Annotated in this window: 50 protein-coding genes (1 of these 50 running past the window's edge); 33 read left to right on the forward strand and 17 right to left on the reverse strand. The window is 44.4% G+C overall.

Translation table 11 applies throughout. The annotated features are described in order from the left end of the window. The first annotated feature begins 119 nt into the window (after positions 1–119). Both AS194_RS13625 and AS194_RS07755 read left to right on the forward strand, forming a co-directional pair. Complete coding sequence (locus tag AS194_RS13625; protein ID WP_143506625.1) at positions 120–347, forward strand: hypothetical protein; 228 nt, start codon at positions 120–122, stop codon at positions 345–347. A gap of 203 nt (positions 348–550) precedes the next feature. Then, positions 551–1,534 (forward strand): ion transporter, encoded by a 984-nt coding sequence (locus AS194_RS07755; protein ID WP_058024941.1) that lies wholly within the window; start codon positions 551–553, stop codon positions 1,532–1,534. Between the two features lie 133 nt (positions 1,535–1,667). Here the strand turns inward: AS194_RS07755 and AS194_RS07760 are convergent, their stop codons facing one another. From AS194_RS07760 to AS194_RS07770, 3 genes are all read right to left on the reverse strand, one after another. Beyond that, positions 1,668–2,315, reverse strand: coding sequence for a TerD family protein (locus AS194_RS07760; protein ID WP_058024942.1), 648 nt, complete (start codon positions 2,313–2,315; stop codon positions 1,668–1,670). A 50-nt stretch (positions 2,316–2,365) separates the two neighbouring features. After that, the gene (locus AS194_RS07765) at positions 2,366–3,493 is read right to left on the reverse strand and encodes a helix-turn-helix transcriptional regulator (protein WP_058024943.1); all 1,128 of its coding nucleotides are present in this window, start codon (positions 3,491–3,493) and stop codon (positions 2,366–2,368) included. Between the two features lie 172 nt (positions 3,494–3,665). Beyond that, complete coding sequence (locus AS194_RS07770; RefSeq protein ID WP_227511609.1) at positions 3,666–6,401, reverse strand: AAA family ATPase; 2,736 nt, start codon at positions 6,399–6,401, stop codon at positions 3,666–3,668. A 410-nt stretch (positions 6,402–6,811) separates the two neighbouring features. Between AS194_RS07770 and rsmG the strand changes: the two genes are divergently transcribed. The 10 genes from rsmG to AS194_RS07820 all read left to right on the forward strand — a co-directional run bounded on the left by rsmG (position 6,812) and on the right by AS194_RS07820 (position 16,722). Then, positions 6,812–7,528 carry a 16S rRNA (guanine(527)-N(7))-methyltransferase RsmG gene (gene rsmG, locus AS194_RS07775; protein ID WP_058024945.1) on the forward strand — a complete coding sequence of 239 codons (717 nt, stop codon included), beginning with the start codon at positions 6,812–6,814 and terminating at the stop codon, positions 7,526–7,528. A 259-nt stretch (positions 7,529–7,787) separates the two neighbouring features. Then, positions 7,788–8,567, forward strand: a complete 780-nt coding sequence (locus AS194_RS07780; protein ID WP_058024946.1) for a ParA family protein — start codon at positions 7,788–7,790, stop codon at positions 8,565–8,567. A 104-nt stretch (positions 8,568–8,671) separates the two neighbouring features. Then, complete coding sequence (locus tag AS194_RS07785; protein WP_058024947.1) at positions 8,672–9,814, forward strand: ParB/RepB/Spo0J family partition protein; 1,143 nt, start codon at positions 8,672–8,674, stop codon at positions 9,812–9,814. 101 nt (positions 9,815–9,915) lie between these two features. Continuing rightward, positions 9,916–10,629 (forward strand): MotA/TolQ/ExbB proton channel family protein, encoded by a 714-nt coding sequence (locus AS194_RS07790; protein WP_058024948.1) that lies wholly within the window; start codon positions 9,916–9,918, stop codon positions 10,627–10,629. 72 nt (positions 10,630–10,701) lie between these two features. Next, complete coding sequence (locus tag AS194_RS07795) at positions 10,702–11,133, forward strand: ExbD/TolR family protein (protein ID WP_058024949.1); 432 nt, start codon at positions 10,702–10,704, stop codon at positions 11,131–11,133. A 76-nt stretch (positions 11,134–11,209) separates the two neighbouring features. Then, complete coding sequence (gene msbA, locus AS194_RS07800; RefSeq protein WP_058024950.1) at positions 11,210–12,997, forward strand: lipid A export permease/ATP-binding protein MsbA; 1,788 nt, start codon at positions 11,210–11,212, stop codon at positions 12,995–12,997. A gap of 66 nt (positions 12,998–13,063) precedes the next feature. After that, positions 13,064–14,182 carry a tetraacyldisaccharide 4'-kinase gene (gene lpxK, locus AS194_RS07805; RefSeq protein ID WP_058024951.1) on the forward strand — a complete coding sequence of 373 codons (1,119 nt, stop codon included), beginning with the start codon at positions 13,064–13,066 and terminating at the stop codon, positions 14,180–14,182. A gap of 45 nt (positions 14,183–14,227) precedes the next feature. Continuing rightward, complete coding sequence (gene kdsB / locus AS194_RS07810) at positions 14,228–15,040, forward strand: 3-deoxy-manno-octulosonate cytidylyltransferase (protein WP_058024952.1); 813 nt, start codon at positions 14,228–14,230, stop codon at positions 15,038–15,040. Between the two features lie 86 nt (positions 15,041–15,126). Next, positions 15,127–16,257, forward strand: coding sequence for a DNA polymerase III subunit delta' (locus AS194_RS07815; RefSeq protein WP_058024953.1), 1,131 nt, complete (start codon positions 15,127–15,129; stop codon positions 16,255–16,257). 117 nt (positions 16,258–16,374) lie between these two features. After that, positions 16,375–16,722, forward strand: a complete 348-nt coding sequence (locus tag AS194_RS07820; protein WP_058024954.1) for a PilZ domain-containing protein — start codon at positions 16,375–16,377, stop codon at positions 16,720–16,722. 123 nt (positions 16,723–16,845) lie between these two features. Here AS194_RS07820 and ppk2 read toward each other — a convergent pair whose 3' ends face one another. Next, entirely contained in the window at positions 16,846–17,859 is a 1,014-nt protein-coding gene (ppk2, locus tag AS194_RS07825; RefSeq protein ID WP_264753443.1) for a polyphosphate kinase 2, read from the reverse strand. Between the two features lie 268 nt (positions 17,860–18,127). Then, positions 18,128–19,756, reverse strand: coding sequence for an acetyl-CoA C-acetyltransferase (locus AS194_RS07830; RefSeq protein ID WP_058024955.1), 1,629 nt, complete (start codon positions 19,754–19,756; stop codon positions 18,128–18,130). A gap of 568 nt (positions 19,757–20,324) precedes the next feature. On the opposite strand from AS194_RS07830, the gene AS194_RS07835 reads away from it, so the two are divergent. From AS194_RS07835 to AS194_RS07850, 4 genes are all read left to right on the forward strand, one after another. Further along, entirely contained in the window at positions 20,325–21,725 is a 1,401-nt protein-coding gene (locus AS194_RS07835) for a 3-oxoacyl-ACP reductase (protein WP_058024956.1), read from the forward strand. A 306-nt stretch (positions 21,726–22,031) separates the two neighbouring features. Continuing rightward, positions 22,032–22,943 (forward strand): MaoC family dehydratase, encoded by a 912-nt coding sequence (locus AS194_RS07840; RefSeq protein ID WP_058024957.1) that lies wholly within the window; start codon positions 22,032–22,034, stop codon positions 22,941–22,943. Positions 22,944–23,072: 129 nt separating this feature from the next. Then, a complete protein-coding gene (locus AS194_RS07845; protein WP_058025004.1) occupies positions 23,073–23,597 on the forward strand; it encodes a beta-lactamase hydrolase domain-containing protein in 525 nt (174 codons plus the stop codon). Positions 23,598–23,799: 202 nt separating this feature from the next. Next, positions 23,800–25,191, forward strand: coding sequence for a serine hydrolase domain-containing protein (locus AS194_RS07850; protein ID WP_227511610.1), 1,392 nt, complete (start codon positions 23,800–23,802; stop codon positions 25,189–25,191). A gap of 56 nt (positions 25,192–25,247) precedes the next feature. On the opposite strand, the gene AS194_RS07855 is transcribed toward AS194_RS07850, so the two are convergent. The 3 genes from AS194_RS07855 to AS194_RS07865 all read right to left on the reverse strand — a co-directional run bounded on the left by AS194_RS07855 (position 25,248) and on the right by AS194_RS07865 (position 29,586). Beyond that, positions 25,248–26,495: a cation:proton antiporter gene (locus tag AS194_RS07855; RefSeq protein WP_058024959.1), complete on the reverse strand. Its 1,248-nt coding sequence runs from the start codon at positions 26,493–26,495 to the stop codon at positions 25,248–25,250. A gap of 256 nt (positions 26,496–26,751) precedes the next feature. Continuing rightward, a complete protein-coding gene (gene ilvD / locus AS194_RS07860; protein WP_058024960.1) occupies positions 26,752–28,638 on the reverse strand; it encodes a dihydroxy-acid dehydratase in 1,887 nt (628 codons plus the stop codon). 192 nt (positions 28,639–28,830) lie between these two features. Beyond that, entirely contained in the window at positions 28,831–29,586 is a 756-nt protein-coding gene (locus AS194_RS07865; protein ID WP_227511611.1) for a hypothetical protein, read from the reverse strand. Between the two features lie 223 nt (positions 29,587–29,809). Between AS194_RS07865 and AS194_RS07870 the strand changes: the two genes are divergently transcribed. The 3 genes from AS194_RS07870 (at position 29,810) to dusB (ending at position 33,769) form a co-directional block, all read left to right on the forward strand. After that, positions 29,810–30,253 (forward strand): HIT family protein, encoded by a 444-nt coding sequence (locus tag AS194_RS07870; protein ID WP_058024961.1) that lies wholly within the window; start codon positions 29,810–29,812, stop codon positions 30,251–30,253. Positions 30,254–30,570: 317 nt separating this feature from the next. After that, positions 30,571–32,616: a BCCT family transporter gene (locus AS194_RS07875; protein ID WP_058024962.1), complete on the forward strand. Its 2,046-nt coding sequence runs from the start codon at positions 30,571–30,573 to the stop codon at positions 32,614–32,616. 121 nt (positions 32,617–32,737) lie between these two features. Further along, the gene (gene dusB / locus AS194_RS07880) at positions 32,738–33,769 is read left to right on the forward strand and encodes a tRNA dihydrouridine synthase DusB (protein WP_083499640.1); all 1,032 of its coding nucleotides are present in this window, start codon (positions 32,738–32,740) and stop codon (positions 33,767–33,769) included. Between the two features lie 163 nt (positions 33,770–33,932). Here the strand turns inward: dusB and AS194_RS07885 are convergent, their stop codons facing one another. Continuing rightward, positions 33,933–34,067, reverse strand: coding sequence for a DUF1622 domain-containing protein (locus AS194_RS07885; RefSeq protein ID WP_371915075.1), 135 nt, complete (start codon positions 34,065–34,067; stop codon positions 33,933–33,935). 375 nt (positions 34,068–34,442) lie between these two features. Here AS194_RS07885 and AS194_RS07890 point away from each other — a divergent pair, with 375 nt between their 5' ends. After that, positions 34,443–35,330: an SDR family NAD(P)-dependent oxidoreductase gene (locus tag AS194_RS07890; RefSeq protein ID WP_058024963.1), complete on the forward strand. Its 888-nt coding sequence runs from the start codon at positions 34,443–34,445 to the stop codon at positions 35,328–35,330. A 314-nt stretch (positions 35,331–35,644) separates the two neighbouring features. Here AS194_RS07890 and AS194_RS07895 read toward each other — a convergent pair whose 3' ends face one another. From AS194_RS07895 to lipB, 5 genes are all read right to left on the reverse strand, one after another. After that, on the reverse strand, positions 35,645–36,013 hold the full coding sequence (locus AS194_RS07895) for a hypothetical protein (RefSeq protein ID WP_058024964.1): 369 nt from the start codon (positions 36,011–36,013) through the stop codon (positions 35,645–35,647). A 108-nt stretch (positions 36,014–36,121) separates the two neighbouring features. Continuing rightward, positions 36,122–36,475 carry a DUF5376 family protein gene (locus AS194_RS07900; protein ID WP_058024965.1) on the reverse strand — a complete coding sequence of 118 codons (354 nt, stop codon included), beginning with the start codon at positions 36,473–36,475 and terminating at the stop codon, positions 36,122–36,124. 338 nt (positions 36,476–36,813) lie between these two features. After that, positions 36,814–37,281, reverse strand: coding sequence for a hypothetical protein (locus AS194_RS07905; protein ID WP_058024966.1), 468 nt, complete (start codon positions 37,279–37,281; stop codon positions 36,814–36,816). 178 nt (positions 37,282–37,459) lie between these two features. Then, positions 37,460–37,990: an inorganic diphosphatase gene (locus AS194_RS07910; protein ID WP_058024967.1), complete on the reverse strand. Its 531-nt coding sequence runs from the start codon at positions 37,988–37,990 to the stop codon at positions 37,460–37,462. A 193-nt stretch (positions 37,991–38,183) separates the two neighbouring features. Next, the gene (lipB, locus tag AS194_RS07915) at positions 38,184–39,041 is read right to left on the reverse strand and encodes a lipoyl(octanoyl) transferase LipB (protein WP_058024968.1); all 858 of its coding nucleotides are present in this window, start codon (positions 39,039–39,041) and stop codon (positions 38,184–38,186) included. Between the two features lie 395 nt (positions 39,042–39,436). Between lipB and AS194_RS07920 the strand changes: the two genes are divergently transcribed. From AS194_RS07920 to pncB, 5 genes are all read left to right on the forward strand, one after another. Beyond that, on the forward strand, positions 39,437–40,921 hold the full coding sequence (locus AS194_RS07920; protein WP_058024969.1) for a coniferyl aldehyde dehydrogenase: 1,485 nt from the start codon (positions 39,437–39,439) through the stop codon (positions 40,919–40,921). Between the two features lie 346 nt (positions 40,922–41,267). Further along, positions 41,268–43,199: a glycine betaine ABC transporter substrate-binding protein gene (locus AS194_RS07925; RefSeq protein ID WP_200960347.1), complete on the forward strand. Its 1,932-nt coding sequence runs from the start codon at positions 41,268–41,270 to the stop codon at positions 43,197–43,199. A gap of 64 nt (positions 43,200–43,263) precedes the next feature. Then, positions 43,264–44,157, forward strand: a complete 894-nt coding sequence (locus tag AS194_RS07930) for an ATP-binding cassette domain-containing protein (RefSeq protein ID WP_058024970.1) — start codon at positions 43,264–43,266, stop codon at positions 44,155–44,157. Between the two features lie 314 nt (positions 44,158–44,471). Then, positions 44,472–46,217, forward strand: coding sequence for a bifunctional peptide-methionine (S)-S-oxide reductase MsrA/peptide-methionine (R)-S-oxide reductase MsrB (msrAB, locus tag AS194_RS07935; protein WP_413771712.1), 1,746 nt, complete (start codon positions 44,472–44,474; stop codon positions 46,215–46,217). Positions 46,218–46,511: 294 nt separating this feature from the next. Then, entirely contained in the window at positions 46,512–47,738 is a 1,227-nt protein-coding gene (gene pncB, locus AS194_RS07940) for a nicotinate phosphoribosyltransferase (RefSeq protein WP_058024972.1), read from the forward strand. 1 nt (position 47,739) lies between these two features. On the opposite strand, the gene xseB is transcribed toward pncB, so the two are convergent. From xseB to AS194_RS07955, 3 genes are all read right to left on the reverse strand, one after another. Next, positions 47,740–47,985 carry an exodeoxyribonuclease VII small subunit gene (gene xseB, locus AS194_RS07945; protein WP_058024973.1) on the reverse strand — a complete coding sequence of 82 codons (246 nt, stop codon included), beginning with the start codon at positions 47,983–47,985 and terminating at the stop codon, positions 47,740–47,742. A gap of 58 nt (positions 47,986–48,043) precedes the next feature. Beyond that, positions 48,044–49,576 carry an exodeoxyribonuclease VII large subunit gene (xseA, locus tag AS194_RS07950; protein ID WP_058025007.1) on the reverse strand — a complete coding sequence of 511 codons (1,533 nt, stop codon included), beginning with the start codon at positions 49,574–49,576 and terminating at the stop codon, positions 48,044–48,046. 255 nt (positions 49,577–49,831) lie between these two features. Next, positions 49,832–50,200 carry a hypothetical protein gene (locus AS194_RS07955; protein ID WP_058024974.1) on the reverse strand — a complete coding sequence of 123 codons (369 nt, stop codon included), beginning with the start codon at positions 50,198–50,200 and terminating at the stop codon, positions 49,832–49,834. Positions 50,201–50,490: 290 nt separating this feature from the next. On the opposite strand from AS194_RS07955, the gene AS194_RS07960 reads away from it, so the two are divergent. The 8 genes from AS194_RS07960 to AS194_RS07995 form a co-directional block, all read left to right on the forward strand. After that, positions 50,491–51,141, forward strand: coding sequence for an alpha/beta hydrolase (locus AS194_RS07960; protein WP_058024975.1), 651 nt, complete (start codon positions 50,491–50,493; stop codon positions 51,139–51,141). A gap of 90 nt (positions 51,142–51,231) precedes the next feature. Next, positions 51,232–52,332, forward strand: a complete 1,101-nt coding sequence (gene zapE / locus AS194_RS07965) for a cell division protein ZapE (RefSeq protein ID WP_058024976.1) — start codon at positions 51,232–51,234, stop codon at positions 52,330–52,332. A gap of 118 nt (positions 52,333–52,450) precedes the next feature. After that, positions 52,451–53,119, forward strand: coding sequence for a nitroreductase (locus AS194_RS07970; protein WP_058024977.1), 669 nt, complete (start codon positions 52,451–52,453; stop codon positions 53,117–53,119). Positions 53,120–53,242: 123 nt separating this feature from the next. Further along, on the forward strand, positions 53,243–54,559 hold the full coding sequence (locus tag AS194_RS07975) for an NAD(P)H-dependent glycerol-3-phosphate dehydrogenase (RefSeq protein ID WP_058024978.1): 1,317 nt from the start codon (positions 53,243–53,245) through the stop codon (positions 54,557–54,559). Positions 54,560–54,619: 60 nt separating this feature from the next. Beyond that, a complete protein-coding gene (locus AS194_RS07980; RefSeq protein WP_058024979.1) occupies positions 54,620–55,078 on the forward strand; it encodes a SixA phosphatase family protein in 459 nt (152 codons plus the stop codon). A gap of 155 nt (positions 55,079–55,233) precedes the next feature. Next, on the forward strand, positions 55,234–56,460 hold the full coding sequence (gene gspL / locus AS194_RS07985) for a type II secretion system protein GspL (protein ID WP_058024980.1): 1,227 nt from the start codon (positions 55,234–55,236) through the stop codon (positions 56,458–56,460). 33 nt (positions 56,461–56,493) lie between these two features. Further along, positions 56,494–57,063, forward strand: coding sequence for a type II secretion system protein GspM (gene gspM / locus AS194_RS07990; RefSeq protein ID WP_058024981.1), 570 nt, complete (start codon positions 56,494–56,496; stop codon positions 57,061–57,063). A gap of 281 nt (positions 57,064–57,344) precedes the next feature. After that, positions 57,345–57,671, forward strand: the 5' portion of a protein-coding gene (locus AS194_RS07995) for a DUF4870 family protein (protein WP_071003577.1). It continues 75 nt past the right edge of the window; 327 of the gene's 402 nt are visible here — the first part of the coding sequence; the start codon lies at positions 57,345–57,347; its stop codon lies beyond the right edge, outside the window.

Consider the following 57,671-nt stretch of genomic DNA (forward strand, 5'->3'; position numbering starts at 1 on the left):
ACTCTTAAATTGGATCAACTATATATTGATTATTGCTAATGTCTAAACGGTAGAATTGGAAATAAATGGTGACGGCTTACTAAATTGATATTCATGATTTGATAAGAGGCGTACGTATTATGCTCGGTTATTGTAGCAACTCCCCACTACGTTGTAAGAACGCCCGTTCTACCAAAATATTGAATCAGGTAGATTCTTGTTGCCCTGAGTGCCATTTATTTTTAGTACCTGCTCAAGACATCAGCCAGCAATTGCCCGCTGATGAGCAGTTTTTACGATTATCAGTAGTAGGCACCGCATTGGTGCTATTAATAGCAGTCTATCTTTATTATCTACATGGGACATAATAGCGGCTGCTGATGAACAGGCGATAAGCCAATGCCATGCTGGGTCATGTCAAATAGTTGATATTTTCGTATTGACCAAAGTGCATTGATGAAAGCGCATTGAATAAAGCGTGCGCTCTTGATGATAGAGCGCTTGAACACCTTGCAAGGCAGTTAATTGATTTTATTTATATAATACCGGTATTTCACCGAATAGGGATGGCATGCTACTCAAATCTATAAGGCGCTTGCGTCATTTTGTTTATGATACGTTGCAAAATGATGAACATGACACTTTGTTTAGCCGCTATATTGATTATTTTCTCATATTTTTGATCATGACCAATGTGGCAGCTGTGATTGCTGAGTCAGTTGACAGCTGGTATTACCCTTATCAAGATTATTTTACTTGGTTTGAAAACTTCTCTATTGTGATCTTTTCTATTGAATATTTGCTGCGGCTATGGAGTGTTGCTGAAGCCAAACCGGACAATACAACGTGGAGGCAGCGCTGGGATTGGGTGAGAAGTCCTTCCGCGCTCATTGATTTGGTAGCCATTGTTCCAGCCTTCTTAAACTTCTTTGTCAATATTGATCTGCGTTTCTTACGTATTTTGCGCTTGTTCCGTATTCTCAAACTGACCCGTTATTTTGCGTCCATGCGTATCCTTTTGGTGGTCATCAGTAAAGAACGCGGCTCGTTTCAAGCGGTTATTTTTATATTAATTATTATGATTGTGTCCGCCTCAAGTGGCATCTATTTGGTCGAAAACCATGCGCAGCCAGAAGAGTTTGAGTCAATACCTAAGGCGATGTGGTGGGCTGTGGTAACGCTCACGACCGTGGGTTATGGGGATGTCACACCAATCACTAATGCTGGCAAGATATTGGGTGCTATTATTACGATATTGGGTGTGGGTCTAGCGGCACTGCCTGCGGGTATTTTGGCAACGGGTCTTGCAAATGAGTTGGCGCAGCGCCGTGAAGAGCTTGAGCAACATTTTCGTGAGCAACTGATCGATAGCGACTTTGATTTGGTACAAAATCAGATGATGATTGATAAGATTCGCCGAGAGCTAGGATTAGATAAAGAGCAAGCGCAAAATATCGTACTACAAGTGCTACGTGAACAAGAACTTGAGCGGCGCGAAAAAGAAGTGGAGGTGCGTCAAAAGAATTTTTGCCCGCATTGCGGCGAGGTTTTATAGCTTAGTATCTATCAGGCAATCATAGAAATTTATGCTTAAGATTTCTAGAAACAAGTATATTTGTCAGAAAACATAAAAGGGTACTGTGTGGTTGAGACGCAGTACCCTTTTTAGATTTTATGATCGACTGACGCTATATTCCTTGAGGAATCGGTAGCGCCCGTGCCAATTCATGCGCAACTTCTTGCGCCGCTTTTGAGAGATCTTCTGCGCTCAGTGGTAAATTTTGTAGGGTTAAATGCCAGTCATCAACGGATCGGCGCAAATGAGCCACCCAAAGCGTTTTACAATCACGTGGGAGCTGCTTTAGGTTGACTTCAAAACAGCGGTTACCCTCATCATCACTCAAATGAATCTCACCTTTTTTGACCCTAGAGAGTGAGTGCCCGTGATAGGAGTTGGCAATCAAAGCGATATGAGTGATATGTAAGGGAATTTCTTCTAGCTCTAGTCTAATTTGTTCTTGATCAAGCGGAGCCAAATACATGGCTTGCTCTCCGCGATCCTTACCGTTTAGACTGTCTCCTTGGTGCTTGACGGATTCAGCTTTGTCACGTAATTGTTTGAACCAGACAATATCACTAATGATGCAATTGTCATCATATAAAACGCAAGCCAAGTCGATATCTACCGCGCTTTTGTCCTTTTTAAAACGCTTCAAAAACCCTTTTGGCTCGATCTTAGTAAATTCATAGTTGAGTGCAAAAAATAACGTTCCCGTATCCAAGCCCAGTCCTCTTAAACTGTCGGAAAGCAGCGGTGATGGGGCAGCGGTTGGCATAATATTCCTTTTTTAATTTTTAGTGGTTAACGATTAGTGTCATTCGAGTGTTATTCGTTGTTTGTCATTGCAGGTTGGTCCAATACCGCTTGATAAAGGAGTGCAGGCTTGGCGTCTAACAGTCCACTGCCAAAACCACGTAACCACCAAACCAGCTGTGAGGTCAAATTAACGGTCGCTTTTATTGTTAGGGTGTCGTCGTCGTTTGATGTGACGATTTGATCATCACTCAGCTTGCTTTCAGTCAGGCTTCTGCCTGCCTGTTGCGTAAATTGTAGCTCAACGGCTGTATTTTTACCACGCTCAGCCAGCTCACCGAATAACGGATGGCTAAAGCCCATGCTGCCTTCATCCAAATACGTATCGAGCTGAAAGTTATCTGGTGTCTGTGCTGCGCTCTCTAAAATCTCGACTCTATCAAATCGATGCAGCGCAAAAGTGCGGATGGTGGATTTTGGATCATCGGTACGAGTTGCCAGTAGATAAATAATCACGCCACGCTGGATAATGGCAATAGGATTTAGGGTGTATTCGCTGGCCTCTGATTTATTGCTGCGAGTGTAGCAAGCATTAATTTGCAGCTGATAAAACAATGCATGGTAAATGTTGTCTTTGCTATCTAAATCTATATCTGGGGCAATGAGCGGCTGGGTAGCAGGCTCGATACGTACACGGTCTATCCATGAATGCGTGACTTTACTGTTTTTGAGCTGTCGTCTTGCTAGATCAAACCACGGAAATAGTTCGTCTAAAATGACAGGCGGCAATAGCTGAGTGAGATTGGCCTCGACCATATTAAAAGCAACTGCCTGCGATAGATTCATATGCGGCAAGCTTTGCAGCGGTGCATCTTCCTTCCAGCGCCAACCTTGTGGATTGGCGTTGTTTTTTTCGATAGGAAAGCGTTTGGCCAATGCGTTCAAATCACGTTGCACGGTACGCAGGCTGATGTCAAAACCGGCCATCATGAGCTGTTCATAAATATGAGTCGTACCTACCCAGCGATTGCGCTGTAGCTGTGACAGTACTTGCCATTGACGAGCCGTTGTCGCTGCCCCGTAACGATTGTCTTGGGTCTCTTTTAACACATCATTTTCTGCCGCCTCTATTGCAATCGCTTGCTCATCAGAATCTGATTGAGCTTGAAGGTTATTGGCATTAGTAGAATGTACAGTCATCAAAAAATACCCTTTATAAAGTCACAGGTTATTGTTCTACAGATTTTGGCTGGTTGTTTATCATCTCAGAAAAGTATCAAAGCGTCTAGAGACGTTCGTATACATTTAGACATCGTTTAGGCGCCGTCTAAACACGTCCTAATTATCATTTTGGTGTGTTGTCATTGACACTTTAAGCTTCACTTTGCTCATGGTTGTCAGTGACGTCACTATCGTTATTTTCGCCTTTACGTTTTTCTTTTTCTATTTTGTCCTCTTTTTTTTGGCGCTTGGCTTTGCGTTTTTTCTTCTCTTTCTTTTTTGACTTTTTATCATCTACCTCATCGTCGCCGTCTTGGTTCTCATCCCATAACATCAGACGATTTAGGACTTTGCCAAATAGGCTGTCCTTGCGGTAGCGACCTTTTTTATTCATGGTATCGATGGGTAGGCCTGTCATTAAGGTCAATGCTTCACTCAAGGTATAAACGCCATAAATATGGAAGTCGCCGTCTTTTACCGCAGCAATGATATCGTCGCGTAGCATGAGTTGTTTGACATTGGCCATTGGAATGACCACGCCTTGAGCGCCCGTCAACTCTTGCTCACGGCACGCATCAAAAAAGCCGGCGATTTTGGCATTGATACCACCAACCGCTTGTACTTCGCCCAGCTGATTCATAGAACCAGTAATGGCAAAGGATTGATCAATAGGGACATTTGCTAAAGCGGATAGTAGCGCACAACCTTCGCTAACGGTGGCACTATCACCATCGATATGGGCGTAGCTTTGTTCAAACGCGAGCGAAGCGCTGAAGTTTAGTGCATGGTGTTGGCTAAATAACGCACGCAAATAACTGGTCATGATCAACATACCCTTGGCGTGCAAGCTACCACCCAAGTCTACATCACGCTCGATATCAAGGATTTCACCTGCGCCAATATTGGGCTGAATAACGGCAGTGAGGCGCGCTGGCATGCCAAACTCACTATCGGCATAGCTGACGACGGTCAGGGCGTTGACTTGCCCAACTGCACTGCCTTGGGTTTGAATCAGCTGCTGGCCGTTTTTGAGTTCGTCCCAGTATAGATCGCGCAAATATCCTGAGCGCTCATCCATGTCGTCAATTGCCTGAGTGACATGATCTGCTGTCACCATTGTCTCATCATTTAAACGAGCGTGACGGTTTGATTCATGCAACAGTTTAATCAACAAATCACTGTGTAGGCTTAAACGGTCCTGCTCTTCAGCTTGCAAGCTTAAATGCTCAAGCAACGTGGCTTGCGCGCTACTATCGAATGGATAGAGATTAGCATAATCGATGATGTCTGCCATTTTCGCTATCAGTGCCAATTCATGCTCACTGGTGCGCGTCACATCATCATGAAAGTCCGCGCGAACTTTAAACACTGCATCAAACTCAGGCTCAAGCTCAAGCAGCTCATAATATAAGTCTGCTTCACCTAATAAGATCACTTTGATATCAAGATCAATGGGCGCTGGTGATAAAGACAAGCTACCTGTTAGCGTTAGCATTTGCTCAAGGCTTGAGAGCTTAATTTTGCGTGACTGTAGCGCGCGCTTTAGACCTTGCCATGCATAAGGATGCTCAAGTAAATGGCTGGCTTCTAGCAGCAGATAGCCGCCATTGGCACGGTGTAGGGCACCTGCGCGAATCATACTGACATCAGTCGTTACTGTCCCTAATTGAGTGATTTGCTCAACATGACCCAATAAGTTTAGATGGGTTGGTAAGTCTTCAAAGACAACAGGCGCGCCACTGTCTGGTGCGTGACTGACAATGACATTGACCGCGTAACGGCTGGGTGTTGTGGTCAATACAGCCGTCACAAACTCTTCATCATCGCCGTTAACGATAAGCTCTACATGAGTAACCATATCGGCAAATATGGCTTTGAGATAGTCAACCACAAGCGAATGCGTGGCAAACTGCTCATAAACAGGCGCGAACAAAGGCTGTAGCGCCCGCCGTGCGATACTGCGATGCAGTGATTCTATCGCATCGTTGGCTTCGTCTTCTAACTGCTCCAACGCAATGGTTAGTTGACTGAGGCGCTTTTGCATATGGTTTTTTTGGACAAAGTTATTTAACTCAGCCTCGTACTCACTGTTACCATACTCAGAATTTTGAGCGTTGTTTTGCTCTTCATCATGGTTAGTCTTATCGTTGCTCAATATATTGGCTTTTTCATTATCATTTCTTGGTGATAAATTTTCACTGTTGCTAGATGATTCTGAAGCCTTTACAGGGTCGCTACTACTGTCTGTCGTCAACTGACTGGGATGGACGAAAACTGCCTTGTTATCAAACGAGCGAAACGTCAAGGCGAGGTCATACTGTTTGCCCTCAGCGTTTAGCGCGTCGTAAGCATGACTCTCTTTTTGATGCGTATTATTTTTAATCGCTTCGATTTTACTTTGGTATTGGTCGCTACGAAAGCGTTGGCTTAGTCGCTTTTTTGTCTGTTGCCACAAGTTATTGACCTGCTGTTGTAGCAAGGCGGCTTGCCCTGCAGGTAGACGCAGAGCCAGTGGCGTACGTGGATCGGTAAAATTGTGCACGTAAACCCAATCATCAGGCGTTGGTGCGTCGGCGGCAATACGGGCCAACAGGCGACTGATGACAGTACGCTTACCCAAGCCGTTCTCGCCAGCAGCAAACACATGATAGCCACTTGCTTTGATGTCTAGCGCAGTGTGCAGGGCTTTGAGCGCACGCTGTTGACCGAAGCCAACATCTAAGTCGGGCGCAGTACGTGTGTCTGTAGGCAGCTCATCAGGGTCGCTATAGCGTTTTAGTTGCTCAGCTGAAATACGGCAGCTTTTTTGAACCTCAGTAAAAATAGGATTTGGGGCGTTAGATATTACTGGTTTATCGTCTTGTGAGTCAGCGGTAGGTGGTACCATATTATTAGCGTCTTTTGATATTTGAGATATAGGGGTATAAGGTTGTTCGGTCATAGGTTTTTGAGAGATCGTTTTAAAGGTATTGAAAGAGTATGAGGGATAATATATTTATTCTGGTCATGCGCGCATTGAATTTTTTATAATTAATAATGACATCTTACAAGATATAGTCGCATTTTAGCGAAGTCATTAAGCGCAGTTTTGTATCATATTTACAGGAATCTTTGATCATGATAAACGAAAAATAAAGAAACTAGGCAAGGCGTTTTATGCTGTTAACGCAGAATAACGCGTCATGAACGGTGCAGATAGTATAAGATGTCCCACATTGGCGCAATCTGCAACTATTCAATGAGCAGACTGCATGATAAAATAGGCGGTTCACATGTCAAAACTGGATAACTCGTTGTATGTCAGCTTCCGCTAAAACCTCTTCGTCGTCTACTAGCACGGGTAATATCAATATTGATCCGACTGGCTTTGTGAAGCTTGGCTCACAATTGCCAAAGCTGGCCAGTATCTTAGCACAAGCCGTAAATGAGCTAAGTCTATCACTAAATGAGAAACAGCAGCGCACGTTATTATTATACTTAGACCAGCTTTTGTTGTGGAATAAAGCGTATAATCTGACCGCCATCACCGATCCAGAAGAAGCGCTGATCAAACATGTGATTGATTGCTTATCTATTATAACGCATTTGCCGACAGGGTCGCTGCTTGATATCGGTACAGGTGCAGGGTTGCCTGCAGTGATTATTGCGATTTGTCAGCCTGAGCGCTCGTGTACAGCCCTTGATAGTAATCAAAAAAAGATTCGCTTTATTAAGCAGATCAGCAGTGAGCTTGGCTTACGTAATATGCAACCGATCGCTTCGCGTATTGAAGCGCACGAAGCCAGCTATGATGTGGTGACTTCTAGAGCGTTTGCCAGTTTGATAGATTTTGTTGAAGTAGCGCAGCCGAGATTGGCAGATGACGGTTATTTGTGTGCTATGAAAGGCAAAGCGCCAAGCGATGAAGAGCTACAAGCGCTTGATAGTGATTGGCACATTAAGACGATTAAGCTGACAGTGCCGCGTCTGCATGATAGTCGTCATTTGATTGAAATGTCTGCTAAAAATGCCTAAATGGTAGATACTTCCCAGTCATGAAACAGCAGTCGTTTTTTGTGAAACGCAGTTTACGTTTGTACCTAAATGGCATAGTATTTAAAAGGCACTGAAAATATACAAACGAAAATTGGGTAATTTATAAAAGAATTTTTTTATAAATGGCTGCCTTTCATGAAGCGCTGATTTAGTAGCACTGCATAAGCATATAAGATTGAGCGGCAAATAAATTAAAAGAAAAAGTCAGTAACAGACCTTAATAAAATTGAGTGAGTGTATGGAAATCATAGCAATTGCGAATCAAAAAGGCGGCGTGGGCAAAACCACGACGGCGGTAAACTTGACCGCCAGTTTAGCTGCTAAGCGCAAGCACGTACTACTGATTGACTTAGACCCACAGGGCAATGCAACCAGCGGTACTGGTGTCGACAAAAACGATCTGACGCTTACCATAGCCGATGTTTTACTGGATGGTGTAGCGCTGTCTGAAGCCATTGTGACCAGTCCGGCAGGGTTTGATGTTATCGGTGCCAATCGTGATTTGGCTGGTATGGACATCACGTTGATGAGTAAAACGGACAGTCACGAGCTGTTCAAAACGGCGATGAAAAATCTGGTTGATGCGCAGACATCCTCGCAACAGCCGCCATACGATTACGTGATTATAGACTGTGCGCCAAGTTTGAACTTACTAACGATTAATGCGTTGGTCGCGACTGATAGTGTGATTATTCCGATGCAGTGTGAATATTATGCACTAGAAGGGCTAGCAGATTTGTCGCAGACGATTGAGCGTCTTACTGAATTAAACCCTAAGTTATACATTCGCGGTGTTGTGAGAACATTGTTTGATGCGCGTAACACGCTTGCCCGTGATGTGTCTGCTGAATTAGAAGCGCACTTTGGCGATATTATGTATAAGACTCATATCCCAAGAAACATTCGCCTAGCAGAAGCACCTGCCCATGGTCTGCCAGTGATTGCTTATGAGAGATGGTCAAAAGGCGCGCGCGCCTATCAAAAATTGGCCGCTGAAGTGATGAAGCAAAGTAGCTAGTTTTTCTATAAAAGCTTTCGAACAATAAAGCACTTAACATTGTATTTAGTAAGCCGCAGCAGTAATCAATTGGCTTTTATTTTAGCGTTAGAGGATAGGTAATCATGGCGAAGAAAAGAGGGTTGGCTGCCAATCGAGGCTTAGATGCCTTATTAGGGTCAATCAAGAAAGAAAAACAAATCACCGCCTCTGCCTTGCAAGATGATATGGCTGCACGCGATGTGGCCGTGCCAGCTGAAACGCTAGATACCAACATGCCTGTGAAAACTGCACCCGTCGATGCGGCTGCGCCCAAAGCCAGTAAAAAATCGGCGGCAAAATCCACTGATAATGACACTACTGTCAGTAATAGTACTCGTTCATCACGTGTGACAAGCAAGACGGCTATCAACAAAACGCGTGGTAATAGCACAGACGTAAACGCTTCAGAGGATCAAATCAGCCTCGTGCAGATCGATGTCACGCGTCTACAAGCAGGTAAGTATCAACCGCGCCGTGACATGAGTGAAACGGCACTGGCAGAATTGGCATCTTCTATTGAGCAGCATGGCGTGATGCAGCCCATCGTTATCCGCCCATTGCTCGCCAATGAAGATAAGAGTGAAGCATTTGTCACTCATGAAATTATCGCTGGCGAACGTCGCTGGCGCGCGGCAAAAATGGCGGGCAAGTCGGTTATTCCAGCGATTGAGCGTGCGTTATCTGATGAGCTTGCTATTGCACTGGCCTTAATTGAAAATATCCAGCGTGAAGATTTATCTGTGATCGAGCAGGCAGCCGCGTTGCAGCGCTTTCATACAGAGTTTGGTATGAGCCATGCGATGATTGCTGAAGTGGTAGGCAAGGCGCGTACAACGGTATCGAATTTACTACGTCTAAATCAATTGCATGATACGGTAAAAGATCATTTGGCAAATAGCGCACTAGACATGGGTCACGCTCGAACGCTTTTAGCATTGTCTTCTGAGCAGCAGCCAATCATTGCACAAAAAATCATCGATGGCGGTATGACGGTGCGAGAAGCTGAAAAGCTGGTCAAATCCATTTTGAACCCTGTACCCAAGGCCAACCGTGTCGAACAAGCACAGTCTCGTGACGAAGAGCGTCTCACGCAAAGATTGACAGATATGTTGGGTGCTGAGGTAAAACTTAAGCACAAAAAAGACGGGCAGGGTAGTGTTGAGATCTTTTTTCACAGTCAAGACCAGTTAGCTGCTTTGATTAAACACATAGAAGCACAGGCTTAAGACAATACGCAAGCTAGTAGGACTGATTTATTAGTAACGACTATTTACGTATAAATCCATCTACGTAACAACTGTTTTTAAAAATATGGAAGAGAGCAAATATGTGGGAGTTAGTAAAGGCAGGCGGCTGGCTAATGACACCTATTGTCGTCTGCTCTATATTGGCATTGGTTATCATTATTGAGCGTAGTCATACATTGCAATTTAGCAAGACTGTGCCTAGCAGACTGCGTGAGCAGCTCATCACTCGCCTACGCGAAAATGGCGATATCGGCCGTACACAATTGATGAATGTCAAAGAGAAGACAGCGCTTGGTGATATTTTGGCAACGGGGCTGCTCTATCGTCAGTACGGCCTAGAGTCTATGACCATGCATATGCAAAATCGTGCTAGCGTACAAGTCCACCAGCTAGAAAAAAATATCAATATGTTGGGTACAATTGGTGCCATTGCGCCATTGCTTGGATTATTAGGTACGGTATTAGGTATTATTTCTTCATTCTTAGCGATTACTGATGGTGCGATGCAAGATCCAACAATGCTTGCTGCTGGTGTGTCACAAGCGCTAATTACCACGGCTGCTGGTATGATCGTCGCCATCCCAGCGCTTGTCGCGTATCGATACTTTCAGCGGCGTATCATCGACATCAATGCACAGTTCGAGACTCAAGCAGGGCTGATGATTCAAGAGCTATACGACTACCAATTGCTCGACAATACTTACGTAGCGGCACCTGCTAATAGTATGACCACTATTGATGAGCGTGTTACTGATCGATTAGATGTAGATAAAAGCAATATGGCGACAATATAATTGTCATAGTTTTGATCCTGAGTTTGATGCTCAAAGTACGTTCGTAATAGCAGGTAAGTAGAAGAGATTCATATGCGCTTTAGAAAACCGACTGTTGAGCCGCTTGAAATTAATCTGACGCCAATGATTGATTGCTTATTATTTTTAATCGTCTTTTTACTACTGGCTACTTCTTTTAATCATTTTAGTCGTTTAAATATTATCCTTCCTGAAGCAGAAGGTGTGGCGCAGACAGAGCAAAAAAATAGTATAGAAGTAGCTGTACAAGAAGATGGCAGTTATTTGGTGAATGGTATTACGCTTGCTAGTAGTAACGAGGCTGAACTGACCAGCATGTTGCAGCAAGAAGCAGGAAGCAATCGCGATATGCTATTTGTCATCGCAGCGGATGCCAACGCTACCCATCAATCTGTCGTACGGGTGATGGATGTTGCTGGTAAACTCGGATTTTTGAACCTAAATATCAGCACCGTTGTCCCACTTGGTCAAACTTTGCCGCAATAATATTTGCCGCATCATTACTATAAACTGTGTATCAAGCACAGCCCATTCATGTCATGACACCTACATTGAGGCTTTTATGAGCCAAGCTTATACACCTGACTCTACAAAACCTTCTGCTAAAAAACCTTCAGCAGCCCCGTCTAATCCGCCAAAAAGTAAGACTTTACTGCGTCTACTAAGATATCTAAAGCCGTATTGGTGGGCTTTACTACTGACTGTTTTGGGCTTTGCTATCAACGCAGGAACTGAGATTTGGATTGCCAAGCTGTTGCAATACATTACTGATGCCATTAACCAAAGTGATCGAAGCAAACAGGCGTTATTTCCATTACTCATCATTGCGCTATTTTTCGTACGCGGTTTGGGCAGTTTTTTGGGTAACTATTACTCGGCTTTGGTCTCACGTAATTTGGTTTATGAGCTGCGGGTCGAGGTTTTTAATAAACTACTGCGATTGCCAAGTTCATTCTATTTGGCCAATCCTGCTGGTACGATCTCATCCAAGTTGATATTTGATGTTGAGCAAGTCACGGCAGCCAGTACAGACTCAATGAAGACCTTGCTGCGTGATGGTTTGACGGTTGTGGCATTGATAGGGTTTTTGCTTTATAGCAACTGGCGCTTGACTCTAATCCTATTTGTCGTATTGCCACCAATACTATGGCTCATTCGCATTGCCTCCAAGCGTTATCTTAAGCTCTCTAAAGGTATCCAAAAAACGATGGGTAGTGTCAGTCATATTACCAATGAGGTCATCAGTGGCTATCAGGTGGTAAAGAATTATGGCGGACAAGCATATGAAGCCGAGCGCTTTGATAAGACTTCAAAAAAGAACTTACGCCAAGGCATGAAGGTGGTCGTCACCAATAGTATCAATACTCCAGCAGTACAGCTGCTGATGGCGATAGCAATGTCGGTGGTGGTATGGCTTGCATTGAGACCGTCAGTTATTAGCGGTATTTCAGCAGGTGAGTTTATCTCTTATATTGCGGCAGCTGGTCTGCTCAGTAAGCCCGTCCGTTCATTGACTGATATCAATCAAAAATTGCAAAAAGGCATTGCTGCTGGTGAGTCGATTTTTGCATTACTTGATGAGCCAGAAGAGGAAGATACAGGCACTATCAGCAAGGCGTTATCTGGTCAGATGTCTTTGGATAATATCAGTTTGGTATATCCAGATTCGACAGTTGCTCTACGTGATTTTACGTTAAATATAAAAGCAGGCGAGACGGTTGCATTGGTAGGACGAAGCGGAGCAGGCAAGTCCTCCTTAGTGAATCTTTTAACGCGTACTCTGGAGACATCTTCTGGGCAAATTACTTTAGACAATATACCAATTGAAGACATCAAATTAGAAAGTCTGCGTGCGCAAATTGCCATGGTGAATCAGCAAGTCGTACTATTTAATACGACAGTATTTAATAACATTGCTTATGGGGGATTGGCTAATAAGAGCCAAGCTGAAGTCGAGGAGGCTGCAAAAGCGGCTTTCGCGCATGACTTTATCATGAAAATGCCAAACGGCTATCAAAGCGAGATTGGGGCCGAAGGGCTTCAGCTGTCTGGCGGACAGCGTCAACGACTATCTATTGCTCGCGCGTTGTTAAAAGATGCTCCGATTCTGATTTTGGATGAAGCCACCAGTGCGCTTGATAATGAGTCAGAGTATTATATTCAGCAAGCGCTCGATAACGTCATGAAAAACCGTACGACGCTAGTGATTGCGCACCGCTTAACGACTATTGAATCTGCGGATCGTATTGCTGTGATGGATGGTGGTCAGATAGTTGAGCTTGGTACCCATAATGAGCTGATGCAGCTGCAAGGTCATTATGCGCAAATGTATGCTCGAGACTTTGAGTAGAATAGATTTATTTGATAAAGCGTCAACGCCTAAGCAGCGAATCGATAGGATACATGGCAATTATTCATGAGTATTGAAACGATAATTACTAATGCATGGCAACGTAAGGCCGCTTGGTTATGGCTGTTGCTACCTATTAGCTGGCTTTATGGATTGATCACCTTGCTTCGTCGTCACGCTTATAAGGTTGGGCTGCTATCAAGTTATCGCGCACCTATACCCGTCATGGTCATTGGTAATATCAGTGTGGGTGGTAGCGGCAAAACACCGTTAATTATCGCCTTGGTCAATCACTTGCAAAAACGAGGCATAAAAGTCGGGGTTATCAGTCGAGGTTATGGTGGTGATACGAGCCAAATGCCAGCATTGGTCAATGCCACCAGTTTGCCTAACGTAGTAGGCGACGAGCCATGTTTGATTGTTCATATGACAAGCGTTGCCATGGCGGTATGCCCCAATCGTCAGCAAGCGATTACTGCCTTGTTGGATGCTGAACCTGATCTGCAATTAATTATCGCTGACGACGGTTTGCAACATTATGCGCTCAAGCGGGATATAGAGTGGATTGTGGTAGATGCCGTGCGAGGGTTTGGTAATGAGCAATTATTGCCAACCGGATTTTTGCGTGAGCCAATGTCACGACTAGAAGGTGCTCATGTGATTTATCATGAAAAACCAAATACAGACTCGGCTAAAAGTAGTGAGGCACAGAATTCTGAGCGTTTGACCATGCGTTTGCAAGCTGATGAATTGCAACATCTATGGAGTCCTCAATCACCTATTAAGCAAATAGATAATGTCGTTTCTGCCAGCAATAGTAGAGTACACGCAGTCAGTGGTATCGGCTATCCACAGCGTTTTTTTGATACGTTGGAGTCTCTTGGTTTTGACGTGATAGGGCATCCTTATCCTGATCACTATGACTTTAGCTTGGCTGAGCTTTTACAATACAGCGATTATCCTATCGTCGTTACCAGTAAAGATGCGGTAAAAATAAAAGCATTGTTGTCAGACTATACGGCGGAACAAGCATCAAGTGATGAGTATGCACAGCTCGTTAGCAGGTTGTGGGTTTTGCCTGTGACGGCCGTATTATCCGATAACTGTTATGATCATCTAAACCAGCAATTAAAAGCTTTGGGTATTGAGGCTGACTCTGATGTTGGTACAAAAACGCCATCATAGATAATAGTCAATACGTCAAACTGACACAATTTTTAGGAATAAACCATGTCGCTTGTCACCATACCTGCCAAAACCCATATTGTGATTCCTGCACGCTTTAAGAGCACACGGTTACCCGGTAAGCCATTATTGAGCATTCATGGCAAACCGATGATACTTTGGGTGGCTGAAAAGGCAAAAACAGCAACCTTCGCTGACGATATGTGTATTGCGACTGATGATGAGCAAATTGCAAAGGTCTGTATCGATGCCGGTTTTGATGTCGTGATGACAAGTAGCGAGCATGCTTCAGGCACTGACCGCTTGGCGGAAGTGGCTGCCATCAAAGGCTGGACTGATCATGATATTGTGGTCAATATGCAAGGTGATGAGCCTCTCGTACCGCCCTTACTGCTTGAACAGGTGCAGGCGCTTTTGGTGGCGGATGAGGCCAGCGTCATGGCGACACTCTGTGAGCCTATCGATGATTATGATACGTTCCAGCGACCTTCTGTGGTAAAAGTGGTCAGTCAATATACGAACAATCTACAGCGCGCGCTTTATTTTAGTCGAGCACCAATCCCTTGTGATCGTGATGTCGTATTGGCGGATGACACTCAAAGACAGCCACCAAAAAATGCGTATCGTCATTTGGGTTTATACGCCTATCGCGTTAGTCTATTACAGCAGTTTGTGCATTGGCCACAGACGCCACTTGAGCTACTCGAGAGTCTGGAGCAGCTACGGGTATTAGAAAACGGTAAGCTTATCGCCATTGCAGAAGCTGCTTGTCAGCTGCCGGCTGGTGTCGATACCCAAGAAGATCTAGACCGTTTAAATGCCATGAGCTTAGCTGATTTTAAAAACCCTGCTAAATAATGGTTTGAGCAAGCGCTCGCACATTATCCAGAGTATCGTTAGCGTGCCGCATCCTAAATATCTAAAAACGTGATAGAGCCATTGTTATGAATGATATGACAGCAAACGTAGGCGCGCAAGAGCGTTCAGACAGTATCTATTTTGCGCCCTTGCTGCCGTGGCAGCAGATGTTGTGGTCACAATTGACGCAGCGAGTATTGACTCAGCAGTCCTTGCCGCATGCATTGCTCGCTGCTGGTATGCAGGGGATGGGTAAACGCGCCTTTGTATGGCGGTTGGTGGCTTGGCTGTTATGCCGCGAGCATGATACGAATCCACTAGGCGCGTGCGGCGCGTGTGAAAGTTGTCAGTGGCTTAAGTCAGGGACTCACCCAAGCTTACAAGTGCTGCCAATCGTGAGTATGCCAATCAATGCAGATAGCGACACCCTTCAAGAGAAACCAAGCAGCGCAAAAGATAAAAAAAGTGCCAAGACCACAAGCAACAGCGCGCTTAAAATCAAAGTGGATGACATTCGTGCCTTGCAACCTTTTATCTATCAAGGCGGGCAGGGAATGCGTATTTGTGTGTTGGATCACGCAGAGCAAATGACCGTCGCCGCTGCCAATGCGTTACTCAAAACATTAGAAGAGCCGCAAGCGCAAGTTCATCTATTTTTAATCAGTGATACGCCTGCTCAGCTACTTCCAACCATTAAGAGCCGTGTACAACAGCTGGCATTACAGACTATTGAGCCCGCTGTTGCTATCGATTATGTGACCCATGCGCTCGGTCACACCATCAATCGTGAAGCCGTTGGCAAAATGGCGATTGAGCAGCTTATACAGCTAGCGAACGGCGCACCACTCGCTGCGATAGCACTTGCACAGGCACCGTGGTATGGCAAGCGTTCCCTATGGCTGACCACATGGCAAGCGCTACGTAGTGGTAAACGTAGCAGCGTAGCGGCAAGTGATTATTGGCAAAAACAGCTGAGTATTAAAGAGTTTATTCAACTGTCTGAACGGATGCTCCTAGACATAAAGCGCATCTGCCTAGGACTGAGTGAATTACAAACAGATATCAACCTATCAGAAGCATTAGCCTCTTATCAACCCACCGATAGCGGATTAGAGACATTCGCCACCAGCTTGCAGCAGACCAAAGTTGCTTTGCAACAAAATGTGCAAGAAAAATTTGCTTATGATAAGCTAATGCAAGAATTGGCCTGCTTGTAGGAGTGGTGACATAGCCTTTGTGAGCTATTGGAACTTATTGATATAAATCGCTTTTGTTTATATTCTCACAATCATTTATAAAAATATATTTGACCCAATTGATAAAGGAAGCTGATTATGGCAATGCCAGGACGCGGCGGGATTTTAACCTGCCATATTGAGACTATCGAAACGTTGTATGCCAGCTATCTGTCTTTTGTGAACAATGGCGCTTTGTTTGTGCCCTCTGATCAGCCGCAGCAATTGGGTAATGAAGTTTTTATTGCTGTTACACTGCCTAACTCTAGTGAGCGTTTGCCCATGAATGGTAAGGTTGTTTGGATCAACTCCAAAACGCAGAGCGGTCGACCAGCAGGCTTTGCTGTGCAAATTGGTAGTGATATCGCAGGACAACGAATCAAGAACGAAGTTGAGCGTTTATTGGCTGGTAAAATAGATAGCCTGCAATCCACTTATACCATGTAGCCCATACCACTTAACCCAAAAACCTAGGCGTCTTTATCGATGGTCATCATGGCTATATTGTATGATTAATAAAAAAGCCTTATAACTGTATAAGGCTTTTTTTAGGATATATATCCGTGAGAGCTAGTAGCGCGGCGGTACGTACATATCATCAGGAATAGGCTCGCGGTAGTATTCGTCATCACGTTTGCGACTGGGCAATTCAACTTCCTCACGAGGTATCTCTTTATAAGGAATCTGGTCGAGCAGATGTGCAATACAGTTGAGCCTAGCGCGCTTCTTATTGTTGCCTTCAACCACCCACCATGGGGCCTCAGGGATATGAGTGCGCTCAAACATGGTCTCTTTTGCTTTGGTATAATCCTCCCAGCGCCTACGGGATTGTAAGTCCATCGGCGAGAGTTTCCACTGTTTTAGCGGATCGTATATTCGGCTCATAAAGCGTGCATGCTGCTCATCGTCAGTAATAGAAAACCAGTATTTCACCAAGCGAATGCCTGATCGCACAAGCATGCGTTCAAACTCTGGCACTGACTGGAAAAACTCCTCATATTGCGCATCAGTACAAAAGCCCATGACGCGCTCGACACCGCCGCGATTGTACCAACTACGATCAAACAAAACGATCTCACCTGCGGCTGGTAGATGCGCGACATAGCGCTGAAAATACCACTGGGTTTGCTCGCGTTCAGTAGGAGCAGGTAAGGCGGCAACACGGCACACGCGTGGATTTAGCCTTTGGGTAATACGTTTGATAGCGCCCCCTTTACCCGCAGAATCTCGCCCTTCAAAGATAACGACGATACGCTCACCATTTGCGACCACCCAGTCTTGCAGCTTGATAAGTTCTCGCTGCAATCGTACCAACTCATGGAAATAAGTACGCCGATCCAGTTTTTCTTGCTCACTCATCTCACGACCATTGAAGCGAAAGTCACGTGCATAGTCATCTATTTCGTTTTCTAGCTCTTCATCGTAGGTATCGATAAGGTCTTGATGCATTTTTCGACGCAGTTCATCATCAAGAATGTCTTTTTCGATACGTTCAGAAAGGATGGCTTGCTCCTGATTGTACCGATCCAAATCCTCTTTAGTGGTTAGAGACTGAAAATCACTGGTTGTAACGGGTTTTGTCATTACCAATTTTTCAGAGCCAAAAATGATTTGCCTCATTTTTCTTAATAGAAACTTTTTTTTAAGTAGAAATTCTGTCTTACCCATAAATATTACCTTTGTTTGGCGTGTCAGCTTTTTTAAGAGGTTACTATCTAGGTCGGTTCTATCATAGCAAAGTACAGACAATAAAAAATGCCCTTTAAATAGTTAAAGGGCATTTTTTATGGATAGATATATGCTGATTAAAATAATTAGTCAGCATGTATTTTTGATTCACAATTTATGAAGCTTATTTTTCTAAGATGCAAGTCACGCCTTGACCACCAGCGGCGCAGATAGAGATTAGCGCACGGCCTGAGCCTTTTTGGTCAAGTAGTTTTGCGGCGGTGGCTAGGATACGACCACCGGTTGCGGCAAATGGATGGCCTGCTGCTAGTGATGAGCCATTCACGTTTAGCTTGCTGCGATCGATCGAGCCTAGTGGCGCATCAAGACCTAGGCGCTCTTCACAGAATGTCTCATCTTCCCAAGCGGCGAGTGTCGATAGCACTTGTGAGGCAAACGCTTCATGAATCTCATAGAAATCAAAGTCCTGTAGCGTGAGGCCAGCGCGCTCAAGCATACGTGGTACCGCATAAGCGGGTGCCATGAGTAAGCCTTCGGTAGTACCAGATTTACCGATAAAGTCTACCGCCGCTGTCTCTTGGTGCACGATATAAGCCAGTGGTTTTAGACCATGCTCTTTTGCCCATTCATCAGTACCCAATAGGACACAAGATGCGCCATCAGTCAGTGGCGTTGAGTTGGCAGCAGTCATCGTTGGATTGGCGTTCTTTTTGCCAAATACTGGCTTTAGCTTACCCAGTTTCTCTAGCGTGGTGTCTGGACGTAAGTTGTTATCACGAGTCAGACCTTTGTATGGGGTGATCAAGTCATCAAAGAAACCTTCGTCATAAGCGCGTGCTAGGTTTTTGTGACTGTTAAAGGCAAGCTCGTCTTGAGCTTCACGAGTGATGTTCCACTCAAGTGCTGTAATCGCTTGATGCTCGCCCATCGATAGACCAGTACGCGGCTCGCCATTTTGCGGTGAGTCAATCAAGTCTTTTGGATTTAGACCCATCAATGCCTTTAGGCGTTGCTTGTTGTCTTTGGCGGCACCAAGCTTGATCAGTACTTTACGCAGACCATCACCAATAGCGATAGGCGCATCTGAGGTAGTATCTACGCCGCCTGTGATGGCTGAATCGATAACACCGAGTGCGATTTTGTTCGCAGAAGCAAAGGTCGCTTGTAGGCCAGTTCCGCACGCTTGTGAGATATCATAGGCTGGTGTATGTGGGTTCAGCGCTGTGTTCAATGTTGCTTCGCGAGTCAGGTTGATATCACGGCTTAGCTTCATAACGGCACCAGCGACCACTTCGCCGATGACTTCGTCTTGTAAGTTGTAGCGCTCAACCAAGCCGTCTAGAGCAGCAGTCAACATATCTGTATTGCTGACGTCAGCGTATGAGCCATTTGAGCGAGCAAATGGAATACGGTTACCACCTAAGATTGCCACACGATTCTGGTTTGTAACAGGTTTGGTTTTACTCGCTTTTTTAGTTGCAGTCGCTGGTTTTTTAGCTGCTGTGGTTTCTACTTTTTCATCATCTGGTTGTTTGCTAGTGGTATCTTTAGTCTCTGAGCTTTTGGTATCAGTGTCTTTAGCGTCAGATTTTTTAGTAGCTGGCGCTTCTTTTTTTGTGTTTTCAGCTTGTGTACTATCAGCCTTGGTATCGTTGGCCTTAGTATCAGCTTTAACGTCAGCAGTTTTAGCAGGTTCATTGTTTTCAGCAATTTCTTGTGGTTTTGCATCGCTGGCTTTAACAACAGTGCTTTCGACAACTGGACTATCAGGGTGGTTATTTTTATTACTCATAATATTATCCTTAAAAAGTATGGGCAGAAAAGTTGAAGGGTAAAAATAAAAAAAGTGGCAAAGTCATGTTAAGCAAAAATCAAATATTATCACTTATCACCTAGTATCGCTGTGTATGATAAGTCGTTTTGTGCTCGTTTAATGTATCTCTTTAGCAAACGATGTGTCGCTTGTATAAGTTCAATGACAGATTTAAGCGTACTGGTTAAGGCGCTGATAGACTGACGAGTACCAACGAATATCAGATAGTAGCATTGCATAATGATATGTTTGATAATATATTGTTATCAATAATTATGTTTGCCATAACTTATACGTCAGATTTTAACATGTTATGATGGTCAGCAAGTGGGTAAAAAGTCGTCAGCTTGTATACTGACTTGTTTACAGATTGTTGTAGACATTGTCTGTTTTTGGACATGTTTCTAATGGCAGTGTATAGTTAGGCTCGTTTTAAGATGATTTACCAAATATCAATAATTACAATGTTGATGAGTCTATATAATAGGCGTATTACATTTAGTGTTTACTATTATTTAAACCATTCATTATTTATAGGGAATATATTATGTCAGACCGTTATGGTGATTTTGTTCAATCTTCTATTGGTAAAAAAGTCGCAAAGAATTTAGGTTTGCCCATGCCAGCGACGCTTGATCGTTTTGAAAGCGGTGAGCGTTTGGTTCGTGGCAGTGTACTAGTTGGCCGTGCTAATGGCGAGGACAAAAGCATTAGTGAATCTGTTGCACGTATTTTGTTAGATGTGCATGCTGATGTATATGTAAACAGCAGTGATGATGTTAAAGACGCCCTTGCTGATGCAGGCGTTGAAGCAAAAGCCAATACAGGTGGTGACGATCAGTTCAAAGTGTTGCTTTTTGATGCAAGTAATATCAGCAATGCAGATCAGCTAAAAGAAGTGTACGAGTTTTTTCATAGCGTTGCGCGCCGCGTAGAAAAGTCAGGCCGTGTGATCGTTATTGGTCGTACGCCAGAGGACATCACTGATATCGAAACTGCCATGGCACAACGGGCACTTGAGGGCTTTGTAAAATCAGTAGGCAAAGAGTTCAAGCGCGGCATTACAGCTCAGCTTATCTATGTAGAAACAGGCGCTGAGCAAAACCTAGACTCGACCTTGCGCTTTTTCACTTCAGCACGTTCAGCTTATGTCTCAGGACAAGTGGTACGCGTGAGCAAGGGCGACTCAGTTGATGTCGATTGGAATCAGCCTCTAGGCGGTAAAACGATGCTAGTGACAGGCGCAAGTCGCGGTATTGGCGAAGCAATTGCTCGCGTATTAGCTCGCGAGGGCGCGCATGTAATCTGTCTTGACGTACCGCAGCAGCAAGCTGACCTACAAAAAGTTGCCAGTGAAATCAGTGGCTCTGTATTGACAGTAGACATCACTAGCGATGACGCTGGCGCAGAAATCGCAGATGCGGCGCAAAAGCGTGGTGGTCTGGATTCAGTCATTCATAATGCTGGCGTGACACGTGATAAGACCTTGGCCAGAATGGATGAGAAAAAGTGGGACATGGTCATCGATATCAACTTGGGTAGTATTGCTAAACTGAATCGCTACTTGCTCGATAATGACGTGCTAAAAGAAAACGCCCGTATCGTTTGTGTGTCATCTATTTCAGGTATCGCTGGTAACATGGGTCAGACCAATTATGCCACTTCTAAAGCGGGTGTTATTGGCTTGGTTAATGCGACTGCTAAGCAGTTAGAAGACAACGCAAAAGGCATGACCATCAATGCAGTAGCACCAGGGTTTATCGAAACACAAATGACGGAAGCGATTCCGTTTGCTATTCGCGAAGCTGGTCGTCGTATGAATTCAATGAGCCAAGGCGGTTTACCAGTTGACGTGGCTGAGACCATTGCATGGTTGGCTTCACCTGCTTCGGGTGGCCTAAATGGCAACACAGTTCGTGTTTGTGGTCAAAGCTTACTTGGCGCATAATACTGATTTGTTGGTGAGACTATGTGGCAAATGAGGAGAAGGTAGCGTGATGGTATTATCCCTTGTTTTTGATTTGCCTCACATATGCTTACGAAATATTTGCTGATAAATTGTAATAAAGCTGCCCACGGGTGGCTTTTTTATGATAAAAACACAAGAGCCATCAGCCAAACTATTTTTTGCTATTAAAGATACTTGCAAAATTGATTGAATATAGTACTCATTGATAATAGGTATCAGTCAATGACTGCTTAATGTCTTTAGATACGTTAAAAATCTTGTTCAAGCCACATTTAGGATTTACTTATGTCAGACACCCATTATGACGCGTTGCCAAAAGCGCACACTACCTATGCCAATATCGTCAAAAGCTTACTACCTATTGGTAACAGTGGCAAAGTCAGTAAAGATCAATTGCCACAGGCCACCTATTACGTCGATGATTTGCATATCGATCATGATAATCTAAACGACTATCGTAAAATTTGTGGCTTTGCTGATAACGGTAAAGTACCCGCGACGTATTTTTCGGTACTATCACAAGCCCTACAGATGAATATGATGGTCAAAGAGCCATTTCCGTTTGCGATGTTGGGTCTGGTACACGTAGACAATAGCGTCACGCAGCATCGCCCTATCGGTGAGCGCGAAACGGTGTCCATGTCGGTCACTTTTGATAATTTGCGTGACCATGCTCAAGGTCAGCAATTTGACTTTGTCACCACGGTCAAAGCAGAGGACAAAGTAATTTGGGAAGGGACGTCAACTTACCTATCACGTAGCAAAAAAACGGCCAGCAGCAAAGATAAAAAAAGCACACCGCGTCCAGTTGCTGTGAAGCCAGAAGTAGGTAAAAAAGACGTACACAGTATTTTTGAAGTGCCAGAAGATATTGGTCGCCGTTATGCTTTTGTTTCAGGTGACTTTAACCTGATTCATTTGCACCCACTATCAGCGCGCGCGTTTGGCTTCCCTAAAGCGATTGCACACGGCATGTGGTCAAAAGCTAAGTGTCTTGCTCTAATGGATGAGCTACCTGATGCTTATACCGTTGATGTTTCTTTCAAGTTACCGATCTTTTTGCCAGCAGAAGTAGAGCTTATTGCGCAGCCAATCGCTCAGCTTGAAAGTGTCGGCGATACCTGTGATTTTGGCTTATATAGCTCCAAAAACAGTAAGCCACATTTGGCGGGTGTCGTGACGTTAAATAGCAAGTAGCAAGCATTGCACGACGTATTCAAACCTATATCTTAATAGCCATATTTAACCAACACGTTTATCATTATGACTGCACAAAACATGAATTCACAAAATAGCGCGACAAGTACGGATCAAGCTGACAGATCAATGACTATTGATACAGTAGCTGCTAATGACAACGCTGTCACTGATATCTCAAGTGATGACCATAGCGATTCTGACAATGGTGTTGATTTGTCCGCTGTCTTTGAGCCTTATTTTCGTCCGGATGCCAATACTATTGTGTGCGGCGCGTTAAATGAGGAAAAAGTCGCCGCTCTAGCAAAAGCTGGCGTTGAGTTGGTGATTAATTTGCAGTCAGAGGATGAGTTGAGTTTTAATGAATCAGCTGCCGTTGAGCGTGCAGGAATGAGCTATGAGCACCTGCCTATTAATGGCGCTGAAGAGCTAAAGCAGCTTAAGATATTGGCGTTTGATAATATATTGCGTCAGTATCATGGTAAAAAGATGGCCATGCACTGTGGTTCAGGCAACAGGGTAGGGGCTGCCATTGCACTACGCGCAGGCTGGTTGCGTGGTCGCAAGATGGATACTGCTATGGAGCGTGGACGTAGTCACGGCTTGACCAAGCTTGAACAAGAAGTCCATAATCGCTTGCTAGTACCGCGCTAAATTATCATAATAATTGAAGCATAAAAAGGCGACCGATAGGTGGCCTTTTTTATTGGTTATCAATGCATTTATACTGATCTCCAATATCTCTATAACGCATGTACCCAACTGATTTTAATACGAGGTCAGTTCACAATACTGGAGCAAGGTAGCAATGATGGACGACAACAAGCAAAATAATGATAAAAATATCGATACATCTATGAGCATAGATTTACAACGCCGCTTACAGCATTTATTGACAGACTTACAGCTAGATGACGCGCCAGCTGGTGGTGCTGTGGTTGTGTATCAGGCAGGCGAGTGTATTGCACAGGCAAGTACAGGTATGGCGCGTTTGGATGCATCATGGCAGTCTGATACGCTTGCCATCAATTTTTCTACCGGTAAAGGCATCTTAGCGACGCTACTGCATGTATTGGTTTCGCAGCAGCTGCTTGGTTATGATGTGCCTATTGCTCACTATTGGCCAGAGTTTGCCGCATCAGGTAAAGACAAAATTACCTTGCGACAGGTGATGTCACATCAGGCGGATTTGTTTTCGATCACCAGTATCGATGTCGATAGTGACACGATGCTCGATTGGCGCGTTATGCTGAATCATATTGAAGGAATGCCTATCACAGCACCTGAGGACGCCGCTGCATATGACAGCGCTTATAGCGCGTTGGTCTATGGTTGGGTACTTGGCGGTGTGATAGAAGCCGTAACGCATATGTCATTAGCCGAAGCTTTACGTCAGTATCTAACCGAGCCTTTAGGTATTGCAGACAGTTGCTATTTTGGTGTACCAGATAGCAAAGTAGATCGAGTAGCAAAGCTTGCCAAAGACTTTGAGTCATCAAATGAGGATAGCGTACCACTGCGTAACAAGCGCCAAAAACCAACCTTAAAATCCGACTCACCATGCACCTTACGTACTTATGCAAGTCTGCCTAGCTATCATTGCTGGCAACAGAAAATGCTCGATGATGAGCATACAGCTGAAACGCAAAGTAGCCTTAACGACGATCTAGACAACAAAAATATTGATAACATACAACCTGCATTAAATACTGCGCGTATTAATAGTTTATATTTCAATACCAGTCAGCTCAATCTGAAAAACTATAAATCAGCGCTCATTCCTGCCGGAAAACAAGCACTTGATTATTACAATCGCAAGACACTACAGGCAATCATCCCCGCTGCTAATGGCGTCGCCTCAGCGGATGCGCTAGCCACTATCTATGCCATGTTGGCCAATGGTGGGGTTTGGCAAGGGCAGACGCTGATTGATAGTGCTACGTTTAAGCAGCTCTCCGCAATACAAGTCACAGGCCTAGATGCCGTCATGCCAGCGCCTATGCAGTGGCGACTGGGCTACCACAGATTATTCAGTATATGCAGTGGTAACGACACTATCGATAATAGCATTGATCCAGCACTATCAGGGTTTGGGCACATGGGATATAACGGCTCAGTCGCTTGGTGTGACCCTACGCGTCAACTGTCATTTGCCTTTATCCATAATTTTGATACCACCATGCTCAATGATATCCGTCAGTTTGCATTGACAGAAGTGGTTTTGAGCTGGGTTGATGAAGTACGCTGATAAAGGCAGTTCTATAAATGAATCCACTTTATCAATGATAATAGCAGCATGAATGATTAATGATGCTCTTTTGGTGTCATTTTAAGTAGTCTTGTTGCGCTCAGACCATGGATGAAGATGGAGGTCAGAATCACAATCGAGCAGACAATCCAGAGTTTGAGTGCATCATCCTCAGCAAAGAAATCTGTGTTGAGCGCATAAGACAGATAGTACAAAGTACCAATACCGCGTATACCTAGTGCTGAAATTGCGTATTTTTCAGTACGGGGTAAATGAAGTCCTGATAACGCGATAAATCCGCCAATTGGGCGTATGAGTAGTAGGAAAGTAAAACTGACGACATACACACGCCATGTTAACTCAACACCAGCTTGCAAACCTTGACCCAAGAACATACCAAAAACAACCAGTACTAACGACATCAACAAACCTTCTGATTGCTCAGCAAAATCGTGTAGTTTTTGATGGTAGGAGTGCTCACATTCTGAACGCCTAAATGCAAATGCAGCGACGAAGACAGCGATAAAACCATAGCTGTGCACATACTCTGCGACACCATATGCCACCAAAGTCAGAGCAATAACTACATATCCTTGCGATATCGTGGTCTCACGGGTGTGTTTAGAAAATACTACTTTGGCCATCGCCTTACCAACCAGCACACCAACCAATACCCCTGCGCCAATCTTCCACAAAACATCATGGGTGAACCATGACCACAGCATCTCACTGGTAAAAGCGTTTCCTTCACTAAAAGCTTCCGCAATTTTAATCGCCAAGTAAACAAAAGGAAAAGCCAATCCGTCGTTTAACCCTGCTTCTGAAGTCAACGTAAAGCGAGGTGTGTCTTCTCTTCCTGTATTAGGGGGGCCCACCTGAATGCTAGAAGCCAGAACAGGATCGGTAGGTGCTAATACCGCACCCAGCAAAATAGCAGCGCCAAGACTCAAGCCAAAGGCATAATAGCCTAACCCTGCCATCGCAAAAATACCGATGGGCATCGTAATGAGTAAGAGCCTAACCGTCGGTCGCCAGAGCTGCCAAGAGAAATCAGTATCAATTTTTATACCCGCACCAACCAATGAGACTAAAATGACAATTTCAGTCAGTTTTTCGATGATTATTCCATTATTGATAGGGTCCAAAAACGATAGAGACGTCCACCAGTAACCCATCATTAGACCGAAACTCACTTGTAGCATAGGCAATGATATCGAGGTGCGTTTAAAGATAACAGGAAACAATGCCCCTAACAAAAAGGCGATACCGCAGATTAATAAAAATAAATTGTAGTTTTCAATCATAAGGTTTTCGCACGTTGTTATATTTTAAGGATTGGTTTTGAGAGGTTGGCTTGCGATATTGATAATGGTTGGTATGGATGTTTAATATCTAGCCTGCAATATGACTTATCATAACGATAAAAAAGAATTATTATCGAAAGAAATAGTTATCAGAACGACAGATGCGTTGTTTTTTGGTGAAAAAAAAGCCTGCATGGCGCAGGCTTGATAGATTTTTATAAATAAGTTATGAAAACGAAGGGTTTAGATAGAGCTCTTAGCGCTCAACTTGGCTTACGTCGCGCACAGCGCCAGTGTCCGCACTGGTCGTCATTGCAGCATAAGCACGTAATGCCGGCGAGACATGACGATCACGACTGACGGGTTTCCATGCGTCGCGACCGCGTGCTTCCATAGCTTCTCGGCGTGCGGCTAAGTCTGCATCACTGACTTGTATGTTGATAGTACGATTTGGAATGTCGATGTGAATGCTATCGCCTTCTTCAACCAGACCAATGGCACCGCCTTCAGCAGCTTCTGGGCTAGCATGACCGATTGATAGACCGGATGTGCCACCAGAAAAACGACCATCAGTGAGTAGGGCGCATTCTTTACCCAAACCTTTTGACTTCAGATACGTCGTTGGATAGAGCATCTCTTGCATACCAGGGCCACCTTTAGGGCCCTCATAGCGGATGATGACCACATCGCCTGCAACGATTTTGTCGTCTAAAACTGCAGCAACCGCATCATCTTGTGATTCAAAAATACGTGCGCGACCGGTAAAGGTTAAGATACTCTCATCGACACCAGCGGTTTTGACCACGCAGCCACGCTCGGCAATATTGCCATACAGTACAGCCAATCCACCATCTGCAGAGTAGGCGTGTTCGGCACTACGGATACAACCTGACTCACGGTTGACGTCAAGGTTTGACCACTCTTTTGATTGTGAAAACGCCTCGGTGGTGCGAACGCCACCCGGTGCAGCAAGGAAGCGCGCGCGTGCCTCATGGTTATCATGATTCATGATGTCCCATTTATCAATCGCTTCTTTCATTGTCGTACTATGGATAGTCGGCACGTCAGTTTTCAACAATCCCGCACGATCAAGTTCAGCCAACAAGGCAAAGACACCGCCCGCACGATGCACGTCTTCCATATGGAATTTTTGTGAGGCAGGGGCTACTTTTGCTAGGCATGGCACACCGCGGCTTAGACGGTCAATATCAGCCATTTTAAAATCAATCTCAGCTTCATTGGCCGCAGCAAGTAGATGCAAGATGGTATTGGTTGAACCCCCCATGGCAATATCTAAGCTCATTGCGTTCTCAAAAGCGGCTTTGGTCGCGATTGAGCGTGGTAATACTGAATCATCATCTTGCTCGTAGCGACGTTTCGCAAGCGAGACAATAGTGCGTCCCGCTTCCAAAAACAGCTCACGGCGTAGTGAATGAGTAGCGAGTAGCGAGCCATTACCCGGTAGGGCCAAGCCTAACGCTTCGGTCAAGCAGTTCATCGAGTTGGCAGTGAACATCCCAGAGCACGAGCCGCAAGTCGGGCAAGCTGAGGCTTCGATAGTAGCCACATCCTCATCACTGATGCTGTCATCAGCTGCGTCCATCATTGCATCAACGAGGTCAAGCTTACGAACGGCACTGTTATCATTACTATCGGTATTGTGACTCTTACCGACGGTACTGGCTAGGATTTTGCCCGCTTCCATTGGGCCACCTGAAATAAATACCACAGGTATGTTAAGACGCATTGCCGCCATCAGCATACCGGGGGTGATTTTGTCACAGTTAGAAATACAAACTAGCGCATCTGCACAGTGGGCATTGACCATATACTCGACAGAATCAGCGATCAAATCACGGCTTGGTAGCGAGTACAACATACCGCTATGGCCCATCGCAATACCATCATCGACCGCAATGGTATTGAACTCTTTTGCAACGCCGCCTGCTTGCTCAATCTCGCGGGCGACCAGTTGGCCAAGATCTTTTAGATGTACATGACCGGGTACGAATTGGGTAAAAGAGTTAGCAATTGCAATGATTGGCTTGCCAAAGTCGCCGTCAGTCATGCCGGTGGCACGCCATAATGCGCGCGCGCCTGCCATATTACGACCGCCGGTAGAGGTTTTTGAGCGATAATCCATGTGATATTCCTTACAAATAGGCGGGGTTGTTAAAATCTGCACCCTCAGTTCTGATAAGGATAGTGTGCTTTTTATAGAGGGTGAGGACTAGTGAATAATACTAATTCGTTACCATACCATTAGATATGAATAATAAAAAATCATGTGCCAATAATAATGATGTTATAACCATAAAAGATGGGTAAAAATGGACTATTCAAGACGCGCTAAGATGGCTTTTTCAAACCAAGGTAACTCAGCTTTGTCTACTTCTAATTTGGTAATAGTTGCCAATGCATGAGTCGCCAGTAGTTGTTGATAGTCACCACTTGCCTCAATCGTCAATAGCGATTCGGCAGGTAGCTCTTGCGTATTAGGGTTTTGCTCGTCAATACTGATTAATGTCTGCTTGTTATTCTTATAAAGGACGTCTACACGACCAAAAAACTGCCAGTCTTCAAAAGCGGCAATAATAGCGTCGGCGGCATCCTTAGTATAGATTTGCTGCGTCTTTTTGCCCGTATTGGTCCAATGCAGACGAACGGCTAACTGCAATGCCTCACTAAATACCACCAATGAGCCCATAATTTTTACATGCCAAGGACTGGTCAGCAGCTCCTCGTCAATGCCAATTAATTGAGCCGCTTCACGAGCGGACATAGGTGTATTGAATTGAAGCAGTAATTCAGGTGTAAGCGGATGCGACCGCTTGACGGCATCGTCTAAGCTATCATAATGATATAGAAAAGGTAGTGGCAAATCTTGCGTGACGGTCTTTTTGATGATTTTACAGTTGTGTATCTGCCAGCTAATCGCCTTGTCAGTCAAAGCTTCTGCTAAGATGATAGCGTTTGGATCGATAGTTTGAGTACTGCTTTCACTCTCAATATCAGAGTGTTCTTCCTTATTATCAAGGGTTATAGCAGCATTATCCATATCTGTTTGAGTTGGCAAAGTAGACGAATCCATAAACATAGCGTTATTAAAGTAGAGGGTTAATATAACATTTTAAGGGCATGGCCCGCCAATAAATTAGTGGGATAAGCTAGGGAGTGTACAGCTTGATTTTATCAACGACGGAAATGATAGCAACTTGTACTAAACTTATATTTCGTCCACTATATGACAAGCGCTCTAAACCATTTTAAAAGCTGTTAAGCATCCAACAATCAAATAATCAAAGGAAAAAATAATGACTGAAGTAAATCAAAAGACTGCTTATGATGACAATAATATTTTTGCCAAAATGTTAGATGGTGATATTCCTTGTCATAAAGTCTATGAAGACGACAAAACCCTTGCTTTTATGGATATCATGCCGCAAGCCGAAGGTCATGTATTGGTGATACCTAAGCAAAAAGCGGTAGATTTGGTAGATCTTGAGCCAGAGTATGCCGCTGCTGTCCTGATGACTTCTAAAAAGGTTGTGCAAGCACAGCGTCAAGTGTTTGAGCGTGAAGGCGTTATTCAGATGCAGTTGAATGGCTCACAAGCCGGTCAAACGGTTTTTCATTATCATGTGCATTTGATTCCATCGAGTATTCATGAGTTAGGACGTCATGCAGTAACGCAGGCGGATCAAGGTGAGCTTGCAGATATTGCTCGGCGACTTGCTACAGCTATTAGTGCTGCCTGATATCGAGGCATAAATTGCTAGGATGATAGGTATATAAGATTGAAGGGCAACTAACAAGTTGCCTTTTTTATTGCCTAGTAATCATTGTGTAATAAACGTTAAGTTATTGTTGTAAACACGCGTTTATCTTGGGATTTGGCTAAAGTTTATGTTACATAGTATTCCCATCTATACAGAATGCGTCGGTATTATTGCTAACGTGCTGTTTTAATATTGATGACATCTATTGTTTGTAGATTGATATCTACTATGTTGATGAGTATCAGGGATATGATTCTTTATCACTTATTTTTACGGATTTGAGGATACCACTGCTTATGAGTAACGGTTCACGCTCTACCATTTTATTGCCGGTTTTTATACCTGCAGCGGTCATTATGCTGCTGCTAGTCATCGGTACCGCGATCGATCCTGAGGCAGCGGGTGCTCTGTTCAGTGATGTGCTTAGTTTTACGACTGAGACATTCGGCTGGTTTTATATGCTGGCAGTGGCCCTGTTTTTGATGTTCATTATCGTACTGGCGTTTTCGTCTTATGGCAGTATCAAGCTGGGTCCTGATCATGCTGAGGCGGAGTACGGATTCCTTGAATGGTTTGCCATGCTATTTTCGGCAGGCTACGGGATTGCGCTACTGTTTTATGGAGTAGCGGAACCAGTGATGCATTTTTCTAGTCCGCCAATGTCGGATCCTCAGACCATTGCGGCGGCAAAAGAGGCGATGCAAATTGCGTATTTCCATTGGGGTTTTCATATTTGGGCGATTTATGGTGTTGTTGGTTTATCACTGGCGTATTTTGCGTTTCGTCATGGTCTACCATTATCAATACGCTCGACACTGTATCCGATTATTGGTGACAGGATTCATGGCCCTATCGGTCATACGGTCGATGTGTTTGCGATATTGGGTACGATGTTCGGTATTGCTACCAGTCTTGGCCTGTCAGTGTCGCAGATTAATGCAGGTCTAAACTACTTGTTACCTGATATTATCCCCGTGAATACGTCCGTACAGGTGATTGCCATTGCATTAGTGACATCAGCAGCACTGGTGTCCGTATTGGCAGGGATGGACAAAGGGGTAAAACGCTTGTCTATTCTAAATATGGTATTGGCAACTGCGCTGATGGTGTTTGTATTTGTAGTAGGGCCGACGATCTTTATCCTAAATGCCTTTATGGAAAATACGGGTAGTTATTTGGGTAATATCGTTGAGCGTACCTTTAGCTTACAAGCGTACGAGAATAGCGATTGGATCGGTAGCTGGACCTTGTTTATCTTTGCATGGACGATTGCATGGGCGCCTTTTGTCGGTCTGTTTATTGCCAAGATTAGCCGTGGTCGTACCATCCGGGAGTTTGTACTCGGTGTGATGTTGGTGCCAACGTTCTTTACGTTCTTTTGGTTTTCGGTGTTTGGTGATACTGCCCTACATATGATTATGGTCGATGGCTATAACTCACTCATCAGCGAGGTACAAAACAACCAAGCGATTGCTTTATTTAAATTATTAGAGCGGTTACCGTTTACCGAATTTGTGTCGTCATTGACTATTTTGTTGATTATTACGTTTTTTGTGACGTCATCGGATTCTGGCTCATTGGTGATCGATTCGCTAGCGGCTGGCGGGCGTAGTGATACGCCATGGTGGCAGCGCAGCTTTTGGGTAGTGACTGAAGGGGCGGTTGCCGCGGTGCTTTTGATTGCAGGCGGTCTCACAGCGCTGCAAACGGCAGCAATCGTTAGTGCACTACCATTTGCGATTATCATTCTGATCTCCATGTTCGGTATGTGGCGCGCATTGCGTATCGAGGGACATCGTAATCAAAGCCTCGATCAAAATAACAAACTACCGCCGCACTTGCTTAAACCGTCTGCATGGCGTGAGCGTATTGATTATATGACCGACAAGCCCACACGTGAAAAGGTCTTGAACTACATCAAAGAAGTGGTGATGCCCTCGATGATGGAAGTGTCGTCTAAATTTGCAGAAACAGGTTGGACGACTGAGGTCAATTATGACGCGGTCAATAACCGTGCCGTGCTTGAGTTGCAACGTGGTGACGATGTCGAGTTTTGGTATGAAGTGCGCTTGTCTGAACATGAAGCGCCTGATTATTATACTGAAAGCAGCGCCGACACCTTGCCGCAAGAACACCATCACCGTGCTGAGGTGTATCTACGTCGTGGTGGTCAGACCTATGACTTATACGGCTACAAATCTGAATCAGTGATCAATGACATTATCGATCAGTTTGAGAAGTATTTACATTTCCTTAATGTATCGCCTGATAGCCTACCGTGGCGTATGCAAGCGCATGATGATGACATCACGCTAGAGCAGGGCAGTGTGCTTGATAAATAATGCATGGCATGTATCAAAAATGAGTAATGCTTATGCAAGCTATTCACGTTAATCGCTTGCAATAAATGTAAGAATCCTTAGAATAACGGCTTGTTTTCCTTACAAATCAAGCCGTTTTTTTATGTCTATTGATTCTCCTGTGTTACCTTCATCCTCGACTTTGTCCGACCATCCATTGTTGCAGCCATTGAACATAGGTGGTCTGACGATTGAAAACCGTTTGATGGTCGCACCGATGGCGGGCGTGACGGACAATCCTTTTCGCCGATTGTGCAAATCATTTGGCGCAGGTCATGCGGTCAGCGAGATGATCATCGCTGATACGGCACTTTATGCACGCAAAAAATCCCTATATCGTGCCAATTTCGACAATGAGATTGCGCCTATTTCTGCACAGATAGCAGGCGCAGAGCCAGACAAATTGGCTGAAGCGGCTCGTTATCAAATCGATAATGGCGCGCAGATTATCGATATCAATATGGGCTGTCCGGCCAAAAAAGTCTGCCGTAAGCTGGCAGGCTCAGCGCTGCTGCAAGATGAGGATCTAGTAGCAAGATTGCTTGATGCTGCAGTCAATGCCGTTGATGCGCCTGTCACACTAAAGACACGATTGGGGTTTGAAAACGGTCGTGAAAACATTCTACGAGTCGCCAAGCGGGCAGAGCAAGCAGGTATTGCCGCGATTGCGATTCATGGGCGTACGCGCGAGGATATGTATACGGGCGAGGCGCGTTATGAGTTAATACGCGAAGTCAAAGACAGCATTAGCATTCCTGTCATTGCGAATGGCGATATCGATAGCGCGCAAAAAGCGCAGCATGTCTATGAGCTGACAGGATGCGATGCAGTGATGATTGGACGAGCCGCACAAGGTCAGCCGTGGATATTTCGTGATATTGAGCATTTTTTGCGCACAGGTGACGTGCTTGATGCCCCAAGTGTGAGCGAGATTAAGGAAGTTGTACTGGCGCATTTGCAAGAGCTGTATGACTTTTACGGCGAGTACTCCGGCTGCCGTATCGCCCGCAAGCATATTGCGTGGTATACGACAGGCATCCCCAACTCCAACGCCTTCCGTCAAGCGATGTATGGCGAGGAGAGTACAGCAGGGCAGTTCCGCGTGGTTGAGCGTTTTTTGCAGACGCATGAGTAGTAATGATCTGTACAGTTTCATCACGCTTATCATAAGCATAAATCACTGATACGTCTTTTAATCCTGTTGATTCAAGCTATATTTTATCAACAGGTGTGGCTTCATTAAAAGGCATAGCATCAGGGTTTTTCTCAGATGTTGGCTTTTCTTTTTGCCAAGGGAATCAGCCTTCTAGCTCAACTTGTAGTGATAAACTCAAAAACGTACGAATAAGCACGAGAATACCCAATACTGAGACGCTGCGTAATGTCGGCTCTGTTGCCATAATGTCTGCGGCAATCAGTACCTCAAGTCCCAAAAGAATGGATTTGCCAACGGTCTGCCTGCTCTCTACATAGGTATTATGGTTCAGGCCGCCCGATATCCGAAATGCTTTATAAAAAGCAAAGAGAGTCCAAAGAACATAATCAAGACACCAATGACTTCGACTATCTTGGCAATCAAGTCAATATAGTGGGTTAGGTTTCCGATCAAAATAACGTCTCCTCTGTATCAGTCAGCAAAAAGTATGGCGCTAAATATCGTCACTATTATATGATGATATATCACTATAAACCTCTAAAACCGTCAAGTTAACTATCAGCTATTGGTGTTTTGTTCACTGTATGCGATATTTTTTTGCTATGCTGTAAACGAATATTCATTGGCATAGGACAGACAAAAAGGACTTTTTATGGCTAATCCCTCAAAAAAAGCAATAACAAAAGCAGTAAAAGGCAAGAATATTATCATTACGGGTGCATCAAGTGGTATTGGCGAGCGTACGGCTTTTTTATTAAGTGAGTGCGGGGCGCATGTTATTTTGTTGGCGCGTACTAAAGACAAACTAAAAACCGTCAAAGAAAATATTGAAATATTGGGTGGCAGGGCCAGTTATTATCCATGTGACCTCACCAATATGGATGAGATTGAAAAAATCAGCGAACAAATTCTTGCTGATTTTAAACATGTGGATGTATTGGTCAATAATGCTGGTCGTTCGATTCGCCGTTCGGTACATGAGTCGGTCAACCGTTTTCATGACTTTGAGCGCACCATGGAGATCAATTATTTTGGCGCGGTCAAAATTATTCTTGGTTTCTTGCCGACGATGATTAACCGCCAAACGGGTCAAGTTGTCAATATCTCTTCGATTGGGGTATTGGCCAACAGCCCTCGTTTTGCTGCGTATGTGGCGTCAAAATCTGCGTTAGATGCGTTTAGTCGTTGCTTAGCCGCGGAAGTCAAAGGCGATAATATCAAGGTCACCAATATCTTTATGCCCTTGGTACGTACTCCTATGATCGCCCCAACCAAGCTATACCGTTATATGCCAGCTTTGATGCCTGATGAAGCTGCGCTCATGGTCGCAAAAGCCATTGTCCATAAGCCAAACAGTATCGCCAGTAATATGGGCAAATTCGCCTCAGCCACTTATTCGTTGGTGCCAGCATTTAACGTTGGTATTCAATCAATTGGTTATCGTATCTTCCCAAGTTCGACAGCGGCGCAAACGACTGATAGCAAGCCTAACTTTGCTCAGCGTGCCTTTGCCAGAATTCTCCCTGGTGAGCATCACTAAGATAGGTTTACTCTCAATTATTACGAAAACAAAAAAAGGATATGATGGTATCCTTTTTTAATGCTCTATCTATTTGTATTAATGTTCCTATAATATAAATAGGTAAGGCGTTAGTAGCCTTTTATTCTTAGCAATTTGCTTCGGTTAAAGTTTATTTGCCATAATCCACCTTTATGCGCAGAATGGGCGGTACCCTAGTGAGGACTTGAATGTTTGGCTGTAAACTATACACACTGGTTAATTAGGATATCAAAATATTGGGAATGTACTTCTGAGTGTACAAAACGTTAGATTCTCAAGCTTAAGATCAGCTATCACCAATAATCCTGCTCTGCTTTATTAAGCCATTCGTTAAAGTTTTCACAAATCATATGGAAAGGTAAGTCACTAAGGTCAACCACAATTATCTTTGGGTCACCTGAGTGATCATCTCCATCGAAGTATGCCGCCCAATCACCATTTTTGGCTAAAGGCACTAAGTTAAGCCTTTCAATTTTATGGTTTCTCAATCTATATAATAACTTACCGCCATCTGTTTCAGAATCTACAAACCACCATTGAAAATATTCATCGGACTGTACCGTTTTAGTGCAGTTTGCTAATTGTAGATAACGAGCAGGATAGATGAATCCATCAGGCAGTATCTTTATTGGGTAGGGCTTAAAGCTTTTTTGTTTGATCATTACTTTATTACCTCTGGATCATGTTGATCGATGCGCTATACAGTCACTGAACTTCAATCACATAGGTTAATAACAAAATATCGAAAAATGCTCACTACACGTTTGATTCTATAAATCAATCTTAATCTCAAGACTGTAATCTTGCCTTAAAAAATCAACCCATGCGACTATGAGCTTTTCAAAAACACCTTTTTTGACAGTAGCTTTAAAGTCATTATTTTTTTCGTCATATATAGAGCATATCGTCACATTCTCACCGTCTATGACAACTTGCCAAGTCTCAGAACTTATATCTAATATATTATTTCTTAAATTATCAAGCATGTTCTCTGAAGATTCGATATCTAGCTCTGATAAATAGTAGGACAGCATTCTCATTTCATTACTATTATTTAAAGGACGACATGATGGTATTAGCCTATCCCATTCATCATTTTTAAAATAATAAAAAGCCATGCTCATAACAAATCCTTCTTGATTAACTTCTTCTAAAATAACGGTTGCTTCAATTACAAAGAAGTTATCAGCTTTTATCCGAAATTTGTAGTACTGAACTACATATTGTCATTTACTGCCTTATTTATAGGGTATACCCCAAGGGAACCAACCATTTAACCCTTCAAACCTATTAACAGACTACTTGAAACAGACCGCTATCATGGAACTACTTATAACAGACTGGCGAAACCAACAGACCTTGTTAGGCTTTTCTATTGTCCAGCCTGTGAGTAACAATACTCGCAGGCTACAGTATCAGCGATAAACGGTTATATAGAAAGCATCGCGATCCAGTACTTTATTTAACCAAATACTCGCCACAATATCCAAAATATACCTATCATCAAGACAGCGATAACGAGTAATCGTTTTAGCCAATAAGGAAGCAAAGGTTTCTTATAGCCCAAGTCGTTCAGCTGACCATCAACACCATCTTGCAAGCTCTTAAATCCTTGGCTTTGCTTGGTGGTTTTGACGCGATTTTTTACCAATGGTCCAGGCCCGTCATCGATCTCTTGCTCTCTATCGAAGCTAATGGCCTGATTGGGGATACCTTGTTTGCTAGCGATGGTATTGAGCTTTTGCTGTTGTTTTACTTTGAGTGCAGTCTCATAGGCATCAATCCTAGTTTTGGCTTCATCCATACTGATGTTTTCGTCTGCCGCCAACGTTTTGATGGCCATCACCAAGTTGTTTTTTTCGACCATCATAATGACGTCTTTTGGCAACTTTGTACTGACCGGCTTTTTGCTAGGGTCGGGGTTAAACATGGCTGTCCTTATTACGGCGTATGCGTGTGAATGAGTAGTCGCGTTTATTATAACCATTTTACATACAGAGTATTCAAGTTACACACAGAGTATTCAAGCAAAAAAATACCGCGATCACATTGCGATCGCGGTATTTTGGTATTTATCTATGATTAGCATTTATGCCAATTTTGATAAATTATAGGTCTTTCCAGCGTTGGATAGATTCTTTGATGACTTCTTTGGCTTCGCTCACATCACCCCAAGATTCAACCACAGTAGTGCCCGCTTTTTTCAGGTCTTTATAGTGGCTGAAATGGAACTCTAGTTGGTTGATTAACTGCTTTGGTAAGTCTTCTAGGCTGTTGTAAGCATTACCTGTGTCACGGTCATCAGCAGGTACAACAACGATCTTGTCATCGACTTCGCCATCATCAACAAACTTCATGACACCGATGACTTTTGCTTTTAGGAAAATGCCAGTCGGTAGTGGCTGCTCAGTCAAAATCAATGCATCTAGCTCATCACCATCTTCGTCAAGCGTTTGCGGGATGAAACCATAGTTACACGGCTTAGCAAAAATCTGTGGATCAATACGATCAAGCTCAAATACGGCCAATTCGCGATTCCACTCAATTTTATGACTGCTACCAGTTGGGATCTCTACGACTACGTTGATGATACCGCCGTCTACGTCGCCTGCGTCCAAAATTTTATTAAAATCTGCCATGAAATACTCCAATTTGCTTTTGTTTTAGAGGTTTGAATGATTGATGTAGCTGGGGATACTGCAAAATCTTTGCCGCACCCGATTTGTACTGGGTGCGATTATAACAAGTTTGGTCTAAATTTTCTCTTAATGCTTAAGTCTAAGCGTGCAAGATATTATGCAAAAAAAGATTATGCAAAAATGGACTCAAAACTCACTTTGGCGCTATTGCTCGTAATTCAATCAGTCCAGCATGACGCTTGGCGATATTATCGATAAGTTTTTGAGTAACTATCTTGTAGTTTAATGCGTCGCTGATTTGTTGAGTCGTTTGTGTTTCTGACTCTTTTTGCTCCGAATCTATCTGCATGGCCACAAAATCAGACAAGCGCAACATCTGCATCCCCGCATAACCGCAAGGATTGATAGCATTAAATGCTGACAAATCACAATCTAAGTTAATTGCGATACCATGATAGCTAAAGCCATGCTTAATCTTGAAACCCAACGACGCTATTTTTCCAAGCATAATCTTATTATCAAGAGATTTGTCATCTAGCGAGTTGCTATTAGCATTGCTACTGTCATACGCTACAGTGGGGTCAGAATACATATAAACGCCAGGTGCATCACGGCGAGCATGGGCGCTGATATGCTCACTGCTAGCAGATGCTGAGTGACGCAGACAATCATTTACCACATCCTCTATCGCCTGCTCAGCGTGGGAGACCAGATGGCGTACACTCCAGCCCAAACTGTTTAAGTCAAACAACCAGTAAAGTACCAGCTGTCCGTGACCATGCCAAGTTACCTGACCACCGCGGTCGGTCTTGATGATAGGCGTGTCGGTGCGCTGCAATATGTGTTCTTCTTTGCCTGCTTGTCCAAGCGTATAAACATCGTTGTGATCAACGATCCATAACTCATCAGGCGTGCGCAGTCCTTGCTGTTTTTTTAGATCGATACGTTCGAGAGTACGTGACAGCATGGCATCGAGAGTGGGAACATAATCGGCTGCTGACAGAGATTTACTGATCAGCATGTCATTGAGCGGTTGTGTGTCGTTTTGCATGAGCGTGTCTGTCTTATGATTGTCCAGTGTAAAGGCGGAGGATGCCGATGGCTAGTGTAGCAGTTTTGGCAGGTATCGCTCAAAGTTTATATGCTATCACGCAGTCTAAAAGACAGTTAAATACTAAGGGTGAAAAGTCATGAAGGATCCATAAAAATATTTATATATCATTGAGTTAGCTGATAGGTAGACAACACTAGTACAGACGCACTAGTCAACCAAAGAAGCTGTTCATTGCGCAGTCAATGCGCTACATTAAAGTTTGATAAGCAAAACCGAATAAAATGTACGGTCAGGGCATATAACGGATGCGCGCGTCTGACTAACAAAGCAACACCATAATTCAATAAACATAGTGACCATGTGACATCATATGAGCACGACAAGGAAGATAAATGACAGATAGCAACCAACACGCCCATGAGCAGGCGCCAACCGATGCAGGTTTTGTGCTGCAGCGTATGCCTGAAGCGTTGAGTATCGCAAAAACCATCGATGAGATGAAATCTCAATTCTCACGCCTGCAAACATTGAGCCGTACGCGGCCGATCAATGACTGGGGCACTCGTGAGACCCAGCTGGATAATCTGGAGGTGATGTTGAGCGACAATCAAGAAAGCTTTGCAAAAGCAATCAGCGCAGACTTTGGGTATCGTAGCCAATCAGAGACTCAGTTTGCTGAGTTGTTTCCAAGCTTTACGGGTATCAGTCATGCCAAAAAGCACGGCAAAAAGTGGATGAAAACGTATCGTGCGCCTATTTCACCCCTATATATGCCCGCTCACAACGAGATTCAGCCGCAGCCATTGGGGGTGGTCGGTATCATGGTGCCGTGGAATTATCCTTTATTTTTGGCAATTGGTCCGATGATTGATGCAATCACCGCGGGCAACCGGGTCATGGTCAAAATGAGCGAAGCTGCGCCGCAGTTTGCGCAGACATTTGCTGATGCCATTTCTCGTTATTTTTCGCCAGATATGATCTGCGTGGTACTGGGCGAGGTTGATATTGCTGCTGCCTTTAGTGAGTTGCCATTTGACCACTTGCTATACACGGGTTCGACTGCTGTAGGCAAAAAGGTAATGGCTGCCGCTGCGCCTAACTTGACACCAGTGACGCTTGAGCTTGGCGGTAAGTCACCAGTGATTGTATTGGATGATGCCAATCTAGAGTCGGTGGTCAACCGTGTCATGATGGGTAAAACACTAAATGCAGGTCAGACTTGTATTGCCCCAGATTATGTATTGGTTCAACGTCAATATCATGACCAGTTTATCCACTTGGCAAAAGAGTGGATGGCCAAGCACTATCCCAATATCGAAAACAATCCAGACTATTCACGCATTATCAATGGTGAGCAGTTTAAACGGGTCAAGGGTTACCTAGACGCGCTAACAGGTGTTGAGATACACGCACTTACTGCAGTTGAGCCCAATATCGAAACGCGTCTAATGCCACCTGTGATTGTGAGCGAGCCTGCGCCTGATAGCGATCTGATGCAAAATGAGATTTTTGCTCCGATTTTGCCGCTGATGCATTATGAGACACTCGAAGATGCAATTTATTTTGTGAACTCGCGTCCACGGCCGCTGGCGCTATATGTCTTTAGTGACAACTATAGCAGCATCGAAAACGTGCGTAACAATACAGTCTCTGGCGGTCTATGTATCAATGAAGTGATCATGCATGTCGCCCAGCATGACTTACCGTTTGGTGGGGTCGGTGACTCTGGTACAGGCGCATACCATGGCAAAGCAGGCTTTGAGCGCTTGAGCCATATGAAACCTATCTTTGTACAGACCAAGCTAAATGGTCTCAATTTCTTATTGCCGCCTTATGGTGGACTGTTTAAAAAGGCGATGGCATTGTTTTTGAAATAATTGCTCTATGGGAGTTATTCAAAAATTGATTTTGAACTCTCTTCATTCGATACCTATATCTATAGCATCTATCAAAATAGGTGCTATTTTTTTGTCTAAAAAATCAAAGGTTAGCATTGGGAAAAGCGTTATCAATGATAGCGTTATATCTGCATGGCATGAGGTTTAACCATCTCAGCAATCGACAAATAAGCATTTGTTATTACTCCTATAAGTCGCTACACTTTGTAGTAAGTTTAAACAACAGTGAATGATTCATAGATGTTGTGAGTCAATATGACATCGTGATGCTCTGTGGTTGTGATACTTCTTTCATGCCAGTACAAAAAGATAAATAGGACAGAACATGCGCCAATGGATTGCATTAAGCTTACTGTGTATGAGCGCGTTGTTGCTGCCTTTATCAGCATCCGCAGCTTGTGAGTCACCGATCAAGTTTGGCGCACTGACGTGGGAGAGCGGACAGTTTACCTCTGGGGTACTTAAATATATTGCTGAAGAGGGTTACGGTTGTACGGTAGAAGAAGTGCCAGGGGCAGGACCTGCGCTTGAGACCGCATTGTCTCAAAACGATATTCAGATCATCGGTGAGCAGTGGATTGGACGCTCACCAATCATGGAAAATGCCATCGAGCAGAACAAAGTGGCCGTCATTGGCGATACACTCAAAGGCGGTGCGACCCAAGGGTGGTATGTCCCAAAATATGTATTAGAAGAAAACCCAGGGCTACGTCGTTATCAAGACTTGCCCAAATATGCTGATCTATTCAAAGACCCTGAAGATCCGAGCAAATCTCGCTTTATGAACTGTCCCTCTGGCTGGACCTGTGAGATTTTTAATACGCGTCTGTTAAAAAATACGGGGCTTGATAGTATTTTTAACAATGCTCATCCCGGTACGGGCGCTGCGCTCGATGCCGAAATCGCCTCTGCTTTTGAGCAGCATAAGCCGCTATTGTTTTACTACTGGCAACCCACGGGCCTAATGGCAAAGTATGATTTTGCTGCTTTAGAGTTCCCAGATCACAAAGATGCCTGCTGGCAAGACCTATTACTCGCTGACGGTACATCTGATTGCGTATCAGGCTTTCCCGTATCGCCGCTAGGTATTGCCGTATCTACCCCATTTATCGAATCTAACCCTGAGCTGGCAGAGGTCTTCAAAAAGATACAGTTTACGCCTGATGAGCTGAACGGCGCTATCTTGGAGATGAGTGAGGGTAAGCGTAGTGGCGATGAGCAGGCGTTGGTATTTTTGCGTGATAACCCAGACGTTTGGCGCGGTTGGTTGTCTGAGGAAGCTGCTACCAATCTTGCGACTAAGCTCGGCATTAGCTTAAACGGTGCTGCTATCACTGCTGATACAGCTGCCTCTCGTAGTGATCAGTCAGCACTTTCATCCAGCTTTCCTTCGTGGTCGCTTGAGACCCCGCTCAACAATGCCTTATCAAGCGTCGTCCAAAACTACGGAGACGTATTTCGCACTATTAGCACGGTGACACTTACGTACTTGCTCTTACCCATTGAGCGATTATTAACGATTATTCCGCCTTGGCTGATTATCGCCTTGGTGGCTGTATTGGCGTGGTTTGGTGTACGCAAGATTTGGTTTGCGCTGGCATGCGGCGCGGGGCTGTTTTTGATTGGTGCTTTTGGGTTATGGGGCGCGCTGATTGATACCTTAGCGTTACTCATCGTGTCAGTATTGGTCACGGTGGTGATCGGAATTCCTATCGGTATTGCCATGTCGGGTAGCAAGCTGCTACGCAAGATTGTGACGCCAGTACTTGATGTGATGCAGACGATGCCAAGCTTTGTGTATCTTATACCCGTGTTGATGCTATTTGGTATTGGTAAAGTGCCTGCGTTATTTGCCACGGTTATCTATGCGTTGCCGCCACTGATTCGTCTGACAACGCTGGGTATTACGCAAGTTAATCATGAAATGGTCGAAGCAGGACGCTCTTTTGGTAGTACGCATTTACAGCTACTCATTTGGATTAAACTGCCACAGGCGTTGCCTAGTATCATGGCTGGTATTAATCAGGCGGTCATGATGTCACTTGCGATGGTGGTGCTGGCCTCGATGATTGGGGCACCGGGTCTTGGTGAAGATGTATTGCAATCTATCCAAACCCTCAATATCGGGCAAGGCTTACAAGCAGGTACGGCGATCGTTATCGTTGCCATTATCATTGACCGCATTACTCAAGCCTTTGGTCAAGGAAAGCGTGCTCGTCAAAAAACGATCAAAGCAGGCAGGCGTCCGATTGGGTAGAAACTTGTCCAATAGTCAATGAGTAAAGCCAGCATAAAAAATCAGGCAAATAGCGAGAGTCACGATGAATCATATCCAGCTAAAAAATATCAGTAAAATCTATAATGCCAATAGCACGCAAGCCCAGTCTGCAATGGCGTTACTGGCTGAGGGTATGGATAGCGTTGCAGTTAAAGAACAAACCGGCTACTCGGTGGGGCTCTACGATATCAACTTGAATATCAAAGCAGGCGAGCTACATTGCATCATGGGGTTGTCAGGCTCTGGCAAGTCGACCTTGATACGTCATCTCAATCGCTTGATTGATCCAACCAGCGGGGAGATATGGGTTAACACGACGGTCAATACCAAAACGCACGCCAAGGATAATACTCAGGCAAACACTGCGCCAGTAGACGAAAGCTCATCTAACGCTATCAATATTTTGGAGCTCAATGATAAACAATTGCAGCACTACCGCCAGCAGACAGTCAGCATGGTTTTTCAGCATTTCGGCTTAGTTCCGCACATGACGGTGATTCAAAACGTCGCTTATGGTCTGCGTGTCCGTAAGATGAGTGTGAGCGAACGCCATGAGATCGCGCGTTATTGGCTCAATGAAGTGGGGCTGACCAACCTAGAGCACAGTTATCCCGACGAGCTATCAGGCGGGATGCAGCAGCGTGTTGGGCTGGCTCGTGCGCTAGCAACGGACAATCCCATCTTATTGATGGATGAGGCATTCTCTGCGCTTGATCCACTCATCCGCGCCCAGTTGCAGGATCAACTGCTTGCATTGCAAGATCGACTCAATAAAACCATTGTTTTTATCACCCATGATATTGATGAGGCAGTCAAAGTCGGTCAGCGCATCAGTATCCTAAATGGTGGACGCTTAATACAGACTGGAACGCCAAGCGACTTACGGCACAATCCTGCCGATGACTATGTCGAGCAATTTATGAGTGCCAAAGCTTAATTGGTACTGATGAGGGTGTCAGACACTTCTCTATCAGCACTCTTACTACCCTGTTAAATAAGTGTAGCTATCGACAGCTTACTATTAAAGTAGGCTCCAATAGCGTTGTATACTATTAAGACAAACTAATGCGTCTCAATAATCCGAATCACTGTCTCTCCACCATTTTTCAAAGTCTTATCTCTTTAACTTGAGTTCCCTCATAATAGAATTTTGAGCTATTTATCGCTCATGGTTGCCAAAACTCGTACCATCCGTAACAAGGACACGTCATGTCATATAAAAACAATCAAAAAAATAGTAATCATGAAGAAATTAAGAAACCTCGCTCATCAAGCTGGCTAAAAAACGTTAGTGCCTTTAGCATGACGACAGTGCTGAGTGCAGGCATATTAGTCGCCTGTGGCCAGATGAGCAATGCAGAAAGCAGCGCGAGCAGTAGTACCAAATCAGGTAGTCAAAATACTGGCGTCACCAGCTCTCGTGACATGTTGCCCTCTGACATGCTCAAACAAATGCAAGCATTGCCGCAGCTAACAAAAGGCTTAGGCGACACAGGTGCGGCAGTGATTGATCCTAATAAGCCGACCTTGGTAAAATTTTGGGCGAGCTGGTGTCCGCTATGCTTGGGAACGTTAGAGGAGACTGAGACGTGGCGCACTGATCCTAAATTTTCAGGCTTAAACGTGGTGACAGTCGCCAGCCCCGGTCATCTTAATGAAAAAGCTGATGGTGAGTTTAGTACTTGGTACGCTGGCGTACAAGCTGACTACCCAAAACTGCCTGTCTTGACTGACCCCTCAGGTGAACTCATCAATAAGCTTGGCGTGCAAGTTTATCCGAGCTGGGCTATCCTTGATAAAAATGGCAATCTGGTACACTTGGTAAAAGGTAATATATCAGCAGAGCAGGCTTACGCACTTGCCGAAAATGCAGGTAATGGCTTTGCTGAGCTCAAAGCAGGTAACGCTAAACCTGCCAATGCACAAGCATCAGACAACAACAAAATCGAAACCATCAAGCAAAAAGATGGCGTGTATTACAATGAGACAGGCAAACCAATCAACACCCGCTCAATCTACCTTGCAGGGGGCTGTTTTTGGGGCGTTGAAGCTTATATGGAGCGCGTTGATGGCGTCATCGATGCCGTATCAGGTTACGCCAATGGCGATACAGCCAACCCAAGCTATGAGCAAGTCATTCGTGGCTCGGGGCATGCAGAAACCGTAAAAGTCACCTATGATGCGGATAAAACAGACCTCGATACCATCTTAAAATACTATTTCCGAGTGGTTGATCCAACGAGTCTGAACAAGCAAGGTAATGATCGCGGTGTGCAGTATCGCTCAGGTGTGTATTACACTGACAAAGAAGACAAAGCGGTGATTGATGCTGCGCTCAAGCGTGTACAAAGCAAATATGAGCAAAAAGTCGTGGTCGAAAATGAGCCCTTAGATAATTTTTATTTGGCTGAGATGTATCATCAAGATTATCTGGCAAAAAATCCAAATGGCTATTGTCATATTGATTTGAGTCTTGCTGATGATAAGCCTGAAGGGGCAGCTCGCACCAAGCTTGCGCCAGTTGAGACTATTGCTGAGACGTTAGATCCCAAGCGCTATGCTAAATTTGACAAAGATGCGCTAAAGAATACGTTGACCAAAGCGCAATACAATATCACGCAAGAGGCTGGGACGGAGCGCGCCTTCAGTCACGAATATGACGATTTATTTGCGCCTGGTATTTATGTCGACGTAGTCAGTGGTGAGCCGTTGTTTTTGTCGACAGACAAATACCAGTCAGGATGCGGCTGGCCCAGCTTTACCAAGCCTATTGATATTCAAGTGATTACTCAGCATCAAGATACGGCATTCAATATGGTACGTACTGAGGTGCGCTCGCGCGTAGCAGATTCACATCTGGGTCATGTATTTCCTGATGGTCCAAAAGACCGTGGCGGGCTGCGTTATTGTATCAATGGCGGGGCGCTACAGTTCATCCCAGTCGATGTGATGCCGCAATCGGGCTATGCACCATTGGTAAAACTGGTGAAATCATAGTCGTTTTATTGCCACCTTTGAATAAATAAAAAAGACGTTAAGTTCCTCTTAGCGTCTTTTTTGTACCATGTACTGTTAGATATTCGATGATCATTTTCGCTAGTTGTACGAATTTTGCTGCAATCTCATGCGAACTCTGACATCAATACCAAACTTCGTTATACTGGATGGTTTATGGATGACGCATACTTTATGGGCGTCTATTATCCAGATGTTATTTATTATTCAGACATAAGGTCGCTTGGTTGATTCGGTGACGTTTGTTTCTCATTTCTGCACTTTTAAGGCCATAGCATGACTGCTACTTATTCACCTATTATTACCTCACTGCTTGATAATGATTTGTACAAATTTACGATGTTGCAAGCCATGTTGCATCAATTTCCGCAGACGCATGGGGTCTACCGTTTTCGCTGCCGCAATAATAAAGACACCGCTTATCCACTCGCCAATATCAAAAAAGATCTAGAGCAGCAACTAGACAGCCTGTGTGAACTGCGTTTTTTGCCAGATGAGCTGGACTACCTACGTGGTTTGCGCTTTATGCGCTCAGACTTTGTGGATTATCTAGAATTATTTAAGTTAAAACGCCGGTTTATTACCGTCAGTATCGATGAGAAAGGCCGTTTGTCTATCGACATCGAAGGACCGATGATACAGGCGATGTTCTTTGAGGTGTTTGTATTGGCTATCGTCAATGAGCTTTATTTTAATGCGTTATCTGACGATAGCGTGATTGTAGAAGGACAGCGCCGCCTTGATGAAAAAGTGGCATTGCTGCATCAATATGCGGCAGAGCAGAAAAAAGAAGATCGTAATACGCCGCCGTTTATCGTCGCTGATTTTGGAACGCGTCGCCGCTTTAGTAAACGCTGGCAGGCGCATGTGGTGGAGACACTACACAAGGCTGCGCCAAAAATCGTGGGCGGCACATCCAATGTATATCTGGCAAAGCAGCTTGGCATGACACCGATAGGCACGATGGCACATGAGTTTATGCAAGCCTTTCAGGCATTAGATGTGCGTTTGCGTGATTCACAAAAGGCCGCGCTTGAAGCATGGGTACATGAGTATCGGGGCGATTTGGGTATTGCATTGACAGACGTGGTTGGTATGGATGCGTTCTTGCGCGACTTTGATTTGTATTTTGCCAAGCTCTTTGATGGGCTGCGTCACGATAGTGGCGACCCTTACATCTGGGGTGATAAGGCAGTGGCACATTATGAAAAGCTGAAAATAGATCCAAAGACAAAGATTTTGACTTTCAGTGATGGGCTGGATTTAGAAAAGGCTTGGGAGCTACATCAATACTTCAAAGATCGTATTAGAACCAGCTTTGGCATTGGCACCAATTTGACCAATGACATGGGCATCACACCGATTAATATCGTGCTCAAATTAGTAGAGTGCAATGGTCAGCCAGTGGCTAAGCTGTCTGATAGTCCAGGCAAGACCATGATCAATAATGACACGTATCTTGCCTATCTACGCCAAGTCTTTGAAGTTGATGAGCCTGAATAAACTAACTGTCCGTGCTGCTAGTAGATTTTTCTTCGGCGAAGGCCGCATCCAATGCTTCCTGTACCGCGTTAATACGGGTTTCGCAAACGCGATAAGCCGCAATAGATTCTTCAACCGTGGTCATCAGATTATCAATATCAGGCTCGTCTTGTTGCTGTAATTCGGCCGCATTGGTTTTTAAAATATCGTAAGCTGCCTTGAAGGTTTTTGGGGCGGCTTTTTTGCGTCTGCGAGTAGGGGTGGTCATAAAATTTCCTAATTGTTAAAGGTAAGTAGATAAGTAGTTGTTAGATATTATTATATGATTAAATGGGCATGTCTGAGGTTTCAGTCGCTTTCTTGTCGATATTGACATCGATAATCTGCGCTTTTGCATTGCCATCTTTTAAAATGATATTGACAGTTTGCTCAGGAGACAGTTGGGTGCTGGTCGTGAGCGTTTGGTTGTTTTTGGCATCCGTGAGCATGGTATAGCCTTGTTTGAGCACGCGAGACGGGCGATGTAATAGCACAATATCACGTAGATGTTCGCTATCGCGCTTCGCTTGCACGATTTGCTGCTGCACGTTTTGCATAATCGATTCTTGATGAGTTTTGCTATTGGTCGCGGCTTTCGTCAGTTGTTGACGTGCCAAGGTTTGCGTTTGTGTATATCGCTCAGCCGTCAGTCTGGCGGCTTGCTTTACTTGACGCTGGGCACTTTGTTGAATGCTGCGCCACGCATAGTCAGTGTCTTTTCGCAGAGCGGTGAGTTGCCCAATAGTTTGAGACTGTATTTGGCTCAACTGGCGTGTGCTTTGTTGTTCCGCCGTATTGAGTTGGCGCTGAGCGGCTTGTTTGATTTGCGCTTGATATTGTAGCGTCTGAGTGACGAGCTGGGCTAAATGGCTATGGATAGCAGCAATCACTTTTGAGGGCGTGTCAAAGCTGGTGTGCGCCACTTCATCTAAGATCACCTTGTCGCGTTCATGACCGATACCCACCCAGACAGGCACAGGCTGCTCAGCAACCAACGCTGCCAGCTCATAATCATTAAGATAAGCCAAATCACCAACCGCACCGCCGCCGCGAATAATGACCAATAAATCAGGCAAACGCTGATAAATTTCATAAAACTGCTGCTGAGCACTAACGATGGCTTGGCGTATCTCAGCGGGCGCATGATTGCCCTGAAAAGTCGCATTATGGTAGTGGAAATGACAAGCACCTGTACTGGCTAAGCGATCCGCATCTGCTTGAAAGTCACCCAATCCAGCCGCCTTTTCAGGCGCGATGACCAGCACATGCTCGATATCAAAAGGGGTAGGCAGCTGCTGATTGAGGTGTAATAGCCCTTCGCCTGTTAAGCGATCAACCATTTCTGCATACTGCCGTGCCAAGTCGCCTAGGGTATAGCTGGGATCGATATCCTCAATCGTGATTGAAAAACCGTACTGGGCATGGAATCCTGCCGATACTTTAAGGAGTACGGTCAAGTCACGCTCAAGCGGCATACCCGTTGCGCGCTCAAACTTGGCTAATACACGAGCCGCTTTAAAGCGCCAAAGGTTGCCGCGGCAGCTGGCGACCACTTTGCCATCATCGTCTTTTTCTGCCAATTCAAAGTAATAGTGACCACCTTTGCTCGACAAATTACGGATTTCAGCTTTGACCCATACCCGGTGGTCAAAGGTCTGTTTGATGACCATTTCAACCGCGGATAAGTAATCACTCAGGCGTAGGACCGTATCCTCTAAATGGTCTTCTTGCTCAGCGAGCTCGGCCTCTAGAGTGGCCAAATCTTTGGCAGGTGCGAGTACTTTGGCCTGTTTGATATTTGAAAGGTTAGGTTTGCGCATGATATAAGACCAAAGATAATGAAAATATAAAGACTGATGAGGATTTGCTGAATACGATAGCGGATAGTTTAACCCAAAAGGGCGCGCACAAAAAGCAAAGCCAACAAGCTTTGATTGATATATCATCCATATCGCGGCTTGTTGGCTATTTCATAAATCACAGTATGTCAGGTGATGCTAGAGAAACGCAAATGGCGTCGCTCATTTAGAGAGTTGCTGATAGAGAGTTACTGATAGAGAGTTACTGATAGAGAGTTACTGGCAACGAAAATTGATCTTGTACTCATAATCATCATTGCGTGACAAATCTGGCGTGCCCGTGCCAAAGATTGAGCCAATCACGGAACCCACTTGCCCAACCATACGGCCAGTACGTTCATTTAAGATACCATTATATTTGACATTGTCATCAACGATAATGACTTGTTTGCTTCGACAGGTTTTTTGCGCACTATCAATTGCATTTTGCTGCGCTTTGACTTTGGTATCAGCGATTCCCGTGGTTTCATAAATAGAGTTGGCACGTTGAATCACTGGTGATGATGGCGTGCTTTGACAAGCGCTTAAAACGAGCGCACCGGCCAATATTGCACCTAAACTGGCAGTTTTGTTAAAGGTATTCATAAATAATTCCTAATGTATATAAACAGAACGTCTTAGCGATAGGCAAAGCTTCATGAATGTAGCGCATCTAGATATTACCTGTCTAGACGCTTACTGTGTGCGGTATTACAGCAGTATTACCTATCCAATTTATGACAAAAAAAGCGTGCTTAAATAAATCATATACTCAGCTGCTGGGCATCAACTTTGGCCTAACATAAAACAAGTCGCACCCGTACACAGCAAATCACTTGAAATAAAAATCATATCTAGGATAATTGAGCCATTCATTTTTATTAATAAGTAATACTATGCAATTGATTCCTGCTCCTGCTGGTGTGCTCGAGGTCGACGCACTATGGCAAAATGACAATCCTAACGACCCAAATACAGATACCGTCGCGCTGCTGTGTCATCCCAATCCGTTGTTCGATGGGACAATGAACAATAAAGTGGTCACGACTATGTACCGCTTTGCCCGTGACAATGGCATGCATGTGGTGCGCTTTAACTTTCGCGGCGTTGGTCAATCGACAGGCGAGCATGATTATGCGGAAGGTGAAGTGGTCGATGCAATGACCGTGCTACAATGGATTGCTGAACAAACCAATGCTCGAAAGCTATGGCTTGGCGGCTTTTCTTTTGGTGGTTATGTGACGGCGCGGGTGGCTGAGCAAGTACTTGAAGCCGCGCATATATGGGGGTTGGATGATTTTGACGTGTCAAAAATCGCGCTCATCGCACCCTCAGTTGAAAAAAATGACAGTACTGATATCGATTTACCCACCGATAAAACCTTTGAGATTTATGGTAATGCGGATGAAGTAATCGCGCCTGAAAATATGCAGGCATTTGCAGATCGTTTAGGAATTGCAGTAAGTGTCGTCGATGGTGCTGGTCACTTTTTTCACGGTCGCTTATCAGAGCTCAAAAAGTTATTAGAAACGCATAGTAATACGTAGTTTTAACCTTAACCGATAATTCATGTTTTAGGGTAGCACTTAGCCATTCCAATATTTTGATATTTATTTAATCCAACGATGAGTCGTATTATGAGTTTATCTCCATTGCAACGTTACGAGAAAGCCGTCAGTACCGATGAGTTTACTCGGGATGAGCAGCAATTTCAGGCCATGAGCTATCTTGATGAGATATACCATCAGCTCATCAATAGCGCACCGCAAAAGAAAGGATTCTTTGGGTTTTTAAAATCTAAGCCTGCCGCGCCAACTGGATTATATATGTGGGGCGGTGTCGGTCGCGGCAAGACGTGGATGATGGATATGTTTTATGATTCATTGACCATTGAGCGCAAAATGCGTCTGCATTTCCATCATTTTATGCAGCGTGTTCATCAGGAGTTGAATAAGCTTCAAGGCGAAAGTGATCCACTCGAAAAAGTCGCCGATATTATTTATAAAGAAGCGGTCGTTATCTGTTTTGATGAGTTTTTTGTGTCTAACGTCTCTGATGCGATGATTTTGGGTGATTTATTTACGATGCTGTTTAATCGCGGTATCACTTTGGTGGCTACCTCAAATATTGAGCCGTCTGGTTTATACAAAGATGGTTTGCACCGCGACCGTTTTTTACCAGCCATTGCGGAAGTTGAGCGTCATACGACGGTAATGAATATTGACTCGGGAATTGATTATCGTCTGCGCGTATTGCAACAAGCTGAGTTATACGAAGCGCCGCTTACTAAGGCGAACTACCATTGGTTAGCCAACCGTTTTGCGAGCTTGTCGAATAATCAGAAAATTAGTAAAGAGCCCATTACTATCAATGGACGAGAAGTAAAAATCAACGCTTGTACCGAAGATATCTTATTCTGTGACTTCCGTCATCTCTGTATGGCACCGCGTTCAGCCGCTGATTTTATTGAGCTTGCCAAACGCTTTAGCACCGTTTTAGTTGACTCTGTGCCAGCACTAGATGACGACTTGCGTGATCCAACGCGCCGTTTCATTTATCTCGTCGATGAATTTTATGATCGCCGTGTGAAATTATTGGTACGGGCAGAGCAGCCGATTCTAGATTTGTATCAAGGAGAAAAATTGGCGTTTGAGATTGAACGTACTCGTTCACGCCTGCTTGAGATGCAGTCAGAGGACTATCTACGCATGGACCACCGAGTCGAAGATGTTGCGTAGTTTATCGCTGAATTGAGACTGCCTATGTGTAGCTCTCAATTGCTCTATAGCTGTTAAAAAATAAGAAAATGATATTATTAATAAGTAGTGATAGATAATAATAAAGAAGGATAAAACAATGACTACAACTGACAATGTTGATAATGAAAGCCAAGAAATAGAAGACAAAAAACTGTCTGTGAAGAACGTAGCAGCGAATGATATCTCATCTACCAGTGACGAGCTGATAGGTTGGATCAATTCAAGACGCAGTATGGGCAATCTAGATGAGCCAGCACCGACGCGGGCGCAGATTGAATCTGCCATTGAGTGTGCGGCAACTGCGCCAGATCATAAAAAATTGCGTCCTTGGCGCTTTATTGTGACCCAAGGGGAGGCACGTCACGAGTTAGGTAATGCTTTGGTAGCCGCAGCAAAAGAAAAAGCGCTCAAAGAGGGCGAAGAGCTGTCTGAGAAAACCATCAAAAAAACCCATACCATGCCGCTCCGAGCACCTGTTATCATAACGGTCGTGACGCAAATGCAAGAACATAAAAAAGTGCCACCTTTTGAGCAAATGCTAAGTGCAGGTGCTGCTGTGCAAAATTTGATACTGGCACTCAAAGCTCAGGGATTTAGTACAGTTTGGCGTACTGGGCTGTTATGTAATGAGCCTGCGGTAAAAGCTTATTTTGATGTGGGTCCAGATGATTATGTGACCGCTTTTGTTTATACTGGTACTAGTCCAAAAGATGAGTCCAAACGCAAACCTATTGATATCGAGCCGTTAGTACGCTTCGAGTCGTAATTTGACTCAGTGCTGTCTCTTGGTAAAATTATTACCTCAAAAAGACCGCGAGCCCGAGTATCGGAGATATCTGGGAACAGTAGCTCCTATTGAGAATAAGTCAGTCAACATGGATAAAAGAACATGACAAGTCCTAACGATAGCAATAAAAATAACAACAGCGCTAACAATGAGGCGGGCAACAATACGTCTGAAAAACAAAACGGTATGTTGGCAGGTATCTTAGAGCGTGCAAGTAAGTCAGGCATCGGTCGTAAAAAATCAACGCCCAATCCGGTTGAGTCAGCAGTCGCAAAAGACATGGCAGAGATTCACAGCAACCCTACCAAGCTGCGTTTGGCGTTTTTAGGTGGTGGTAGCTTTGGTACGGCAATGGCAAATTTGGCTGCGCGTAATGGCTGCGATGCTACGCTGTGGGTACGTAATAAACGTACTGTAAAAGCGATGGCAAAAACTCAAACCAATAAAAAATATCTGCCTGGCTACAAGCTTGATGACCGTTTGAAATACAGTCATGATTTGGCGGCTACCGTCAAAGACAAAGATATTATCTTTATCGCCGTGCCGGGATTGGCTTTTCGCGAAACGGTAAAAAACATTGCGCCTTTGATCAGTGGGCAGTCTATCGTATCGTTGACCAAAGGAATGGAGAAAGATACCTTTGCTATGATGAGCGACATTATTAAAGAAGTGTTGCCTGAAGTGAATTTCGGTGTTATGTCAGGGCCAAACCTTGCCATAGAAATCATGAAAAACATGCCGTCTGCCACGGTGATTGCAAGTGAGTCTGAGCCATTGCGTCATGCGGTACAAGCGGCCTTACACAGTGCCTTCTTTAGAGTGTTCGCGAGTGATGATGTACGCGGTGTCGAGCTTGGCGGCGCGCTCAAAAACATCTATGCCATCGCCATGGGTATGGCAGCTGCTTATGAAGTGGGTGAAAATACCAAAGCAATGATCCTTACTCGTGCCTTGGCAGAAATGAGTCGTTTCGGTGTTGAAGAGGGGGCCAATCCGCTAACCTTTTTAGGTTTGTCAGGAGTGGGGGATTTATATGCCACTTGTAGCTCAGAGTTAAGCCGCAACTATCGTATTGGTAATATGCTCGGTCGCGGCATGAGTATTGATGCTGCCGTCAAAAAGCTGGGTCAAACTGCTGAAGGGGTCAATACGATTCAGCAAGTCCACGAAAAAGCCACTAAAGCGGGCATCTATATGCCTATCACCCATGCGCTCTATGCGGTCATTTATGAAGATAAAGCAGCATTAGGCGTGGCACTACATTTGATGGAAGCGGGATTCCGTAGTGATGTTGAGTTTGTGATGGCGCATGATCATAGCAATGCTGCGCTTACCGCTCATATGAAAAACTCAAGTAACAGCGCTAAAGACAATACCAAAGACGACGCCAAAAGTAAAAATAGCGATGCTGATAAGTAAGATATTTTATTAAAAGGTACTATTGAGAGACAGTGCTAACTCCGCGCACCAAGGAAGGTTATGAAAATTATATTAGTACGTCATGGTCAAGCCGAAGATGAGACGCGTCCGGATAGTGCGCGTCAGCTGACTGACTTTGGTCAACAGCAAGCGGCACAGACGGCAGAGTATGTGACCACACACTATCATCCAGATTGTTTTATCGTCAGTCCTTATGATAGGGCGCAGCAGACGCTGGCTGCATTCCAGTCACGAATGCCCAACGTACTTTCAACAGTACAAGATAATATCACGCCCTCTGATGATGCCCGTGAGGCTTTAATTGATATTGCGAATATTGATGCAGAATGTCTGGTCGTTGTTTGTCATATGTCAATCGTCGCTTATATCGCAGGCTTGTTGACTGGTGATTATCCTGAGTCATTCTCTTTGGCAGAAGCCAGAGTGTTTGAAATGGAGTTTGTTATGACTGGGATGGCCACTGAAGTGGATCGTTTTGTACCTGATCAACCATACTAGGCTAGCCATTTCTTAGATAGGGTGAATTCAGAGTGAGGCAATCATGCCAATTAAGCGACTGGCTCAGCAGATAAAATGACTCAATCCTTTCTAAATAGTAGCACTGCTTCATCACAGTACTTTTATAACCGCAGCAATAATCGAGGACACGTTTAGTGTTACATGTTTGGTTACGAGCGCAGCATAGTCCGCTAGCTGTCTGGCGCGAAGATGTACAGCAATGGCAGACGGTTGATGGTTGGCAACAGTTACAAACTCTCTATGGTCATCATAAATCGAATGGCCAAAAGGCAATTTGTTTATATTTCCCCTCAAGTCATGTATTGCAAGTAGACACAGCGCTTAATAATGCTCAGCTCAAGCAGCTGGGTAATAGTGGTAAGCAGTATTTGTTTGAAGAAACCTCCCTAACGCCAGTTGAGCAATTGGTTATTCGTCAGTTGAGCCATGCTGATACGACGCAGCTGTACGCATTGGCACAAAGCGATATTGAGGCATGGCAGCAAAGTGCTCAGCTCGTGGGTATGAATATAGTGGCACTAATGCCAGATTTCCTATTACTGCCACCGCCAGAAGAAGGTGCAGGTCAGCAAGTGACATTATATCAAGATGATCAGACAATGCTTCTGCGTCAATCACTGTATCAAGGTATGGCTGTGAGCTATCTGCCATTAATTTTGGAGCGCTTCCCACACTTAACCGAAGTCATGCTGTTACCCTCTATTGATGTCTCAAGCGATAAAGAGCGTCATTTGGCTGAAACCACAGCACTCATCACTGATTATCAATTGTTATTGACGACATTGCCGACGACACCTAAGCCGATCGACAACCCAGAACGTCATGCCCTTAACTTCTTTATCAAGTCAACCGATTCGCAGTTATCTCCTTATCTGCGGGTAGCGATGATGGTTGCGTTATCAGCTTTGGTACTACAGATAGCAACCGATGGCGTACAGTGGTATCAATATAATGAGGCCGCCGCTGCCACCAAAACTGAAATCGCAGCGCAGTATCAATCTTGGTTCCCAGATGAGCCCCTCAGCACTCGAACCAAGCTCCAAGTACAATTACAGCCAAAACTGCTTAGCGACAGCCAGGCACCTGCATCACACATGGCAGCGCTGTCAAAGATATCACCCTTAATCAAACAATCTTCACTGCATGCGCAGACGCTAGTGATGCAGCCATCTGCACTCAGTTTTACGCTCATTGCACCTGATCGTGGCAGTTTGGATCAATTCACGAGCACGCTAGTAGCGCAAGGTTTGAATGCCAAGCTTGCGCAAGTGAGTAGTAATGATCAAGGTCAATTTAGTGCTCAGGTCACTGTGGATGTGGTGGAAAACAGCGATACGGCGAACACTCCGGCAGCATCATAATTCATCAGTGTATTGGTAAGAAAAGGTCAAAACATGAAACGATTACAGCGCCGTACCAAACGCAGTGCAGCTGTCTCTGCAACCAATACTAAGGCGCACGCATTCTCTGAGCGTATGAGCAGTTACCAAAATATGCTATCAACGCGCTGGCAAGCATTACCGCCACGCGATCAGCTAGCGTTAGCTATATTATCCGTATTTTTGTTGGTATTTATCGGCGGTTATGGTGGTTATAGCATTCATCAAGCGGCAAAAGAGAGCGAAAATGATTATCAGGAACAAGTGGCTGATTATTTTTGGTTGCGGGCGCAAGCAGGTAATATCGATAGTAATGCATTAAGTGCTGGCAATAACGCTAATGGAGAGGCTGACATGCCGCCTGCCAATCGCATTAGTGCGCTGCTAAATACCACAGGAATTACAGATGCTCAGGTCGTTGCGGCTGGTGATTCGGTGCAGTTAAGCTTTATCCACCCCAGTCAAGCTGTCGTAAGTACCGCTCTTGGCAAGTTAGAGCAGCAAGGTTGGCAGTTCACGCAGTTATCCATGCAGCAAGACCTAACGAATAAATCTATCCAAGTGCAAGCCACTGTCACTTTATAACTCGATACTGTTTAGTGGCAGGTATGGGCTTAATAGTAGAATATGAGTAACAGAACATGATATGTTCCAATCCAATTTATTAGTAACTCGCTTTTCAAATGGCATTTTGAGTTAGATGTCATTGAAAAGCCTTTTATCTGTCACCATTAAATGTTTATTAGCCACTGCTAACGATAGATATTTAGCGTAAAGCACTTTCTTCATAACGATACTGATGAGCATAGCTTTCAGCAGACAAGATTACTGACCAGCAAGGACAACGCAAACCAATGAGTGACAGTATGAGCAACGATAAGCGCCGTTCTTTAACCATTTACAATCACATCACTTATTTCTTATATGTGATTAGCTATTTTACCGCTGGTCTGCTGTGGATCGTGCCGATTGTGATGAATTATGCCAAGCGCCACGATGCTGATGGTACATGGTTATCCACGCATTTTGATTGGCAAATCAAAACGTTTTGGTACAGTATCGTTTGGTTTATTATCGGTATTGTCATCACAGCTTTTGCTTTAGGTGGTTTTGGTGTGAGTATGCTAGCTGATAGTGGCAATATCGCTATTGGTTCGACGTTACTGGCTGGCTTTGGTCTGTTGATTGTGACA

Source organism: Psychrobacter piscatorii (assembly GCF_001444505.1).
GTDB classification, from domain to species: domain Bacteria; phylum Pseudomonadota; class Gammaproteobacteria; order Pseudomonadales; family Moraxellaceae; genus Psychrobacter; species Psychrobacter piscatorii_B.

What these genes read in the sequence shown, in the direction of transcription:
- AS194_RS07765 (WP_058024943.1), bottom strand. Translation starts at nt 3,493, where the DNA reads ATGACTGTACATTCTACTAATGCCAATAACCTTCAAGCTCAATCAGAT.
- ppk2 (WP_264753443.1), bottom strand. Translation starts at nt 17,859, where the DNA reads ATGACAAAACCCGTTACAACCAGTGATTTTCAGTCTCTAACCACTAAA.
- AS194_RS07835 (WP_058024956.1), top strand. Translation starts at nt 20,325, where the DNA reads ATGTCAGACCGTTATGGTGATTTTGTTCAATCTTCTATTGGTAAAAAA.
- AS194_RS07980 (WP_058024979.1), top strand. Translation starts at nt 54,620, where the DNA reads ATGAAAATTATATTAGTACGTCATGGTCAAGCCGAAGATGAGACGCGT.
- AS194_RS07785 (WP_058024947.1), top strand. Translation starts at nt 8,672, where the DNA reads ATGGCGAAGAAAAGAGGGTTGGCTGCCAATCGAGGCTTAGATGCCTTA.
- ilvD (WP_058024960.1), bottom strand. Translation starts at nt 28,638, where the DNA reads ATGGATTATCGCTCAAAAACCTCTACCGGCGGTCGTAATATGGCAGGC.
- AS194_RS07780 (WP_058024946.1), top strand. Translation starts at nt 7,788, where the DNA reads ATGGAAATCATAGCAATTGCGAATCAAAAAGGCGGCGTGGGCAAAACC.
- AS194_RS07870 (WP_058024961.1), top strand. Translation starts at nt 29,810, where the DNA reads ATGACTGAAGTAAATCAAAAGACTGCTTATGATGACAATAATATTTTT.
- lpxK (WP_058024951.1), top strand. Translation starts at nt 13,064, where the DNA reads ATGAGTATTGAAACGATAATTACTAATGCATGGCAACGTAAGGCCGCT.
- AS194_RS07815 (WP_058024953.1), top strand. Translation starts at nt 15,127, where the DNA reads ATGAATGATATGACAGCAAACGTAGGCGCGCAAGAGCGTTCAGACAGT.
- AS194_RS07960 (WP_058024975.1), top strand. Translation starts at nt 50,491, where the DNA reads ATGCAATTGATTCCTGCTCCTGCTGGTGTGCTCGAGGTCGACGCACTA.
- dusB (WP_083499640.1), top strand. Translation starts at nt 32,738, where the DNA reads ATGTCTATTGATTCTCCTGTGTTACCTTCATCCTCGACTTTGTCCGAC.
- AS194_RS07975 (WP_058024978.1), top strand. Translation starts at nt 53,243, where the DNA reads ATGACAAGTCCTAACGATAGCAATAAAAATAACAACAGCGCTAACAAT.
- kdsB (WP_058024952.1), top strand. Translation starts at nt 14,228, where the DNA reads ATGTCGCTTGTCACCATACCTGCCAAAACCCATATTGTGATTCCTGCA.
- AS194_RS07925 (WP_200960347.1), top strand. Translation starts at nt 41,268, where the DNA reads ATGCGCCAATGGATTGCATTAAGCTTACTGTGTATGAGCGCGTTGTTG.
- AS194_RS07900 (WP_058024965.1), bottom strand. Translation starts at nt 36,475, where the DNA reads ATGAGCATGGCTTTTTATTATTTTAAAAATGATGAATGGGATAGGCTA.
- msbA (WP_058024950.1), top strand. Translation starts at nt 11,210, where the DNA reads ATGAGCCAAGCTTATACACCTGACTCTACAAAACCTTCTGCTAAAAAA.
- AS194_RS07845 (WP_058025004.1), top strand. Translation starts at nt 23,073, where the DNA reads ATGACTATTGATACAGTAGCTGCTAATGACAACGCTGTCACTGATATC.
- lipB (WP_058024968.1), bottom strand. Translation starts at nt 39,041, where the DNA reads ATGCAAAACGACACACAACCGCTCAATGACATGCTGATCAGTAAATCT.
- AS194_RS07905 (WP_058024966.1), bottom strand. Translation starts at nt 37,281, where the DNA reads ATGTTTAACCCCGACCCTAGCAAAAAGCCGGTCAGTACAAAGTTGCCA.
- AS194_RS07970 (WP_058024977.1), top strand. Translation starts at nt 52,451, where the DNA reads ATGACTACAACTGACAATGTTGATAATGAAAGCCAAGAAATAGAAGAC.
- AS194_RS07760 (WP_058024942.1), bottom strand. Translation starts at nt 2,315, where the DNA reads ATGCCAACCGCTGCCCCATCACCGCTGCTTTCCGACAGTTTAAGAGGA.
- AS194_RS07790 (WP_058024948.1), top strand. Translation starts at nt 9,916, where the DNA reads ATGTGGGAGTTAGTAAAGGCAGGCGGCTGGCTAATGACACCTATTGTC.
- AS194_RS07955 (WP_058024974.1), bottom strand. Translation starts at nt 50,200, where the DNA reads ATGAATACCTTTAACAAAACTGCCAGTTTAGGTGCAATATTGGCCGGT.
- gspM (WP_058024981.1), top strand. Translation starts at nt 56,494, where the DNA reads ATGAAACGATTACAGCGCCGTACCAAACGCAGTGCAGCTGTCTCTGCA.
- AS194_RS07795 (WP_058024949.1), top strand. Translation starts at nt 10,702, where the DNA reads ATGCGCTTTAGAAAACCGACTGTTGAGCCGCTTGAAATTAATCTGACG.
- pncB (WP_058024972.1), top strand. Translation starts at nt 46,512, where the DNA reads ATGACTGCTACTTATTCACCTATTATTACCTCACTGCTTGATAATGAT.
- AS194_RS07770 (WP_227511609.1), bottom strand. Translation starts at nt 6,401, where the DNA reads ATGGTACCACCTACCGCTGACTCACAAGACGATAAACCAGTAATATCT.
- AS194_RS07865 (WP_227511611.1), bottom strand. Translation starts at nt 29,586, where the DNA reads ATGGATTCGTCTACTTTGCCAACTCAAACAGATATGGATAATGCTGCT.
- AS194_RS13625 (WP_143506625.1), top strand. Translation starts at nt 120, where the DNA reads ATGCTCGGTTATTGTAGCAACTCCCCACTACGTTGTAAGAACGCCCGT.
- AS194_RS07840 (WP_058024957.1), top strand. Translation starts at nt 22,032, where the DNA reads ATGTCAGACACCCATTATGACGCGTTGCCAAAAGCGCACACTACCTAT.
- AS194_RS07920 (WP_058024969.1), top strand. Translation starts at nt 39,437, where the DNA reads ATGACAGATAGCAACCAACACGCCCATGAGCAGGCGCCAACCGATGCA.
- AS194_RS07820 (WP_058024954.1), top strand. Translation starts at nt 16,375, where the DNA reads ATGGCAATGCCAGGACGCGGCGGGATTTTAACCTGCCATATTGAGACT.
- AS194_RS07930 (WP_058024970.1), top strand. Translation starts at nt 43,264, where the DNA reads ATGAATCATATCCAGCTAAAAAATATCAGTAAAATCTATAATGCCAAT.
- xseB (WP_058024973.1), bottom strand. Translation starts at nt 47,985, where the DNA reads ATGACCACCCCTACTCGCAGACGCAAAAAAGCCGCCCCAAAAACCTTC.
- AS194_RS07875 (WP_058024962.1), top strand. Translation starts at nt 30,571, where the DNA reads ATGAGTAACGGTTCACGCTCTACCATTTTATTGCCGGTTTTTATACCT.
- AS194_RS07850 (WP_227511610.1), top strand. Translation starts at nt 23,800, where the DNA reads ATGAGCATAGATTTACAACGCCGCTTACAGCATTTATTGACAGACTTA.
- AS194_RS07895 (WP_058024964.1), bottom strand. Translation starts at nt 36,013, where the DNA reads ATGATCAAACAAAAAAGCTTTAAGCCCTACCCAATAAAGATACTGCCT.
- xseA (WP_058025007.1), bottom strand. Translation starts at nt 49,576, where the DNA reads ATGCGCAAACCTAACCTTTCAAATATCAAACAGGCCAAAGTACTCGCA.
- AS194_RS07890 (WP_058024963.1), top strand. Translation starts at nt 34,443, where the DNA reads ATGGCTAATCCCTCAAAAAAAGCAATAACAAAAGCAGTAAAAGGCAAG.
- zapE (WP_058024976.1), top strand. Translation starts at nt 51,232, where the DNA reads ATGAGTTTATCTCCATTGCAACGTTACGAGAAAGCCGTCAGTACCGAT.
- AS194_RS07910 (WP_058024967.1), bottom strand. Translation starts at nt 37,990, where the DNA reads ATGGCAGATTTTAATAAAATTTTGGACGCAGGCGACGTAGACGGCGGT.
- AS194_RS07755 (WP_058024941.1), top strand. Translation starts at nt 551, where the DNA reads ATGCTACTCAAATCTATAAGGCGCTTGCGTCATTTTGTTTATGATACG.
- rsmG (WP_058024945.1), top strand. Translation starts at nt 6,812, where the DNA reads ATGTCAGCTTCCGCTAAAACCTCTTCGTCGTCTACTAGCACGGGTAAT.
- AS194_RS07855 (WP_058024959.1), bottom strand. Translation starts at nt 26,495, where the DNA reads ATGATTGAAAACTACAATTTATTTTTATTAATCTGCGGTATCGCCTTT.
- AS194_RS07830 (WP_058024955.1), bottom strand. Translation starts at nt 19,756, where the DNA reads ATGAGTAATAAAAATAACCACCCTGATAGTCCAGTTGTCGAAAGCACT.